Source organism: Neolewinella maritima (assembly GCF_923081025.1).
In the GTDB taxonomy this organism is placed as follows: Bacteria; Bacteroidota; Bacteroidia; order Chitinophagales; family Saprospiraceae; genus Neolewinella; species Neolewinella maritima.
Genome location: NZ_CAKLPZ010000006.1, coordinates 1 through 57,346, shown reverse-complemented (window position 1 = coordinate 57,346; position 57,346 = coordinate 1). Strand labels below are relative to the sequence as shown.

The window sequence follows — 57,346 nt, the reverse complement described above, 5'->3', positions numbered from 1 at the left end:
TCCAGTGAAAGCACCGCCACAAACCCATGATCCATTAGGATTCTGCCGGGCTCCAGTGAAAGCACCACCACAAACCCATGATCCATTAGGATTCTGCCGGGCTCCAGTGAAAGCACCACCACAAACCCATGATCCATTGGGATTCTGCCGGGCTCCAGTGAAAGCACCACCACAAACCCATGATCCATTGGGATTCTGCCGGGCTCCAGTGAAAGCACCACCACAAACCCATGATCCGTCAGGATTTTGCCGAGCGCCGGTAAATCCACTGTAAGAAACTACTATTGACATTGGTCGAATATTTAATTATTAGGAATTACTGTAGGTGAGATTCGTACAGCTGCAAGAGCTTAGAGCTCTACCTCTTTAGTAGAAGGCGAAACTTGGAAAGGCGATGGAATCCTAGATTCCATCGCCTCTTCAAAGCCTCAAAAATGATTACGCAAACTCTTCTCGTACTACTTGTGCAGTTGCACCGTCTCGTTTAACGGCAGCAATGCCAGTCTCGCGAGCTTGAACAGTAGAGTAAGTTTCACTAGTGCCAATCACTTCATTGTTAGCGGCAACAAGGTTAAACCAGTAGTTGCCGTAGCCAGAACCGTACTTACGGTAGTAACTATCGAATGGGGAGTGCCGCCGGACGGAATCAATACCGTTATCACGACTAGCTTTGGTAGTGTAGCCCTCGCTACGTAAGATAGGTTCACCGTTGCCACGGGAGTGGAGGGTGAAGTAGTGTTGGGAATCGGTACCCTTGAAGGCACGGTAGTAAGCTGCTCGCATGATTTCATGTTTTTAGAGCGTGAAAGAAGCGAGGCAAGACCTGACTAACCTTCATCCGTGCTTGACACGTTACGCGAAAATGCGTACCTTGTCGGGTGCAAACCAGCACAGGAGGTGAGGGCTCGTCAGAGTCTTTGCCTCTTTGTCGTTTGTAAGGTACGGTACTTTTCTGAATATGAGCGAAAGATTAGAGAATAATCTCTTTTTTTTCTTGTTTTTTTCTCATGGCGCAGCTATCTTAGCAGGGAATTTATGTTTGCGGTGAGTCTTTTTGGGCAAATCCGATCCGCTTGATAAAGTAAGTAATATCAAGCATTAGCTACTGTGTCACGACTATACAACTATTGAAAGATGTCTTTACCCGCCCGCCTAAAGTCGGCGCGGGTCCTACGTGGTCTCTCGCTCAAAGAGATGGCTGCACGGACCGGCGACGATATAAGCCTTCCCACTCTCAGTCGCTACGAACGTGGAGAGGTAGACCCTGATGCTAAAAAGCTTCGTCAGATTGCTCGTGCACTCGATTTGAGTTATGAGTACTTCCTGCGTGAACCTAAAGAGATCGGAGAGGTCGCCTACCGAAAAAAGAAGTCGCTGAGCGCGAAGCTCAGCGATCAGATCAAAGAGCAGACCCGCGACTTTCTTGAGCGGTTTACTCAATTGGAACACGTGATGAATGTCTCCTCCGAACCGTTCCCGCGTTATGAACCGAAGATTAATTCACTGGAGGACGTCGCTTCAGCCGCCACTTGGCTACGTGACAAATGGAAGGTGGGTCTGAGCCCTATTCATAGTATAGTAGATGAACTTGAAGCAGAGCATATCAAAGTACTGGCGTTGAAAAGCCACAAATCTTTCGACGGACTAAGCTCACTACCCAACGGCCCCGAAGATTTCATTGTGTTCAACCAGAACCTTCCAATTGATCGACAGCGTTTTACCTTGCTACACGAGCTCGGACATCATCTACTGATCAACGTTTCAGACAAGTTAGATCATGAAAAAGTGGTTAACCGATTTGCTGGAGAGTTTGCGATTCCTGGTGAGGTCATGCGAGAAAGGGTAGGACAGAAGCGAAAGCATATTCACCCAGTAGAGCTATTGGAGCTTAAGGGTGAGTTCGGCCTATCAGTAGCTGCGCTACTATACCGGGCGAAGGACCTACATATATTGACCGATCATGGGTTTAAAAATGCCATGATTAGTATCAGTCAACTGGGTTGGAGAAAAGATGAGCCTGCCGCTTTCCAGGGTAGAGAAAATCCCTCTAGAATGCTGGAACTACTTGGACGTGGAATTGCCGAAGATATTATTTCGCAAAGTAAAGCTGCCGAGCTCTACGGTATGAAGCTGGGTGATTTCCGCGAGGTTTTGTTTAAAGGGTCATAGATTTGCCAGTATTTAGTAGTTTTGACGTCATGTCAAGATTACTAGTTACTGATGCAAACATTCTAATTGATCTGGCTCTGTCCAACAGTTGCGACTTACTAATTCTTATCGATCATCAAGTAGTTGTTTCAATTGATGTATTCTATGAGCTTAATGATGGCCAAATGGCTATTTGGCAACCTTTTGTGAAGGATGGCCGACTGCAATTGGAAGAAGCTGACGAGGGCCTTATTTCAGACCTGCGAGACCAACTTTCTGCTAGTCTGTCTGATCCTGATCTAACCTTCTTTGCGTTGCTTCAAGAGGAAGGTTGTTTAGCACTTAGTGGGGATCGAAAACTCATAAAAGCTTGTCGTGAAGCTGGTCATCGAGCACATGGTTTACTTTGGTTGCTCGATCAACACGCGGAAGATGTAACTAATCATGGCATGTTGCACTCAGTTCTTTCCATAATTATGCAGCACAACTCAAGATTACCGACCAAAGAATGTGGTGAGAGACTGACGTGCTGGAAACAGTAGGTAGATGTTGTTATAGGCTTTTGTAGTTGAGTAATTTTTTCCCTTTCCCTTGCGCTTTTGACTTTTGTATACCTTGCCGATATGACTGATGTATCTCACTTTGTACAAAAGTGGTCCACCTCGGGGGCCGCTGAATCCAGCAACGCTCAAAGTTTTACCAACGACCTCTGTGAGTTGATCGGCGTACCGAAACCGGACCCGAGCCTGCCGGATGAGAGTGAAAACACCTACGTCTTCGAAAAGCGGGTGACCGGTCGGAACGGCAACACCAAGTTTATCGACTGCTACCGGCGCGGCCACTTTATCCTAGAAAACAAGCAGGGAGCTACCCTGGAAAGCGCCGCCGCACTCAGCGCCGAGAAAACCCAGCACCTGCGTTCCCGCAAAACCGGCCACGGGAAACGCGGTACCCGGGGCTGGGACGTGGCCATGGAGAAGGCCCGCAAACAGGCAGAGAATTATGCCCGCTTACTCGACGGACCGGAGATCAGAGGTGGTCGTCCCCCCTTCATTATGGTGGCCGATGTGGGGCACAGCATCGCGCTCTACGCCGACTGGAGCCGCGCTGGCGGGCACTACCAACCCTTCCCGGACCCCAACAATTACCGCATTCCCATTCCGGAACTCCACCGCGAGGAACTCCGCGAGCGCTTGCGCCTCGTCTGGACTGATCCCCTTGTGCTAGACCCCGCCCGCCGCAGTGCGAAGGTGACCAAGAAGATCGCCGATCGACTGGCCCGGTTAGCTAAAAGCCTGGAGCAGGCCCCTACCCTCTCCCTGCAGGAAGATAGCCAGGCGGCCATCGCCAAATTTCTGATGCGCTGCCTCTTCACCATGTTTGCCGAAGATGCCGGCCTGCTGCCCGATGAGGCCTTCACCAAACTGCTGCGCCTGACCAAGCGTCAGCCTGCCGGTTTCGTACCCCAGCTGGAAGCCCTATGGGGTGCCATGGACACCGGGGGATTCAGCATTGCTCTGAACGCGCCGGTTAAACGCTTTAACGGGGGGCTCTTCGCCAACTCGACCGCGATTGCCCTCGACAAAGACCAGATTCAGCTGCTCATTGAAGCCGCCGAAGCCGACTGGCGGGAGGTTGAACCCGCCATCTTCGGTACCCTGCTGGAGCGAGCCCTTGATCCCCGGGAACGACACAGTCTCGGCGCCCACTATACCCCCCGCGCCTATGTCGAGCGCCTCGTGCAACCCACCATTCTGGAACCCCTACGTCACGAGTGGGAAAGCGTGCAGACCGCAGCCCTCGCTCTGGCAGATGAGGACAAGACCGACCGCGCGATCGCCAAGGTCGAAGGGTTTCTGCAACGACTCGCTGACCTGCGTGTGCTCGATCCCGCCTGCGGCTCGGGCAACTTCCTTTACGTCACCCTCGAACTGCTCAAACGCCTGGAGGGGGAAGTAAGGAATACCCTGCGTGATCTCGGCCAGGGACAGATAAGCATCGGCCTCACCGGAGCCACCATTACCCCGGAGAATATGCTGGGCATCGAGCTTAATCCCCGCGCGGCTGCGATCGCCGAGCTTGTCCTCTGGATCGGCTACCTGCAGTGGCACTTGCGCAGCACCGGCGGTGTGAGTGACTTGGGCGAGCCAATCATCCGCGACTACCATAATATCGAAAATCGCGATGCGATCCTGGCATGGGATAGCATCGAGCCCCAACTTGACGATAACGGTATACCTGTCACCCGCTGGGACGGTATCACTTTCAAGGTTCACCCCGCTACCGGTCAGGACGTACCGGATGATACGGCGCGAACGCAGGTACATCATTACTTAGGAGCTCGGAAGGCGGAGTGGCCACAGGCTGATTTCATTGTGGGTAACCCGCCGTTTTTGGGTAAGGGAGAGAAGATGCGCCAGGCTCTTGGCGACGGTTATGTCAAGGACCTACGAACCGTGTACAAGAAAGTACCGGGTTCGGCTGATTTTGTCATGTATTGGTGGTACAAGGCAGCCTTGACTTTGCAAACAGGAAGGTTGGAACAATTCGGATTCATCACCACCAATAGCATCTGGCAAACCTTTAACCGGCGAGTTATGGCCGACTTTTTGGAAGCTAAGAAACCGGTTTCTATCACTTACGCTGTACCTGATCACCCTTGGGTGGACGCATCAGACGGAGCTGCGGTGAGGATTGCTATGACGGTAGCCAGAAACGGCTCCGAGTTGGGGACGCTATTGACTACGGAGGGGGTTGAAAGCGAGCGGGAAAACGGTCAAATTGAGGTAGGCCTCAAAGGTAAACAAGGAAAGATTCTCCAGGATCTGACCATTGGCGCAAACGTTGCTGGAGCCGTAGAACTGAAGTACAGCAAAGACACGCACTCCTTTGGAATGATGATAAGGGGTAGTGGATTCATTCTTTCAGATGAAGACGCTACGCAATTACTAAACGATTCATCGGCAAGCTATGCGGATGTCGTGAAGCCTTACCGAAACGGCAAGGATATTACCCAGAACTCTCGAAATAGCTATATAATCGACTTGTATGGGTTTGAACCTCACGAGGTTCAAGATCGCTATCCCAGAGTCTACCAGCATGTGGTCGATCACGTGAAGCCGGAGCGGGATGCTAGTCGAGACAAGGGTTTCAGAGAAAAGTGGTGGTTGTTTGGACGAACCAGACCTATGCTGCGTAGTGCTCTCAGGGGTCTATCCCAGTGTATTGTGACACCTGAAACAGCAAAACATCGATTTTTCGTTTTCCAGAATGTTGGGATTATACCTGACCACAAACTTATAGCCATTGCTTCATCAGACACCTTCGTCCTCGGGGTATTATCAAGTAATATTCATGTAACCTGGTCGGATGCCGCAGGTGGACGTCTAGGTATAGGAAATGACTCTGTTTATAATAAGACGAAGTGTTTAAACACCTTTCCATTTCCTGACCCTACTGAAGCTCAGAAGGAAACAATCCGTCATTTGGCCGAGCGCCTTGACAGTCACCGTAAACGCCAGCAAGTTCAGCATATGAAGCTGACCATTACCGGCATGTATAACGTGCTTGAAAAACTACGTAGTGAGAAGCCCCTTGATGAGAAGGATCGCAAAATTTACGAGCAGGGATTAGTGGGCATCCTCCGGCAACTCCACGATGATCTCGATAAGGCGGTGGCTGAAGCCTACGGATGGAATAGCTCCCTTCCCTCCGGTGAAATCTTGCAACGACTGGTTGAGCTAAATGCCGAACGCGCCGCCGAGGAGGCGCGCGGACTGGTGCGCTGGCTCCGCCCGGAATATCAGGCTCCAGAGGAGCAAGGGGTACAGTCCACCTTGGTACTGGAGGAAGACAATGTTGCGGTTGTCGTAGTAGCGGAGAAGCGCAAATGGCCAAAAGACCTCACCGAACAGGTTACCTCCTTGCGCGACCTCCTGCGAGAAACGGGAGAGACACCCCTACCGGTCACGGCTATCGCTACCGCCTATCAGCCAAAACTGAGTGCGAAAAGGCAGGCGGAGGCTGCGAACCTATTGGAGATGATGGCCAGCCTGGGGCAGGCTGAGCTGACCGATGGGGGTTGGCGGGGGTAGTGAGTCTGCTCTACCTTACCGACCTATAAAGAAAGGTAGGCGCTAGAAATCGTCTCCTGGGTCAACCCAATGTACCGCCGCGTGACGCCGATATCCCGGTGCCCGAAGATGTGGGACAGCAGGATCAACGCGTGCTCACTCTGGCCGTTATTCTCGTAGATGCGCCGGCCAAATGTCTTGCGCAGGGTGTGGGAACTGGCGTTCTGCGAATCAATTCCGTAGGTCGCGAAGGCGTTCCGGATTCGCTTGTTGGCGGCCGTGACCGAGATCGACTTCTCCCGGTTGCCATCACTCCGCTGGTGGACGAAGACCAAACCAGGATAATCGGCGGAGATCTTCAACTGCCCCCCTACCCTTCTGGCAAGCTTCAGGAAGTTGCCGTGGACGTCGACCATTCTTTCTTTCCCGGTCTTGCCCTCCTTGACGACGAACTGATCCGACTGGATCTGGTCCCACCGTAGCTGGAGGATGTCCCCGATTCGGAGGCCGAAGTAAATGCCGGCACCAATCAGGAGGGCGGTGTTGTAGCGGCGGTCGGCCATCAGGCCCTTTATGAGGGTGTTGGCATGCGTCCACCGAAGGGGGGCGGTGGCGCTCTTGCGTCGTGGTTTTGCCATGTACTTAAGGTACGGACGGGAGGTTACAAAAACCACCGTTCACGCAGGAAAACGAAACCTAGAAATGAAAAAGCCAGAGCCGAATTCGCATAACTAGCTGACTACCAGTAAATTATCTCTTTTTTCTAGGTTACACTTATACACCAAACAGAACCTATGCGGGATGCATCGGATAATGAGGTGCAGAGTTACAAATGCAACTTCTACAGCGCTTCGAACCGGAAAAGGGACCCCCTCAGATCACAGACTGATGGAGTAATAACCCTTCTTCTGTAAGGTGAAGTTGTGCTGAATCCCGTTATCAACGGTCTCAATACCATCGGGTACCAAAGTGGGATCAACCCCGAACTTTTGCATGGAGAAACCACAGGCAACTAGGGTAACTCCTAGTTCGCGGGCCTGATCGATGTAGGGGTTCATCGTCGCTGCGTCCGTGATGTTGACGATATCCTGTCCACAAATGATGATCTGGAAATCGCCGAAGGATGCGCCGTCCTCCTCCCGAAAGTGCTTGGCCGTTAGTAGAATGGGTTTGAGCTGTGGTATCTTCTTGGTCAGTACAACGTACTTCTGCAGGGATTCTACACCCGCGATAATTGTAGTATCATTCGACTCCTGAGCATTGGCAGTACCGCCGATGGCGAGGATAAGAAAAAGTGTAAACAGGATGGTAGTTTTCATCGGATTAGGTTTGGAGATGGGAAATTATTGATAATAAAAAAGAGTAATCCGCCGCTGATGGCAACATTCTTAAACAGTGGCCCCAGGGTAGTTACCTGGCCTATCTGTACGGTGATGGTAATCGGAATGAGCACCGCAAGTAACACCAGCGCGGCGTAGCGCGAAAGAAAGCCGGAGAGTAGGCCTAAGCCTGCCACTAGCATGGTAACTCCTGATAGAATCACCAGCCACTCCGGCTCTCCAAAGTAGAGGGCGAAGTTTTTCAAACTGGCGTGGTGCATCCGGGCCACGGTTGCTTCGGTGTTCAAGAGATGGTTTCCGCCCGCAACCAAGAATATGCCACTGAGCATCACGCGCAGAAGAGTTACGGAAAGAGGGCTTACACTGACGGTGCGGCGCATAGGTACTGGGTTAGATTATCAGGAAGAGACAAGGTATTCTGGGGGGCATCCCATGTCTGTGATGTCTATCACACTCACAGTGCATTAACCTTCCGTTAACTATGTTCTACGTGAGCCTCACGAAAGCTGCTAGTCATGATGTCTTTAACCGTTAATCACACTGCGATGGGAATCGAGTCAGGTTGAATCCAGTAGTTGCCTGTCCCACAAAATCTTTTGGAAACGTCTCCATCCCCGGGAAGCCAAGCTCCAAGTCGGCCTGGTTGCGGGGTTGGTAATTAGTACCAAAAAGGTAGTCCCAGATCGCAAGCGTCAATCCAAAATTCACCCCGTGACGGGTTTCATCGGGCAGGTGGCGCGCGTGGTGCCAGAGATGCATCTCGGGGCTGTTAAATAGGTACGGCATTAAGGGTGCTAGCACGAGCCCTCCGGCAGCCACCCCTCCGGCAAGTCCGGCAAGTGCCGTGAAGTTGGTTGGGTCATCGATCAGGGAGATTTCAAAGCTCCCGCTCCCAATGGCCAAGCCAATTAGTCCACCTACGATGCCCCCGGTCAGCCAGTTTGGTAGTCGAAAATTGGCGTGGTTGTAGTGCCCCCAGGCGAGGCCGACGAGATGGATGACAAAGAAATCATAGAGTCCTATTCCAAGTAGTGCCAGGGGTATGTACTCGATGCTGCGGTACAGTACAATCTCCATCCAGTGGAAGCGCAGGTGAGCGGCAAAGCCCATTTCGCGTACGGAATGGTGGACCTGATGAAATTTCCATAGCGGCTCCAAGCGGTGCATCAGGCGGTGCACCCCCCACTGGATGAAGTCACGAACGAAAAACCCGAGAAGCAGGACTGTCCAAAGGGGCCAAGTGTAGATGGGGTTGAAAGCCTGCAAATCGAACCCGCCGAAGAACTCTTTCACCGTATCGTTAAGCAGAGTGACTACCACCGTAGAAGCAGCATTATAAGCGATCAGGTAGAACAGAAAAAAGTTGAAGAACATGTAGAAGACATCAAGGAAAAAATCCTTCCGGAATATCGACTGTCCACGACGCCATGGTATTAGAACCTCGAGCACGAAAAAGACAGTCGATACCGTGATCAGCAGATAGAAGTAGGAGGTCCACTGAGGGGAGGTAATATCCCGCCACAAATAGTCAGCATACCCATAGTAGCTACTGATGATCGCATCGACGTAACGGTCCATATCCCAAAGTTCCGGCGTGGATCATGGGAAGTTTGTGACCGACATCACACGAGCAAATCACTTTCTGCGGATTCTATTTGTGTAAGGCGTCTTTAACAACTGTACGCGATTACGACCCAACATGACTCCCCCTCGCTGCTCCAAAATCTTGAGCAGACGAGAGATAGCCTCCCGGCTGACGTGCAGTTCATCCGCTATTTCCTTATGGGTAGTCTGTATCGTAAGATCACTGCTCAACTCCGCACGTTTCTGTACGTAGCCGACTAGCCCTTCGTCAAGCTGGTTGAACGTAACCTGACCGATGGTGTGGATGAGCTCACGCAGGCGCTGATCGCAAGTCCGCATGACAAACTTTTTCCATCTCTTGTACAGAGGCATCCACTCCTCGAGTCTCTACTGTGGTAGTCCTAAAATAACGGTGGGCTCTTCCGCCACAGCACGAATCTCACTACGTTTATCGGCCATGCAACACGTAAAGGTCATCGCACAGCTGTCTCCACGGGTGAGGTAATACAAAAACAATTCCATGCCGTCATCTAAAGTTGGGGCTCGGTGAAGTCCGGGAAGTGTTGTTGAACTTCGGCATGTGTTAAGGTCTTGTTCAAAAGGTGTGATTATAGCCTTTGCAACGTTCGCCGTTTAGCCTCGGTTTTTATACAATTGATAAGCTTTAGCTTGTAGCAGCCCTTAAGGTTACCTTTTAGAGTAGCAAGTAACTATCCATTGATCAGTCGAAGTTTCAACCTTCTACTCACAAAGACGTTTTTCCGACGTGCGTTACTCTATGCTTCTCTTCGCGGTCTACCTCTTCGGTATGGCGCTCATCCCCTGCCAGGATGAGCAGCCCCTGGTCGCCTTCGACGCGCCTGCTGAACTGCACGAAGCAAACGCCGAACACGATCACAACGACGCCGGTCACCAGGATCACTGCACACCCTTCTGCGTATGCGCCTGTTGTAGCGCGGTAGCGGATACTCCCCCTACCCCGTTTGAAGTTCTCGAAGAACAGCAACCGCTGCCCCCCCGCGGCATTACCCAGCCCAGCTTCGTCCGGGACTGGAACCCCACCGCTTTAGGTGGCCCCAACGGGCAACCCCCCAGAGTCTAGTTAAACCACTTTACGGGAGTAGTCTCTCCCGTCAGCACCCCTCGGTTTAACGAACTCTCCCCTTCATGTTTGATAAAATTATCGCTTATTCCGTAAGGAATAAGCTAGTGGTCGGACTATTTGTCCTGGCCCTCATCCTCTGGGGTATCTTCTCCCTGCGTCAGATACCCATCGATGCCGTACCCGACATCACCAACAACCAGGTGCAGGTCATTACGACCTCCCCCACGCTCGCCACGCAGGAGATCGAGCAGTTCATCACCACGCCCATCGAGCTGGCCCTGCAAAATCTGCAGGACCTGGTGGAGATACGGTCCATTTCCCGTTTTGGCCTGTCCGTCGTCACGGTGGTTTTCGAAGAAAGCACCGACATCTACCTGGCCCGCCAGTTGGTCAGCGAGCACCTTAAGGAAGCGGTAGCCAATATCCCCGATGGCCTGGGCAGTCCGGAGATGTCGCCGATTTCCACCGGTCTGGGGGAGATCTACCAGTACGTCGTTCACCCCCTGCCCGGTTACGAAGATCAGTACTCGGCCACCGAACTGCGCAGCATCCAGGACTGGATCGTCAGCCGCCAACTCTCCGGCATCGAGGGGGTCGTGGAGGTCAACACCATGGGGGGCTTCCTGAAGCAGTACGAGGTGGCCGTCGATCCGGAGTTGCTGAAATCGGTTGGTATAAGCATCGGAGCGGTCCTCACCGCCCTGGAGAACAGCAACGAGAACACCGGCGGTGCCTACATCGAAAAGAACCCCCGGACCTACTACATCCGCACCAACGGCGTGGTCAATGAACTGGCCGACATCCGCAAGATCGTGGTCGACGTTCGCGCGGGTAGACCCATCCTTATCGAAGACGTCGCTACCGTTCAGTTCGGTAAGGCTCCCCGTTACGGGGCGCTGGTCTGGAACGGAAAGGAGGCCGTCGGCGGCCGGGTAATGATGCTCAAGGGGGCCAATTCGTCGGCCGTCACCGAGCGGGTCAAGGAGCGGGTCGAGCAGATTCAGCAGTCCCTGCCCGAGGGGGTAGTGATCGAGCCCTACCTGGTGCGCGACAAGCTCGTTTCCACGGCCATCGGTACCGTTGAGAAGAACCTGATCGAGGGTGGTCTGATCGTCGTCTTCGTACTCATCCTCCTGCTCGGCAACTGGCGGGCGGGCCTGATCGTCGCTTCGGTCATTCCCCTGGCGATGCTCTTTGCGATCTCGATGATGAACGTGCTGGGCATCAGCGCCAACCTAATGAGCCTGGGGGCGATCGACTTCGGCCTCATCGTAGACGGCGCGGTAATTATCGTAGAGGCGATCGTACACCGGCTTCAGGTAGGTTTCGCCGGCCGTAAACTCACGCAACTGGAGATGGACGCGGAAGTAGAAGGTGCCTCCATCAAGATCCGTAGCTCGGCGGCCTTTGGGGAGATCATTATCCTCATGGTTTACATTCCCATCCTGGCCCTGGTCGGCATCGAGGGCAAAATGTTCCGCCCCATGGCGCAGACCGTCATGCTGGCCATCGCTGGGGCGCTGATCCTCTCGCTCACCTACGTACCGGCTATGGCGGCCCTCGTACTGAACAAGCAGGTGAGCAACAAGCGGACGATCGCCGATCGGATCATCGCCTTCTTCCAGCGCGGATATACTCCCCTACTGCATGCCGCCCTGCGCTTCAAGACGCTGTTTGTACTGGCTACCGTGGCGCTATTCGCCATCAGTATCTGGGTATTCTCCCGGATGGGGGGCGAGTTCATTCCTACCCTCGACGAGGGCGACCTGGCCATGCAGCAGATCCTGCCGCCCGGCACGTCGCTCTCACAGAGTGTCGCACTCACCGAGCGGGTGCAGTTGACCCTACTGGAGGAGTTTCCCGAGATCAAGGAAGTTATCACCAACATCGGTGCCGCCGAGATACCCACCGACCCCATGCCGGTAGAGATCGGCGATTACACCATTGTTATGAAGCCCCGCGATGAATGGACCACCGCCCCCGACCGTCAGGGCATGTTCGCGGCCATCGCGGAGGTCATGGAAGACTACCCGGGTATCGGACTGGAGTTTTCCCAGCCGATCCAACTGCGCTTCAACGAACTGATCACGGGGGCCAAGGCCGACGTAGCCATCAAACTCTACGGACCGGACCTGGAAATCGCCTACCAAAAAGCCAAGGAAGCCGAGGCCATCATCCAAAATGTTCCCGGAGCGGGTACCGTAACGGTCGAGCAGGCCGTCGGAATGCCGCAGATCGTGGTCGACTTCGACTACCCTAAAATGGCCCAGTACGGACTACAGGTGCGCGACGTCAACCGGGTCGTCCGCGCGGCCTTCGCGGGGGCCTCGGCGGGCACCGTGTACGAAGGCGAGCGGCGCTTTGACCTCACCGTACGCCTGCAGGACGATGCACGGGCGGGCATCGACAACGTCGCCAACCTCTACATCCCGCTCGAGAACGGCTCCCAGGTTCCATTGCGTGAGGTAGCCCGCGTTCAACTGGTCGATGCACCCTTGCAGATCAGCCGCGAAAACACCAACCGCCGTATCGTGATCGGCGTCAACGTAGGTGATACGGACGTGGAAACGCTGGTCACCGATATACAGGAAAAAATCAGTCAGCAGTTGGATCTCCCCCCTGGCTACTACCTCACCTACGGCGGACAGTTCGAGAACCTACAGGCCGCCAGTGCGCGCCTGGCTATTGCCGTGCCCGTAGCCCTGGCCCTGATCTTCGTGCTACTGTTCTTTACCTTCGGCAGTTTTTCCCAGGCCGCGCTCATTTTCGTGGCCATTCCGCTGTCCGCCATCGGGGGTATTTGGGCTTTGGAGCTGCGGGGCATGCCCTTCAGTATCTCGGCGGGCATCGGCTTTATCGCGCTCTTTGGGGTGGCGGTGCTCAACGGTATCGTACTCATCGGCTACCTCAACGACCTGAAGAAGGAGGGGTGGGACGACGTTCGGGCGCGCATCATCGAGGGTACCCAGGTGCGCCTGCGGCCCGTCATCATGACCGCGTCGGTAGCCTCGCTCGGCTTCCTGCCGATGGCCATCTCTACCTCGGGCGGGGCGGAAGTGCAGCGGCCACTGGCTACCGTCGTCATCGGGGGGCTCATCACGGCTACCTTCCTTACCCTCGTTATCCTGCCCATTCTCTACAGCTGGCTGGAGGGGTGGAAACAAGGGAGGCTGGCCAAAAAAGCGGGTCTGGTAGTGCTCTTACCCCTGCTGCTACTGCCGAATTTGGCGCGGACGCAGGAGGTGCAAAGCCTATCCCTGGAACAGGCCATCGAGCAAGCCATCGCCGCTAACCCCGACGTGCGGGCCGCTAACCAGCTTATCCGGCAGAATCAAGCGTTACAGGGCCTGCCCTACACGCCCGGCGTCACCGACATCAGCTACAACGGTGACGGACTGTTTCGCGAAAACGGTCAGCGGGTCAACCAACTGTCGGTCGTGCAGCGCTTCGACAGTCCGGCGGCGGTGCGGGCGACTAATGCCGTGCAGGACGCGATCGTCGCCGGCAACCTGGTTAGTGGCCGGCTGACCGAAGCGGAACTGAAGTTGGAAGTACGGCGGGTATACTACGAGCTACAGCAACGCCAAGCCCTGCTAAAGCTTTACGAACGGCTGGTCGACATCTACGCCGAATACTACCGGATCGCCGAGGCACGCGTCCAGGCTGGGGAGGCCAACCGGCTGGAGGCGCTCAACCTCGGCTCCCGCCTGCGGGAACAGGAGCTCTTACTGGAACAAACGCAGCTTTTTACCCGGGCGTTACGCCAGCAACTCGGTGTCCTAATAGGAAGCGGAGTGCCAACGGACGTGAACGATACGCTGCGGCTGGCTACCGCTCCACTCCTACTAGACACCACCCAGGCCTCCCTTTCCGTGCAACTGGCCGACCGCAACATCGCCATTGCCCGCAGCGGTATTGGGCAGACGAGGGCGGAACTGCGACCGGGGTTCCGACTGGGTTACTCAGCCCAGCGGTACTTCGAGGGCGGCTACCTGAGCGGTATCGAGGCCGGGGTGACCGTACCACTCTTCAACCAGCCCGTCCGGCGGCGGATCGAATCCCAGCAACTGGGGGTAGCCGTGGCCGAAAGCCGGCTCGACGCCGAGCGGCTGCGCCTACGGCGCAGCCGACTGGAGCTTACTACCCGGGCGGCTAGCTACGCCGCCGCGGTAGATTACTACCGACGACAACTCAGTGAAGTCAACCCCGAGATCGTACGCCTGACCCGCCTGAATTACCGCGCCGGCGAGCTTTCCTACCTGGAGCTACTCAGTGCGCTGGACCTCCTCGGCCGCTCCGGCCTGGCCTACTACAAACAACTGCTCGCCCATAACCGGAGCGTCGCCGAGCTCCAGTTTCTTCTCAACCAATAACTCCCCCGAAATGAAACCAATAAAAGTATTTATGCCGGCGGTAGTTGCACTGCTCTTGCTGACTTTTTTCAGCACCTGCGGCCCCGCCCGGAATGAAGCGTCTGCCGTCGCGCCCGCAGGTGAAACTAGTCTTGACGACGCTTACGCGGAGGGGGAAGACGAACATGGCGAGGAAGAAAAAGGTGTGCACCTTACCACCGCCCAGATCAAAAATATGGATATCCGGCTCGGTGACTTAAGTGAGCGAAAGGTGAACGACTACCTCACCGCAACCGGTACCCTGGGCCTGCCCCCGAACGGCTACGCCGCGGTAAGCGCCCGGGCCAGTGGCTTTGTCCGCAACGTACGTGGGTACGTTGAGGGTGACTACGTCAGGAGGGGAGCCGTGCTGGGCTACCTGGAAAATCCGGAGTTCATCGATCACCAGCAGCGCTACCTGGAGCTCGCGGCCGAGCTGGTGTACTTACAGCAGGAGTTGGACCGCCAGGAAGCATTACTGGCCGCCGATGCCGGCATTCTCAAGGACGTACAGCGCCTACGTTCCGAGCTCGCTTCCAAAACCGCTACCCTATCCGGCGTAAAGCAGCGGCTGGAATACCTGGGCATCCGCACGGACCGGCTCACCCCGGAGACTATTCTCGAGCGCATCACGCTGTTTGCGCCCCGTAGCGGCTACATCACGACCATTTCGATGCACGACGGCATCTACGTCGAGCCCAGTACCGAACTGATGGAGTTGATCGACGAGGACCACCTGCACCTGGAACTGGACGTCTTCGAGCGCGACGTTGCGCGATTGGAAAAGGGGCAGCGGGTGAGCTACCGCATTCCCGCGCTCGGAACGACTTCCTACGAAGCGGAGATTCACGTGATCGGCAAGGAGTTCAACGAGGAGAACAAGACCGTGCGGGTGCACGCCCACCTGAAGGGCGACCAACCGCCCTTCGTGCAGGGGCGCTTCGCCGAGGCCCGCATCTGGCTCAACGACGAGACGGTACAGGTCCTGCCCGAGGAGGCGGTGCTGCGGGACGGGGAGTCTTCCTACGTGTTTATCGCCCCGGCGGAGCAAATCGGCGACGAGGTCAACTTCGAGCGGCTACCGGTTAACCCCGGCGTGACCGACAACGGCTACACCGCCGTGCGGCTGATCGATCCCCTACCGGCGGGTATGAAGATCGTGACCGAGGGAGCTTACTTCGTGTACGCCCAGAGTCAGTCGGGGGCACTAGAACACGGGCATTAATCTGCTATGCTATGAAGAGGAAATTAATAATTGACGATTTCTCCGAGCAACTCGACGATCTAAGCCCGGAGGTAAAGCAAAAGGCCGTTGAAATTGCTAGCGAGTTGCTAAACGAGGATGCATCCCTTAGTCCGTCACGGGCTATCCAAACGGCAATCCCCCGTGCCGAACAGTGGTACATCGACCGCGCGGGCTGATTAACTAATAACTAAGTATGAGCTATGAGTAAAGTAACACTAGACCTTCCCATTCTCCTTCCCGAAATTCCCGACGAGCGCGACCGCTGTGTCGACCGCCTGCTCACTGCGCTTCAGGTGGAGAGTGGTATCGATCAAGCGCACCTGAAGGAGGGTGCACCGCCGCAAGTCTGCATACACTACGATCGCGACCAAGTGGCCCTGGAGCGGGTAAAGGCGATCGCCCGCCGGGCCGGAGCCGAAATCACCGAACGCTACCGGCACGTGCTGCTCGACGTGACGGGTATCCGCCACCAACGACACGCGCGTCAGACCGGTGAACGCATCGCGAAAGCAGATGGAATTATGGAGGCGGTCGTGTCGGGGGCGGGCGTGGTGCGTATCGAGTACGATAGCGAAGTGATCGATGAGGATAGCGTCCGCGCCGCCGTCGAAGCTACCGACTTGACAATTAAGGACGTGGTCGATGAGCACGCCGGCCACGACCACCCACCGGGACAGCACGGAAGGGAGACACACGCGGCGGGCGACGGTCACAACCACGACCATGGCGGCGTCTTCGGGGAGAATACCGAACTCTATTTCGCCATCCTCAGCGGGGTGTTCTGGTTGGCCGGACTTCTGCTCAGTTTCCTAGGCGGCGTGGCGGAGATCGTGCCAACGGTACTTTACGTCATCGCTATTCTGCTCGGGGGCTACTTCATCCTCATCGAGGCGGTACAGACGATCCGGCAGGGTAAGTTTGAGATCGACTTTCTGATGTTGGTCGCCGCTGCGGGTGCCTGTGCCCTGGGAGCCTTTCAGGAGGCGGCCCTGCTGCTGTTTTTGTTCAGTATCGGTCATGCGCTGGAGAACTACGCGATGGGCAAGGCCCGTAAGTCGATTGCCGCCCTATCCGACCTGGCCCCACCGACCGCCCTGGTGAAGCGTGGCGGCGATACCGTCGAGGTAGGGGTGGGCGAATTGCAAGTCGGCGATACCATCGTCGTACGCCCCAACTCCAAGATTGCCGCCGACGGGGTGATCGTAAGCGGTACCTCCGCCGTAGACCAGGCCCCCATTACCGGGGAGAGCGTGCCGGTCGATAAGCGGCCCGTGGACGACATTGGTAAAGATTACGACCTAAATACCCTAGCCGCCGAGCACCGCGCCTTTGCCGGTACTATTAACGGCAGCTCGCCCCTGGAAATCCGCGTAATGAAGCTGGCGGGCGATAGTACGCTCTCCCGCCTGGTTACCCTGGTCAAGGAGGCCGAAACCCAGCAATCACCCACTCAGCAGTTGACCGATAAGTTCGAGCGCTACTTCGTACCGGCGGTGATCGGACTGGTGGTCCTGTTACTCTTCGCCTTCCTGGTGATCGACGAGCCGTTTTCGGCCAGCTTCTACCGGGCCATGGCCGTACTGGTCGCTGCCAGCCCCTGTGCCTTAGCGATCTCGACCCCTTCCGCCGTCCTGGCCGGCGTGGCCCGCGCGGCCCGACAGGGCGTGCTCATCAAGGGTGGCCGGCCGCTGGAGGATTTGGGCGGTATTACGGCGCTTGCCTTCGACAAGACCGGAACACTTACCGAAGGTAAGCCCCGGCTTACGCAGGTGATCCCCGCCACTGGCGTACGGGAAGAAGACTTACTTAGCACCGCCGTTGCCGTCGAGGAACTCAGCGATCACCCCCTGGCCGCCGCCATCGTAGAGGGGGGCAAGGAGAAGCTCCAAACGACCACGTTACCGAAGGCCGAAAACCTCGAAGCCCTCACCGCCCGCGGCATCAAAGCGACCGTGGAGGGGCAGCAAGTTCACATCGGTAACCGCCGCCTGTTCCGCGAATTGACGGGTGCCGAAGTACCGCAGAAGATTGACCGGCAGATGGCCGAACTCGAAACGAAGGGTAATACCGCCATGATCGTACACCGCGACGGGAAGTACCTCGGCGTGATCGCCGTCATGGACGTAGCCCGCCCCGAGGCGAAGGCTACCCTGGCCGCCCTGAAGGAGGTCGGGATCAAAAAAATGGTCATGCTCACCGGCGATCACCAGAAGGTGGCCGATGCCGTGGCCGCCGACATCGGTATCACCGATCCGCTGGGAAGCCTCCTGCCCGAGGACAAGGTCACCGCCATCGAGCGCCTGCGCGCCGAAGAGGGTATGGTGGCCATGATTGGCGATGGGGTGAACGATGCCCCCGCCATGGCCAAGTCCACGGTAGGTATTGCCATGGGTGCGGCGGGTTCCGACGTAGCCCTGGAGACGGCCGATATCGCCCTGATGGCCGACCGGCTGGATAACCTGCCCTTCGCCATCGGGCTAAGTCGCAAGGCGAAGTCCATCATCCGGCAGAACCTCGTCCTTAGCCTGGGGATGGTCGTCATTCTCATCCCCCTCACGCTACTGGGGATTGCCGATATCGGCCCAGCGGTTATTGCCCACGAAGGCTCCACGCTGGTGGTTGTGGGTAACGCACTCCGCTTACTGGCCTACGGAAACACTAAGAAATAGCTATAACAATTAAGTATGCCAGACAAGCAACGAACGCAGACCCTCCAAAAGGCGGAGCGACTACAGAAATACAACGCACTCTATGACGCAGTTGAGGTGGGGGTTTCCCTGACCGCCGGCTTCACTTCTGGCAGCGCGGCCCTGATCGGCTGGGGACTCGACAGCACCATCGAAGTGATTTCAGCCAGTACGCTCTGGTGGCGGCTGCACGGGGAGATTAAAGATATTCCCGATGAGAAGGTGCACCAGCGGGAGAAGATTACGTTGTACGTCATCGCCGCTTCCTTTCTAATCGTCAGTTGCTTTATCACCTACGATTCTGTAAACAAGCTCATCAACCAGGAAACGGCGAACTGGAGCACACTAGGTATCATTATCCTGTGCGTATCACTGGTGGTCAACCCCATCCTCATTCATTACAAGCGGAAGTACGGTAAGAAGCTGAATAGTGAAGAATTGATTGCCGACTCAAAAGATACTTTCATCTGTCTTTACCAGACGGTCGCCGTCCTGGGAGGTCTACTTGCGGTACGCTTTCTCGACCTGTGGTGGGCCGATCCCGTTGCGGCCCTGCTCATCGTCCCCTACGCCCTAAAGGAGTGTTACGAAGCATTCCGAAAAGCGAGAGTTAAGTAATGCAAGGCAAGTGTCACGAAGCCTATTGCTTTCAAACCTACTAGCGATGTCTACAATAATCGAAACCCTTCAGACGGCGGAAAGCTACTACGGCAAATTATCCTACGTCTACCATTTACTTGCCCCCAGGTGGCCTATTTCCCTAATACCTGACGCTAATAATAGACCGTATAACGACCTATCTTTTCCCGATGGGAGAATGACCGTAGCAGGTCAAGAGAAAGGGAGTCCGGCGATTGATAACCTACGACTAAGGAAGGTTTTGTAGACCAATAATTACGCAGTTTCTCGCGAGTGTCATATAATAATATATCCTGGTAATATTCCCGCCAGTTCCCGTCCCCCTGTCGAGTGGTATCACGGCCGGTTTCTCCGTAATACAAGTAGGTCACGGGCTGATGAAGGTTAAACGCAACACTTGGCAAGCGACGGTTGAGCAAATACACCGGCCGGCCGGCTAGTTTACCGGACTTGATGAAGTCGGTAACGGGTGCGGTACTGTTGACGAGCAGTTCGTTGTCGCGCAAGAACTCCGCAGAAACGGGAAGCATCGCTAAGTTAAATACGAGCACCGGCAGCAATACCCGGTACTCTACGGACAGCGCGGTTGCTCTATTGGACCAGAGTACCGACCCCACCATCACCGCGCAGGCAATTGCGCTCCATAGAAGGTGTACGGGTCCAACTGGCCCCATTGTGACAACAAGTAAGGGCAGCAGTAATGCGCCAAAGAAAATCGATAGTGTGAGCCCCAGTCGACGGCCGATACGCTCGGAAAGCCCCTCCAGAACCGGCACCGATAAGAGAGCCAAGCCTGAGTAAATAGGAAGCACATAAAGGATCAGCTTGGACTGGGCAAAGGAGTAAAACAGTAAGGGAGCTACTATCCAGACCGCCAAAAAGACGTGCCACCTCCACCACGGTAATTTTCTCACTCGCGCAATCAGTAACCAGAACCACGGCAGCGCGGTAGCCGATACTGTGAGTAAGTAGAAGCCCCACGGCTGCGCGCGTTGCCACTGATCGCTGGCATAGCGGTTAATGGTTTGCTCGACTAAGAAGTAGTGTAGGAAGTCCGGGTCTTCACGGATCAGTTCGATGTACCAACTCAGCCCCACCGCGGCAAATACCAGCGCGCCCAGGAAGTGACGCCCGATTAACTTTATCCAGCTCCGCGGTCGGAAAAGGAGATAGTAGGTGGGCAGCAGAACGGCCGGCAGGATCACTACCCCGGCTCCCTTCGTGAGGCAGGCCAGGCCCCAGGCAAAGTAAGCGGCGAGCGTCCAGACCAGGGAATTACCGCGCACTTCACCGCGCAGCCAGCACCAAACGCCTAATAGGAGGAATGTAGTCAGGTACAGATCGGTCGTCAGCGTACGCGAGGCGATCAGCAAGATCGGAAATGACAGGTAGGTCATGGTGGCCAGCCGCGCCCGTTGCCGATCATCAAAGATCAGCTGACCGATACCGTAGATGAGCGCAATCTGTAACAGCAAGGCGATCTGGAGAAAAAAACGCGCGGCGAAGGGGCTGGGGCCGAACAGCCAATACGCTCCAGCGGTGATGACGTAGGTGAGCGGCGGCTTGTGATAGTGCCGTAGTTCCATAAAACTGGGGTGGATCAAATCGCCCGAGCGGTACATCTCCCAGCTCATCTCGGCGTAGCGGGCCTCGCTCGTTTCCAGTACACCCCAGGAGCCGAGTCGGTAGAAAAGCAGGAGGGCAAAGAGGGCGACGACCGCGTAGAAAAAACGGCGTTCGGTAATAATGGACAAGTGGTATAATTCAGCGGTTCACGCCAAATGTCACCGATGACTTTAGAGACTTTTGGGAGAAAAACGGCACCCCCAACCTTTACAGCAGTGGGCGGGGCCGCTGGTGCAGACCAACGGGTGGAGCGGCAAACAGTAAATCCAAAAACCCTACAGTATTACTTCGCAATTTTGCCCCAAATCATTCACATGCGGTACTTACTGCTGTCCTTGCTGCTTGCCGTAACCGGGTATCTAACCGCCCAGATAACGATTGCCGGACAGGTACTCGATGGCGGGGATGAGCGCCCCGTACCCTACGCTACGGTTAGTTTGCTGGCTCCTGACAGCAGTCTGCTCACCGGGATGCTCACCGACGACGAGGGGCGGTTTAGTCTGAGCACCGCTCGGCGGGGCGCGGTGACCGTTACGGTTTCCTACCTCGGGTATCGATCCGTGAGTAAGGATCTCTTTATTGGAGAGAGAAATGATGTTTACGATAGTGGGAAATTGGTTTTGACCCCCGATGCGCAAACGCTGGAGTCGGTCACCGTCACCGGCGAGCGGACTACCCTGAGCGGTGCGCTCGACAAGAAGACCTTCGACCTCGGCGAGCGTCAGGCACAGGGCGGTGGCTCGGTGTTCGATGCCATGAAGGCCCTGCCCGGCGTCACCCTCACCCAGGACGGCAACGTGCAGCTGCGGGGTAGCGATCGGGTAGCCGTGCTGGTAGACGGCAAGCAGTCGGCCATGACCGGCTACGGCAACCAGCGGGGGCTGGGCAGCATCCCGGCGGCCAACATCGAGCGTATCGAGATCATCAACAACCCCTCGGCGAAGTACGACGCAGCGGGGATGGCCGGCATCATCAACATTATCTACAAGGAGGAAAAGACCACCGGCTTCAACGGGGAGGTCGGCCTAAGCTACGCCCTGGGCGAACTCACGACCCGGCGTGCCGACCTGCCCACCGAGCTGGGGCGCTACCGCCTCAACTCCCACCTGCAACCCAACCTGGCCCTCAACTATCGTAGCGGTAAGATCAGGTCGTGGGTGCAGGGCTCGGTACTGGCCCAGCGGAAGCTGCCCAATAACGAGTTCACGCTGCGTAATTACGACGACGGGCGGCGTACCATCAGTCAAGTGCCGGAGAACCGCCGACAGATTCACTACGTGGCCCGCGGTGGCGTGGATTACCTGATCGACGAGCAGAATACCCTGAGCTTGTCTGGCGTGTACGACTACGAGCACCACGTCGATACGGCCCAGATTCCCTACATCGACCTCGATACCGGCCGGCGCTACCGCTACTGGCACTGGAAGGAGGACGAGTCGACCAGCCTGATCAACGGGCGGGTGGATTTTCAGCACGCCTTCGACCAACCGGGGCACCGGCTGACTCTGGCCACCCAATTTAGCCGGGGGAAGGAAGACGAGCAGTACTTCCTGAACGACAGCAGCAGCATCCGGCGGGCCCGGGACACCAGTCACCTGATCGCCATCGAGAACATCACGGCAATCAACGCCGACTACGTGCGTCCCCTGGCCGCCGGACGGATCGAGGCGGGCGGCCAACTTCGTTTTCGCCGCCTGCCCGTCAGTTATACCATCGGTCAGGGCGAGCAGAGCATCATCTATCCCGGCCTGGGCGACGCCTCCCGCTGGACGGAGGACCTCTACGCCGGCTACCTCAACTACGTCTACGAAAGCGCCCGCTTCGAGGCCGAGGCTGGGCTGCGGGCCGAGCAGACGGCGGTGACCTACTCGCTCAGTCCCGAGAATATCTACTACGAGGACAATGACGCTTACGACTACTTCCGCGTCTACCCTAACGTACGGCTGACCTACAAGCTCGACGAGGCCAATAAGCTTTCCCTCTTCTTCAACCGCCGCGTCGACCGGCCCGGGGAGCAGGAACTGCGCGCCTTTGCCAAATACGACGACCCGGAGTTGCTCAAGGTCGGTAACCCTTACCTACGCCCGCAGTTTTCGCAGACCATTGAGCTGGCTTACCGCCGCCTGTGGGACCAGGGTTCGCTGTACGCCGCCGTCTACACCCGCCGCAGCGACGACGCCTTTCAGCGCATCTTTAGCATCGACAACAGCAACCCCGACTACGACATCATCAACCGTATTTACCAGAACACCGGGCGGGCCACCAACCGCGGGGTGGAATTGCTCTACAGCCAGGAGGTGAAGAACTGGTGGAAGTACAGCCTGGGGGCCAATTTCTACCGTATCGGTATTCAGGAATACACCGGCACCCTGCTCTTTCCGACCGCGCGTCCGTTCACCCTCGCGGCCAGCGACGATAATAGTTGGGATGTGAAGTTCAACAACCAGTTCACCTTCCCCAACGGCTGGAAGGGGCAGTTGACGGCGATCTACCTAGCGGCCCGCAACATCCCGCAGGGGCGGGAGCTGGCGCGCTCGTCGGTGGACTTCGCCGTGAGTCGCCCGGTGCTACTCGGTAAGGGGGAAGTCGTACTGGCGGCCACCGATATCTTCAACGGCTTCGGGCTGCGGCAGGAGATCGACGGGGAGGGCTTCACGGCCGAGTACCGCAACTACTACGAGAGTCAGGCGGTGCGGCTGGGGTTTACCTACAAGTGGTAGGTGTAGCTCCAAATTGTCTCCAATATCTATCGCTCCCTTTGTGGCAGCTTGCACCTGCGTCCCCGCCCAATCTGCCTACACTCGACATCATGTATGTACCAACTAATTGGATTGGAATAGCGGCAACCCTTGTAGCAATACACACGGGGAGGGTGAGTGCACAAGCCACCCTGACGGACTACCTCGACCAAGCCCGACTCAACAGCCCCCAACTGACCGACTACCGCAACCAGCAGCGCATCGCGGAGCTGGAAATCGAGCGGATCGGGGTCGACTACCGGAAGCCTAAAATTTCGCTCACCGGTGACGTGCTCTTTGCTCCTTACCTGTTTAATAATCGTAGGGTCTTCTCGGTCTCCAATGCCCCCACGGCCTCGGCCATCGGCTACGACGCGGGGGTCACCAACGGCGGGCTGTATGCCGCGCTGATCGGGGCGGATTACCGGCTATTTACCGAACGACTCAGCGCGCCGGAGATCGATCAGCAACTGCTCGCCAGAAGTATGGCCGATAACCAGGTCCGGCTGAGCGGCTTGGACCTGGAACGGCAGGTGACCGCCAACTACCTCAGTGCCCTGCTGGTGCAGGAACAGCTGCGCTACCAGCGCGAACTGTTGGACCGGCTCGCCGATCAGCGGGAGTTAGTCAGGAAACTGGCCGACCGCGGGGTGATGCGGGTTACGGACTTGGAGCTGCTCAACCTCGAAGTCGGCCGGCAGCGCTACCTCATCGCCGACTTGGAGCTTCAGTACCGGCAAGCCCTACAGACGCTGAACGCCACCGTAGGCAGCAGCGATACCGGAGCGGTCAGCCTGCTGCTCCCGCGCTTGGATACGGTGACGGTACCGAATAGCTCCGCCTTCACCGAAGCCTACCGGCTGGATAGCCTGCGGGCCGCCAACGACCAGGCGCTGTTCGCCACCCGCTACCTGCCGCAGGTATCGACCTTCGCGAACGGGGGGGTCAATGCCGTCTCGCTGAACAACATTCAGCGGAAGGTGGGCGTGAGTGCCGGCCTGCGCCTTTCGTGGCTGTTACTGGACGGGGGACAGCGGGGCATCAACCGCCAGGAAAACGAGATCCGGCGACAGACCGCCGCCCGCTACGCGGACTTCACGCAGCAGCAGCAGCTCAACTACCGCGATACCGGGGTACGCTTACTGGCGCGCTACGCCGACAACCTGGCCCTGCTCGATCGCCAACTCGACGACTACGAGCGCGTACTGGCGACTTACCGCAGGGAATTTGCCATGGGTCAGTTGGGAGTGATCGAATACCTCAACGTGATCCGCTCCTACGCCGATCTGCAGCAGCAGCGCAACCAGCTGACCGTACAGCGGCTACAGACCCTCAACGAGCTGAACTACTGGAACCACTAAGCCCGATTCATGACCAACCGACCGATTTTATGCCTGCTGCTTGCCGGCTGCTTGATCGCGGGCTGCAAAAAGAATGCCGCCCCGCCACCGGAGGCCACCCCCGCCGCGCGTATCGCCACCCAGGTGGTCGTCGGCCCGCCAGTGCGTAGTACGCTGCGCGATTCCACCCTAATGAACGCGGTGACGGTGTTCACGAACCGGGAAAGCATCCGGGCCACGGTAACGGGCTACGTGGAGCGGACCGAAGTGGAGGTAGGCACTACGGTACGTGCGGGGCAGGAGGTGTTCGTACTACAGACGCGGGAGGCGGCCGTGCTCGGCGAAGAAATCCTGAGCGATTCTTCCATCAATATTACGGGGATCGTACCGGTGACAAGCCGTAACAGCGGCATCGTCACCCAGTTGTTCTACCTGGACGGTGACTTCGTCGTGGAGGGGGACATCCTGGCGGAGTTGACCCGACCTAGCGCTCTGGCCCTTAAGCTCTACGTCCCCTTCGAGCGCGGCGATCTGGTGCGCCCGGGCAAGCGGGTGCAGGTGCGCCTGCCGGACGGGCGGTTACTCACCGGCACGGTCGGTCAACTACTGCCCTCGGAGGACGTCAGCTCCCAAACCACTCCCTACCTGGTCTCCCTCAACACCGCGACCTACCTGCCGGAAAACCTTAACCTGATGGTATCGGTGCCCGGCCGGGTGAGTGGCGACGCGCTAACCGTGCCGGTCGAAGCCGTGCAGACCAACGAGGTGCAGACCGAGTTCTGGGTGATGCAACTCGTCAACGATTCACTGGCGGTGCGTCGCGACGTACGACCGGGGATGCGGAGTGATTCCCTCATCGAACTGGTGGGCACCCTACTTACCATCGACGATCGGGTCGTACTAGAGGGCGCCTACGGCCTCGAAGATTCTTCCCTGGTCAGCGTAGTCGCTAAGCTGTAGCCATGATCGACTACGTCAAGTACCGCAACCCCATCACCGCCCTGCTGGCGATCGTGCTCCTGGCCGGCGTGTACAGCTACGGGAAGATGAAGTCTGACCTTTTCCCCGACGTCACCTTTCCCAAGGTCAAGATCATCGCCGAGAACGGGCAGCAGCCCGTCGACAAGATGATGCTCACGGTGACCCGCCCCCTGGAGGAAGCCGTAAAGCGGGCCCCGGGCATACAGGACGTGCGCAGCACCACCAGCCGCGGCAGCGCGGAGATATCCGCCTTCTTCGACTGGTCGACCGACATCGACCTGGGCCTGCAACGGGTGGAAAGCCTCATCAACCAGATCACCCTGGACCTGCCGCCGGGGGTGCGGCTGACCATCGAAAAGATGAACCCCTCCATTTTGCCCATTGCCGGCTACTCCCTGGAGGGGCCGCTGAGCCAGATCGAACTGAAGGACGTGGCGCTCTACACCGTCAAGCCCTTCCTGTCGCAGGTGCCGGGCGTATCGGAGGTGTCGGTTTCGGGGGGCAAGACCAAGGAGTACCACCTCATTCTGCGCCCGCAACGGATGAGCGAACTGGGCATCACCCCGCAGCTGGTCGATAGCGTGCTCAGGCAGGCCAATTTCGTCACTTCCAACGGTTACCTGCAGGACTACGACCGGCTGTACCTCACCCTTACCGATGCGGTGATCAACGACCTGTACGACCTTAAGCAGACCGTAATCTTCGCCTCCGCCATGCGCACGGTGTGGGTAGAGGACATCGCCGATGTAGTCATCACCTCCCAGAAGGAGTACGTCAAGATCAAGGCCAACGGGCTGGACGTGCCCCTGGTGGCGGTCACCAAGCAGGTCAACGCCAACCTGATCCAGGTAGCCGATTCCCTAGAAACTAAGGTAGCCGCGCTCAACGACCTACTGCCGCGGGGGGTGGTACTGCGGCCCTACTACCGGCAGGCGGATTTCGTGCGGGACTCGGTGCGGGGCATCGAGGACGTACTGTGGATCGGGCTGGGGCTGGCCATTCTGGTGGCGATTATCTTTTTGCGGTCGCTTCGCAGCAGCGCGGTGCTGCTCATCACCATACCCCTGACGCTGAGCCTGACCATCGCGGTGCTGTACTTGCTCGGCTACGACTTCAACATCATGACGCTGGGGGCCATTGCGGCGGCTATCGGGCTGGTCATCGACGATGCCATCATCATCGTGGAGCAACTGCACCGCTCCCATGAGGAAGAGCCGGACAAACCGGCCTCCGAACTGGTGAGTAAGACCATCGACTACCTGTTCCCGGCCATGGTGGGTTCGTCGCTGAGTACGATCGTGATCTTTATCCCCTTCGTACTCATGACGGGTATCGCGGGGGCGTACTTCCGTATCCTGACCGAGACGATGATCATTACGCTGGTCTGCTCTTTCACCATCACCTGGATCGGGCTACCGGTAGTTTACCTTCTGCTGAATGCCCGGCGTACCGGGAAAGCGGGTGCCCACGCCGAAACTGTCGCGGAAAAGCACTGGGTCAGGACCGTGATCGGCTACCCGGCCTTCAGCATCGTCGCCGTCGTTTCGTTGGGGGTGGTGATCTACCTGGTCGCTCCGCGCCTGCCCTCGGGCTTCCTCCCCGAGCTGGACGAGGGCTCAATCGTGCTCGACTACAACTCACCGCCGGGTACTTCACTGGAGGCGACCGACCTCATGCTGCGGCAGGTGGACCGGATACTGGACAGTATTCCGACCGTGGTGTCGTATTCGCGCCGCACGGGTACCCAGATGGGTTTCTTCATCACCGAACCGAACCGGGGAGATTACCTCATCCAGCTATCCAAAGATCGCAAGCTATCTACTGACGAGGTGAGTAACCAGATTCGGCAGCGGGTCGAGGCCATCCTGCCGGCGCTGACGGTGGACTTCGGGCAGGTGATCACCGATATGCTGGGCGACCTGATGACCAGCGTGCAGCCCATCGAGATCAAGATATTCGGTAGCGAGCAGCGGGTACTGGACGAGTTGTCGCGCCGGGTCGCCGGGGTGGTGGAGAGCGTGCGGGGCACGGCCGACGTATTTGACGGCATCCAGATCGCCGGTCCGTTGGTGACCGTCGACCCCGATATCGCGTTATTGGAGCAATACGGTCTGTCGGCGGCCGACTTCCAGTTTCAGCTACAGACGCAGCTAGAGGGCACCCTGGAGGGCGGCATTCCGGAACTGAACCAGATGACGCCCATCCGCATGATCTACCCCAATAGCAGCCGCACCACGGTAAGCGATCTGCGGGGGGCCACCCTCTTCACCCCCCGGGGCCGGCTACTGCCACTGGAACGCTTCGGTACGGTAACCGTGGAGGCCGGCACGGCCGAGATCAACCGGGAAAACCTGAAGAGTATGGGCGTGGTATCGGCACGGCTCACCGGGCGCGATCTGGGTAGTACGCTGGCGGACATCCGGGCGGGAATCGCCCGTGAGGTAGCGCTTCCCCCCGGCTACACCATCGAGTACGGAGGGGAATACGCCCAGCAAAAACAGGCCTTTAGTGAGCTGCTACAAATCCTGGTACTGGCCGCCTTACTGGTATTCACCGTGATTTTATTCCTTTTTAAACGCTTCGGCGTAGCCCTGCTCATCGTGCTCCTGGCCGTGCTGGGGGCGGCCGGTAGCCTGGCGGCGCTCTACCTGACCGGCACCTCCCTCAACGTCGGCAGTTACGTGGGCATCATCATGGTGATCGGCATCATCGGGGAAAATTCCATTTTCACCTACTTCCAGTACGCCGAAAACCGCCTGACGGAGGGCCGCGACGAAGCGATCGCGTACGCCATCTCCACCCGCATGCGCCCCAAGTTGATGACGGCCATCGGAGCGATAATGGCCCTGCTACCGCTGGCCCTGGCCCTCGGTACCGGTGCGCAGATGCACCAGCCGCTGGCCATCGCGGTCATCGGGGGGTTGGTGGTGGCGCTGCCCCTGTTGCTGTTGGTGTTGCCGTCGCTTTTACGGTTGATTGAAAAATAATCATTCATAACCTCGCTACGCCCCCACATCTCCAGCCTTTCTCCAGAGTGTGGCCGCAGCTTTACAGCATGCAGTACGACAACTGGAAACACGAGCGGCCCCGTTTTCTGACCCGCGAACAGTGGCAACAACTGGATGACGAACTCCGCTTCATCGAGCAACGCTACAACCAGCCCTCCCGCTGGGGCCGTTGCCATAATTTTCTGCTGTACGTCCTCCACCGGATCGGCTGGCCGCTGGTCGTGCTACTTACCCTGCCCGGACCCCGCATCGGTGCCCAGACCCTACCCGCTACCGACGATCAAGCTTGGGAGCAGGTGAGAAGCGAGGACGGGATCACCGTGTTTCGCCGCTCCGTACCCGACCGGTCGATCGACGAGGTACGCGTACTGGCTACCTTCCCCGTACCGCGTGCCCGGGTCGTGACGATGCTGAGTCAGGTAGACCGCTACCCGGCATGGGTATACAAGTGCAGCGAGGCTACGCTGGTAAAACGGCTCGGCCAGAACGAAATCCTGTACCACACCTCCATCGACCTGCCCTGGCCGGTGGTGGATCGCGACGTGGTGATCCATTCGAGGAACTGGACGGAAGCGGGTACGGGCGATATTCTCTCCGAGTCCGAGGCGGTTAAGAAGACGTACCCCCGAGTGGCCGACCACGTACGGATGACGGACTTTCACTCGAGCTGGCGCATCTCGGCCACCGGGGAAAACGAGACGACCATTGACTACCGCGTCTCTTCGGACGTCGGCGGCAACCTGCCCAACTGGCTCATCAATCTCGGCATCACGACCGGGCCGTGGAACTCGATACGGCAATTAAAGGCCCTGCTTCTTGCGGACTCCTAATTCTCTCCAATAAGCCGTCCGATCTTGATTACCTAACTATAAACTGCCATTCCCGTCCATACATGATTGACTGCTACGATTAGTACCCTTTAAAAGCACGAAATCATGCATACCCCCAAGCATACTTCACCGGACGCCCACTCCCTTCCGCCGCAAGGCAAACAGGATCAGGACAGCCTGTCTCCGCTGGCCTGGAACGAGCTGGTCCGGGAGGTAGAAGTCATCGAGCGGCGGTTTACTTGCCCTACTCCTTCTTGCAGAGCCTGGGCGTCGGTAGTGCTGCGAATAGACCGACTCCTGCGCTACGCAAGCCGGGAAAACGACGAAAGGATCGCCCCACCGCCAGTACAGTAGCCATGCCCCCCTACCGCCCGACCAAAATAACCAAATGCGCCGGCCGCTACGTTGCCCGCCTGCTCATCACGGAACTGCCCGCCGACCGCCTCTACCATAACCTGCACCACACGATCGATGTCGTGCAGGGAGTGATCGCCATTGGTCAGGCCGAGGGCGTCAGTGGTGAGGAGGCCGAACTGCTCATCCTGGCTGCCTGGTTTCACGACCTCGGTCACCTGCGCACCTACTCCGGCCACGAAGCGGTCAGTGCGCAATTGGCCCGGGAATTTCTGCGCAGCGAGCAGTATCCCGAAGACAAGATCACCGTGGTCGCCGACTGCATTCTAGCCACTCAGGTACCCCAACGACCGCAAACCCGCTTGCAGGAAATCCTCTGCGATGCCGATCTGATCCATCTGTCGCACACCACCTACCCGCAGTCATGCGATCTGCTACGGGAGGAATGGAGGCGTGTCCTGGGTAGGACTTTTTCCAATACAGAATGGTTTGCGGAGAATGAGGATTTCCTACGTAACCATAACTATTTCACCTCCTTCGGTAAGACGACCTTACAGCAGCGGAAGGAGCGCTACTGTTTTTGAACCGATTAACTACCTTCCTATGTCACTGACACTTTGGACCCGCACGTCCGACTACCTTTACCGGGACGCCCGACTTGCCCTGCATACCGTGCTGGCCCTCTTGGCCGGCTACCTGCTACTGACCCTGTTCGTTTACCTGCTTCCGGCTTCCCTGGTGGATATCGAGTTTTCCGAAGAGGTGCAGGAACACCAATCCCCCCTACTCGATGCACTAATGAAGGGCATCAGCTGGTTTGGTAGTAACCTGGGGGCAATCATCAGCATCGTGGTAGCCACTCTGGGATTCTGGCTAGCGCGCCGCCGCCGCGAAGCCCTCTTCGTACTAGCCACCGTAGGTAGCCTACCCGTTATCGCCGGGACCAAGCTCATCATGAATCGTTCGCGTCCGACGGCGGACCTGGTGCGGGTGGTGTACGAGGCACAATTCCAGAGTTTCCCCAGCGGGCACGTCACCTTCTATACCGTCTTTTTCGGGTTTATCGCTTACCTGATGTACCGGATGCGGGGCTGGCCTACCCCGGTGCGGGTGGGTATCGGCTCGTTCAGTTTGCTGCTGGTCTTCACCGTTCCCTTCTCCCGGGTCTATCTGGGCGTTCACTGGGGTACGGACGTGCTGGCCGGCTTTTTCCTGGGGCTGAGTCTGCTGATCGGCCTGCTGACCTGGTACAATAAGTCAGGCGATATAAAAGATATTCCCGTTTAGCGCAGGCGCATGCTGTGTTTCCAGTATGTCTACAATTTGCCCCCCGACTTTTACTCCATAGCCCGGAAACGCCGTCATCGACGCGCCACCCGTGCCCTCCCCGCAAGCGGGGAGCATTTTTCATCATCAAATACCGTGTACCATGAATAAGCTATGGATTTTAGGCCTTTCCCTCTTTACCTTCCTGGCCTGCGCCCCCCGGCAGGCAATCGCGCAGGACGAGGTCCCCACAGGGGTGCAACAGCGCTTCGCTAGCCTCCACCCCGCCGCCAGGAAGGTCGAATGGGAAAGCGAAGACGACGGCTACGAAGCCGAGTACAAACTGGACGGCAGGGAATACAGCGACACCTACTCCACCGTTGGAGACCTCCTGGAAACCGAGGAAGAGCTGAAGAAGAAGGACCTGCCGGCCGCCATCCGCAGCACGCTCCAGCGTGACTTTGCCGACCACGAGGTCGAGGAAGTCGCCCGCATCACCTACCCCGACGGCCGTATCCTGTACGAAGTCGAACTCGAGGGCAAGGACGACGCGGCCTTCGACGCGCTCTTCCGGGAGGACGGCACCCTGGTCGAGCGTATTCCACTCGACGAGGAGGACGAGGACTGATCAATTGGGATTATTTTGGGGGCCGGTTCTGCAAAGAGCCGGCCCTTTTTAGTTTGTACCTGGCTACCCTTCTATGTCTACCTCAACACTGCTTATCGATTTGAAGATACTCCTGATAATGGGGGTGATCCTTCTTATCACTCTTGGAATTGCTACTGCGTACAACTACTTCACCCGTAAGTATATCGAACGGACCATCCGGTTACGCCACGTCGACCCGACCGGTTATGAATTTATCCGCCATATTGTATCGGCGATCATCTATATCGTCGGATTCGGTCTCGCGCTGGAGCAGATACCGGAGTTGCGCACGCTCGGTCACTCGTTACTGGCGGGAGCGGGGATCATCTCCGTGGTCGCGGGTTTAGCTTCCCAACAGGCTCTCAGTAATATCATGAGTGGCGTCCTGATCGTACTCTTCAAGCCCTTCAAAATTTCCGATAGAATTACGGTACAAGGCTCCTTTACCGGTATCGTAGAACATCTGAACCTTCGGCACGTCGTAATCCGTGACATCGAAAACAACCGCATCATTATTCCCAACTCCGTCATTAGCACCGAAATTATCACCAATGCTCAGTTGACCGACGAGCGAGTATGTAAAATGATCGATGTGGGCGTAGGCTATGCTTCCGACATCGACCGAGCGCTGGCCATACTTGGGGAGGTAGTGGCGGCCCATCCCCTCCAGCTCGACAACCGTAGCACCGCTGACATAAAGGCCGGTGCCCCCGAGGTGGTGGTAAAGGTGATCGGCCTGGGCACTTCATCGGTAAATCTCCGTGCCTATTCCTGGGCCAGTAACACGGCAAATGGCTTCACGATGTATTATGACGTGTTGGCTACACTGAAGAAGCGTTACGACGCCGAAGGCATCGAAATACCGTACGAATACCGGAATGTTATAATCTCTAATCCGCGGCAGGAAGGGATCGGGGCGGGACCGCAGGTGCAGTGATTCGGGTGGCACCTACCGGCGCAAGGTGCTGAAGTAGCCCACCACTCCCAGCGTCAGCACCGCCGTGCCACCGAATAGTATCCCCGGACCGTACACCAACCATACCAGTCCCGCCGCCGAGCTCGCCCCCAGTGCGGCCAGGCTCTCGAAGGCCCCGTAGGCCCCCGTGGCCGTACCCATCTCGGACTGCGGGCTGACGTGACTGATCCAGGCCTTGGCATTCCCCTCGGTAGCCGCGGCGTAGATGCCGTAAAGCGCAAACAAAACGGCAAACATCCAGGGTGCGGTGGCCAACGGCAGTAAACCGTAAACCACGGCAAAAATCAGCAGTCCCCCAATGAATACGCGTTTCGGCCCGAAACGATCCGCCAGGCTACCGAAGGGATACGCCGCCAGGGCGTACACCAGGTTATAAAAGATGTACCAACCGATGAGGGCCGTATCGCTCAACCCCAACTCTTTGAGCAACAGCAGTAGGAACAGGTCGGAACTGTTGATCAGGGCGAAGGCCGTCAGGCCGATCAGCAGTCGGCGGTAGTCTCGGTTACCCGTCCGGAAGTAGCGAACGAACTGTAGCAGCCCCGGCCGGGATGCAAGTTGAGAGGGCACTACGGCACGCTCCCTGAGCAATAGGGTAGCGGCCAGGGCCAGTATGCCCGGCACCCCGGCCAGGAGAAAAAGCAGCCGGTACTGTCCCGGGTAAGCCCACAGGAACAGCAGCGCGAGCACCGGACCGATGGCCGCCCCCGTCGTATCCATCGCCCGGTGAAAACCGAACACCCGCGCCCTGGTTTCCGGTCGCGCCTCGCCGGAGAGCAAGGCATCGCGGGCACCCGTACGGATACCCTTTCCCAGCCGCTCGGCGGTGCGGGCGAAGAGCACCCAAACCGGTACGGTGAATACCGCCATCAGGGGTTTGGCCACCGCGCTGATGCCGTAGCCCAACTGCACGAAGGGCACCCGCCGGCCCAGCCGGTCGGACCACTGCCCGAAGAACCCCTTACACAGCCCCGCCGTAGCCGTGGCAATGCCCTCCAGCAGGCCGATACCCGCTGCCGAGAACCCGATGCTCTCCAGGTACAGCGGCATGACGGGGTAGAGCATCTCGCTGGCCACGTCCGTAAACAAGCTAATCGCTCCGAGCAGGACCACGGTACGGCTGAGGATTTTGGGTGTTCGGTTCATAGCTCTATCACTGTATCTATCGCACCTGCGTCCCCACCCACATGTACTAAAAACGGTAAGACAGGTAAATTCCAGGGCCCGTAGGCGATAGGGTCAAGCGCTCGCGGGCGCGTGGCGAGCGGTGGAGTAAAGGCACTGAATACCCGATAGCCGCCCCCAGTAAATAGCCCGCCACCACGTCACTGAGGTAGTGCTGTCCGGCACGGATGCGAAAGTAACCGGTGAATGCCGGCAGGCCGGCTGCTAAAGTCCATACGTACGGTTTGAGCTTACTGTCGGGATAGTAATCGGCAAACACCCGCCCGAAAAAGAAGGCGGTAGCCGCCGAGCCGCTCGTGTGCCCGGAGAGGAAGGCTTCCCGATCGTAGCTTTCTACTACGGTAGCCGGGTCCAGGGTCGTATCGTACAGGTAGGGGCGGGGCCGTCGCACGCTGTACTTGACGATGTTGGTTAGCCCGCGCCGGAGGGCTACGGTTTGTCCGTACATCAGGGCCAGCTTCAGTACGTCGCGGCGGGGTCCTTTACCCAGCAGGAGGGCCAGGGGTAGGTAGGTCGATGCGTCGCGGGTGCGGTTGCTTGCCTTACGCGCACTTTCCGAGCTGTAGTCTACCGCGAACCGATCGAAGGCCGGTATGCGCCCGAGGGTAAGCTCCGAGAGGAAAATAGTTGGCACCCGCCGGCGCAGCTCGTCGCTCAGCAGGACTGTCCCCACTGCGGTACTACTGATCACTAGGTCCTTAGACCACTTTAGTCGGTAAGGGCCTGACGGCAGGTTATCCTGTGCCGTAAGGGTAAGGGCGGCCAGTACGAGCAGTAGTACCCCTTGTATTCGGGCTGGGCTACTCAAACCGGTAGCTGAGGTAGATGCCGGAACCGGCGGGGGCCAGGGTGATTTTCTGGTTTGCGATGGGCTTGCGGTGCAGGGCCGGCACCAGGTAGCCTACCACCGCTCCTAGGGCGTAACCCGCTACCACGTCGCTGGGGTAATGCTGCCCGGCACGAATCCGCAGGTAACCGGTCAGGGCGGGCAGGCCGGCCCCCAGCGCCCAGGCGTAGGGTTTGAGCTTGCTGTCTGGGTAGTAATCGGCAAAGGCCCGGGCGAAGAAGAAACCACCGGCGGCTGAGACGCTGGTGTGGCCGGAAAGGAAGGCGGCCCAGTCGTTGCTCCGGATCACGGTGGTGGGGGCCAGGTTTTCGTCGAAGACGTAGGGGCGTGGACGCAGGGCCACCGACTTGACGATATTTGTTAGCCCCTGGTTGAGCGCCATGGTCTCGGCGAAGAGGATGGCCAGTTTGCCGGCATCTCTCCGTGTTCTATCACCCGCTATTAGTAGTATCGGAAGGCCGGCGGATGCGTACAGGGCATAATCGCTCCCCTTCCTGGCCCTCTCCGAACTAAAGCGGGTGGCCGCCCGGTCAAAACCGGGAATCGTACCCAGCCTCAGGTCGGCAAGGACGATATCGGGAGTGCGGCTGCGCAGTACGTCACCCAGCACCACGCTGCCCGTGGCCACGCCGCCGTAGAGCAGGTCGCGCTTGAGCGAAAGGTAGTAGGGGCTACCCTGCTGGGCGGTGGCCGTAGCGGAAGTAAGTAGCAATACCAGCAGGGTAACAAGTGGGGCGCGACGAAGGGCGGTAGAAAGCATGAAGATCGGTGGGGTTTAGTAGGGCACAAAGCTGCCGGCCGATCTTGGAGAAAGCTTGGAGATTAGAAGGTGAGCGTCATCTTATGTAGTCGTCCATCGCGGTCGTAACGAATAGTGAAGCCGAAGCGGTCGCAAATTTCTCGTACCAGTGCCAGGCCTAATCCTAAAGAATCTGTGTCAGTACCTTCCTTGCGAAAGCGATCGAATACCTGTTCCCCCCGCAGATTGGAATCCGGTCCGGTATTCTCCACTACCAATTGGCGGTCACCTAACGTAACGGCCAGCTGTCCCCCCTTTAGGTTGTGGCGCACGGCGTTGCCGAGCAGGTTGTTCAGCAGTACATCGGCCAGGGCCGGGGGCAGGCGCACCGTGAGGGGGTGCAAGCCGGTGGTCAGCCGGATGCTTTTTTCCTCCAGTGCGGGAGCAAGTTGCTTCAGCTTTTCCGACACTAGGGAGTAGAGGTCTAATGGGGCGGCGTCGGGAAACTGATCGTGCTCAATCTTGGTAAGTAAGAGCAGGGTCTTGTTGAGCTTACTCAGACGGGATACGGCCTCACTGATGCGTTGCAAATTGCCGTAGTCCGCCTCCGGCCGGTCGGAGTCGCGCAGTAGCAGGTCCACATGGTTGCGAATGATGGCCAGGGGCGTCTGGATCTCGTGACTTGCGTTCTCGGTGAACTGACGCAGGCTATCGTATTCGCGTTGCATCTGACCGGTCATCCGTTGCAGTTCGCGGTTGAGGTCGGTGAACTCGTCCGTCTCCGAGGGCGGGAACGCAGGTGTAACGGATTGACGGGCGGAGAACGCCTTGATCTCGGCCACCGTACCGTAAAAGGGTTTCCACAGCCGGATGGATAGGTAGCGGTTGAGCAGGTTGATGGCCAACAGGAATAGGAGCAGGCCGGCCAGGACAACCCCCAACACGGTGCGGGTAATATCCTCATTCTCCACCGTGCTCAGACTGATCGAAATGCGGTAGGGGGTATCACCGATCGGGCTCTCATAGGTGTACTTGCGGTAGGGCTCTAACTCCAGCTCAGCTTCTTCGACGTCATACATTTCGATTATAGTGTCCCGGAAGGACTGCCGGTCGGTAACCCGGTCGATGGGCTGTAATTCGATGATCTCATCCATAATCTCCATCCGCGGGCGTAGCGGACGGCCAGCCAGTTCACGGGCGAGGGGCAAGCGGGTGTTCGCCAGTAGTTCGTCACTGGTATGGTTGAGACTATAGCGTAATCCCACGATCAGTGCCAGGGCAATCACGCCAAAGATGAGTAGCGAGAAGAGAAGGTAATAGCGGCTACTTCGTTGGAGTAATTTCATACGGACTCAGCGTGACCACTTATAGCCCACACCGTAGACGCTCTGAATGTAGTCTTCCGCCCCGGCTTCTACTAGCTTCTTCCGCAGGTTTTTGATGTGGCTGTAAATGAAGTCGATGCGGTCGAGGAGGTCGGCATCGTCACCGCTAAGGTGTTCGGCGACGCCTTCCTTGGTGATTACGCGGTGGGGATTGGCCAAGAAGTAAAGCAGCAGGTTGTATTCGGAGCGGGTGAGTTTGACATCCTCCCCGTTTACCGTGACCCGCTGCTCGGTGGGGTTGACCAGTACGTCTCCGTACTCGATCAGGCGTTCGCCACCGAAGGACTTCCGCCGCTGCAGGGCCCGGATGCGGGCGTTGAGCTCGGCCAGGTGAAAGGGTTTGGGCAGGTAGTCATCAGCCCCCAGGTCCAGTCCGGCAATCCGGTCGCCGATACTGTCCTTGGCCGAGATAATGATGATGCCGGCCCGCTGGTGCTCCTGTTTCAGCCGGGCAATCAGGTCGAGGCCGTTACCGTCCGGCAGCCCGATGTCGACCAGGATGCAATCGTACTCGTACACCCCCGACTTATCGTAGGCCTCCCCCAGGGTAGCGACCGATTCGACGAGGTAGCCATCACGCGCCAGGTAGCCCGAGATGGAGCCGGCCAGGTCGGGTTCGTCTTCGATGAGGAGGATTTTCATACGTACAAAAGTGTAGCGGTAATTTGGAGACACTTTAGAGGACGGGACTGAGAGCGTTTCCACTTTTGGCCCCGCCTGCATGATTGGCTCGTAAAGGGAGGCCATGCACCCGGCGTCCGCGCCCAATGATTGCGGACTTCGAGCACGGTGTTCCCTCGATGGAACATCCTTTTACTAAGTCTGATTATGGGGTAAGGTAAGCGGTCAAGCCGCTATCCCCGTTAAAAGCGCGATACCTCCAGAATAGAGATCTTCGTTTTCACAAACGCGGCCATTTACACTTCCATAACTTCAGCTCCGACGCAGGAAAAAGGGATAGACCTCTCCCCTAAACCCTCGTGACATGGAACACTATTAGGATAAGTGTTTCAAAATTTGTCCCTCCCCTACCCCACAACCCAGCGTTTACGTTTGCACCACCAGGAAACTTTCCCTATATTTGAAACACTATACACAGGAAGAGTTTCAACGTCATGGCCGCACCCGATTACGACCTCTTTGATGAACAAGGGAACCGTAAGTACCTAACTACCGAGGAACGTCGGCGGTACTTCTTTGCCATCGACCGAGCGCTGGTAAAATCGGACGATCGGGAAAAGCGCACCTTTGCCCTGTTGCTCTACTACACCGGCTGCCGGATCAGCGAAGGGTTGGCCGTCACCTACAACAATATCGACTTCGGAGCTGGCGGCGTCATCTTTCGTACCCTTAAACGCCGCAAAGCGGTCCACCGATTCGTCCCCCTCCCCCCTACCTATCTAGCTAAGCTGGACGATGTACACAAGGTGAAGGACTTTCAGGGAGGCCGCGATAAAACCAAAGCACGGGAGGAGATTTGGGATTTTGCGCGCACTACCGGCTGGCGAACCATCGGCGCGGTCATGGCCGCAGCAGGTATTGAGGGAGTACAGGCTACCCCAAAGGGACTGCGTCACAGCTTTGTGATTCAGCATCAGGAGTTGGGTACTCCGGAGCATATGATCCAACGTTGGGCTGGCTGGGCTTCCCGCGATATGATGGAAGTATATGGCCGGGCCGTCGGCCAGGAAGAAACCGCGATCGCCCAACGACTCTGGCAGCACTGATCTCCAATCAGCCGGCCCATCACTTATCTAAACTCACCAATCATAAAGCGTACTACCATGGCAGAAGAACACAGCGGACTAGCAATTTTTGAGGGCAAGGAGATTCGACGGGTCTGGGAGAAGGAAAGGTGGTGGTTTGCGGTCACTGACGTAATCGGAGTGCTGAGTCAAAGCACTAATACCCGTGACTACTGGTACCGGATGAAGAAGCGCGAGCTTGAAAGTACGGGAGTTGATCTGTCGACAGATTGTCGACACTTCAAAATGGTAGCATTAGACGGTAAGAACCGCGATACGGAATGTGCTGATTTTGAGCACATGCTACGCATCATCCAGTCGGTTCCCTCTCCACAGGCTGAACCGTTCAAACGGTGGCTGGCAAAAGTTGGCAAGCAGCGTATCGAAGAACTGGAAAATCCAGAATTGGCTCTAGACCGGATGAAGGAGGAATATAGAGCGATGGGATACCCCGATGACTGGATCATCAAGCGGCTGCAGTCCATCAATGTCCGTAAAACGTTGACCGATGAGTGGGATAATCGCGGCGTAGAGAAGGGGCTGGAATACAGTATCCTGACTGCGGAGATCGCGCAAAACACCTTTGGGATCAAGCCGGGAGACCATAAGGCGTTGAAGAAATTAAAGCGTGAAATTCTGCGCGATCACATGACCGATTTGGAGCTGATTTTTACGATGCTGGGTGAAGCTGGAACCACCAGCAAGGCGATTGAGAAAGATGCCTTTGGGTTCTATGAAAACAAGGAAGCGGCAATTGAAGGGGGGACCGCTGCCGGCAAGGCCCGGGAAGCGTTTGAATTAGAGTCTGGTCAGAAGGTGATTTCGACCGCAAACCGAAAGGATCAGATAAGGGTAGCTAAACAGCAGGCTCGGCTAGCCGCGAAGAAGAAAAACTAGACAAAAGCAAGCATTATCTCAATTATGAAGCAACCAGACGTGGCACCAACCAACACGAACGACCCCCGCAGACCCGGCTTTCGCGCGCGCTTCACCTGGGGAATCGATGGATCTATTCTGTGGTTGAAGGACGAAGGAACCGAGTGTCGGTCTTTGACCAACGACATAGAAAACTGTCTGGTGGAACTGTCGGGAGATTTGCCTGCACAAACACAGCTGACTCACTACCACATCATCTACCGTGATAGTGAAGGAACGTGGGACGCCATTGCCATCACGCAGCTGGGTGACGTAAGCTCCGAGCGGGAACGCCTTCAATCCTTCAATCAGCGCAACGTGGCCTACGGGGTGCAGCACCTAAAGTTCCGCTTCTTTCCGATCAGCCAGGAGAGCTACGACGAGGCGGTGACCAGCGTCGTGCGCAACCGCATGTACCGGCACTTCCATCTTCCCTTCCCCCAAAATCACAACCTGAATTAACACCTTCAATCCATAGCCATGAGTGATCAACTAGCATACCGCATAACCATAACCACAGACCAGGGCGAAGTGACCTGGGATTTCAAAGGGTTGCTAAAAGCCAGTTCGGTCTTCGCGCGCCTCAAGGAAGGCAAGGCAGCGCAGCCCTGTACGGTGCGTCTACTCAGTAATGAGGACAACCGCACGATCGACAACTTCGAGATTACAGCGCCCAAGCGACCAGTCAACTACCAGGAAACCCTCGAGCGGTTGAGTAGCCCCTTTCTGCTGGTGGACTGACCGAAAGAAATATCGACCAACGAAGAAGCCCCTACATCACTGATGTAGGGGCTTTCTAATTTCATTCACCACTAGCTTTCTCTTTTTCCGGCAGTTAGTTGGCGGGGACCATTTCGATCTTCAACCGGTAGTTCACGTCGTTGTAGATCTTATCAACCCGGAAGTTCAGGTACTGATCCTGCTTGTACTCGATGTTGTACCAAGTGTCATCGACGCCGCCGCGTCCGTCGAACGGGATCCCGTAGAAGAAAAGGGAAGCATCTTGATCAATCAGTACTGTAGCACTCTTGAAATCAGTATCCGACTCTATGGTGCTACCGCGTGAATCTAAGCAAGGTGATTTTGCATTGCCCAGTTCGTAGACGTTTAGGACTTCTCCGTCTTCACTGGTAGGCAGGAAGCCGTTGAGACCAAAGAAGCCATCCTCGTAGCAGTCAGGACGGAATGCGAGCCAGTCCGTAGTAGACTGGGTAGAGTCGGTCCGCGGCACGTCGGAGGTGACCGATTTGAGTTGCCAGTCGCTTACGCCGACTTTACAGTTCAGTTGATCCAGGGCATCACCGGCAGCACACAGGTTCTCTTCTTCCTCCTTAGAGTTGGAGGGGTCACAGGAGTAAGCCAACGGAAGCAGCAGGAGCAACAGGTAATTTAGGCGTTTCATTACTTGACTTGATTGATGGGTGAAGGCGATACTAAACGCGCGCCGACGATGTCCTTGTTCTTGATCTTAAGGGAATGGTGACGACCACCGTTTGCCTCAAAGACCTCGAGTACCAACCGCTTCTGATCGGGGATGGTGAACTTGTTTACGGCCACTACGAAAGTACGGAGTTGGTGGCTTCCAATGTGGGAAGGTTCCTGACCAGCGGTGTACACCTGCAGCAGATCTACGTCGCGTTCCTGAACAGCAGTACGCTTGGTCTGCTTGGCATCGATCACGTAGAACCGCCAGAAGTCAATATCGTAGCTGACGTTGGATGTGCAGGACAGGGTAAAGCGGTAGAACATGATATCGTCGATGATCCAGATATCATTCAGGGCGAGATCCGATCCGGATCCCTTGTCGGTCGCGACCGTGCCGTCCGTCCGGGTATCATGAATCCGGCTGCTGGCCGTCCACAGGGATTCGGTATTAATCACCGTGCGTCCGTAGTTCATGCTCATGGGGTTATCGGTACTGTCCGGCAGGGAGTGCATATGCAGGGGGGTAGGCGTACCCACTGCCTCCGGATCGGCACCTACCGCCGCAGGGTAGTAGATAGTCGGGGTCGCAACCAGGTCAAGCCCCGGAGCGGATTCCGCCTGGGCGGGTAGGTAGCTCATTGGTACGACCTTGGGCTGCACGGGCCGGTAGGCCGGGGCCAGTTGCTTACCCGGCGAACGGAGGGGAGCCAAGTGATAGGTCAGGGTTGAGGGGTTACGCGCGTAGGTCACGCGGAAGGTGTAGACCATGCCCCCGGAAGTGATTACCGTGAGGGAACTCGGCTCCATCGTTTCACTGGCCGACTTCACCTTGACGATGTTGGTCACCTCGTCCAGCGTCTGCGTAAGCACATCGGCAGTCCCCCGATCTACGCTTACTACATCGTGGGGGAAAATTAGGGTGGTGGTGTGTACGTCGCTAACGTCCAGGTGCCAGTCGTCACCGTGAGTCGAATCCGGTAACCGGAGGCCGTGTTGTGCGGCCAGGGGCCAGGTAAGAAAGCAGACGAGTAGTAGATAAAAGAACCGCCGAAGATCCATGATGGTATGATTTAGGAGTAGAGAAAGTGGGTTACTGATTGCGGAGGATTACCCGGTGACCAGCCTTCAGCTCGACCTTGATCACACTAATTTTTCGGGAGGTGATTTCTTTAATGGTTTGGGTGCCCTGGGCGGCCAACTGTTCGGTCAGGCTTCCCGCACCGATACTGGTGCCCCCCAACCTGCGAGCGCTGGCGGCAGCTTCCCGCTTGGCAATTTGCCGCTCTACCGAGCCGGGAACCGCAAGGCCTTCCTGACCGTCGAGGTCGTACACATTCAGGCCCACGTCGTAGACGTTGCTGCGGAAGTTGATGGTGCTGACCACCACGCTCAGCCGGTCACCCCGAAGGCCGCACTGACCGTAGACGAAGGTGTTGGCAGGGATGCGCTGACCGGCCACGTACACGTCCTCCAACAGGCGCATCTTAACCGTAGAGCCATCCATGACTATCGCCGAATTGTGCACCTGGGCGCGTACGGTGAGCTGGGTAAAATTGTCCGACTGATCGCCCGCATTGTCCGTGAAGAAGCCGACCTGCCGCTGGGCGACCGGGGGGGCTACCGTATCACGGCGGGGAGTGGCACCGAAGATCTCGATCTCGCCGGCAGCGGTGGGCGCATCGGCTACCGGATAAAGGTGCCTGGCGTTCTTCTCCGACCGTTTGCGGATCTCTTCCCGGGCGAGTTCCGGGTACTGCAACTGGTGAGCCCTTTCCATAATCCGGTCCAGGGCTTCAACCTGCTTGTAGGCCGCGCTATCCTGGGCCGTCATGGGTATGCCCCCGTCCGGAGCGTTACCGACAGCATCCATACCGGGCATTGCCCCGGAAGGGGCAAAGGCCGTGCCATAGGAAGCAGCGAAAGCATCCCCCCCGTTCAGCTTGGCGATCGCTTCTTCGATCTGACGGACCTGCTCGTCTTCCTCCTCCGCGGCCAGGTTGGTGGGTGCCGCGCTACGGCGGCGGCGGGAGGAAGAAGTAGCCGCTGGTTGGTTGCGGTTACTGGAACGCTGCCGGTCGGACGAAGCAACGGGCGGCGCGGGGGAAGTTGTCCCACCGGCCACCGCTTCATCAAAGGAATCCAGCTCCCGCTGCAGGTTGCCAGTACGGGCGTTGAAGCGTTGTTCCCAAGCGTCAATTCCGGAGGCGATGGCCCCCGGACTATCGGTTTCCTGCAGCTGGTCGGCGTACGGATCACGCGCCATATCGTAGCGGCGGCGCTCCCGTTCCTTGGCTTCCCGTTCGTAGACTCCCCGCTTACTTTCTTCGCGCTCGACGATTGCGCCCGGTAGGTCGGTTTTGACCTGGCTGACCGGGCCATTAGTAGCGCCGCCGCCGCCGTCGCCCAGTTCTGCCGCATTTCCCTTGCCGCCGTCCAAGGCCCAGAACAGCAGGATCAGGATGGGAAGAACGAACAGGGGAAGAAACGTAAAGAACTTCTTCTTGCGCTCAAACTCGGCGGGATCGGCGGTATCAATGGTGGTATCAATCATGATTAGTGGACGTAAGTTTTTCGAGATAGATTTCTTCCATGCGCTCGACCCCAAACAGTTCGACGCTATCCATAAAGGCTTGATTGCGGCGTAGGTCGTAGAGCGTTTCCAAGGGGTTTTTGTCCCCGAGTGACCGGGTGGTATGATCCAATAGCCTAGGGGAGCTGATCGCCCCTACCCCGTTCATCGAACCGCCGCTGAAGTATAGGATAAGACCAGCACCGCAGGCGGCACTGATTGAGAGCGAAACCAGGACCAGTGAAGCGGTCCGCAGGGAAGTCCGCACCAGACGGCCGTTGATCCACCCGTCCAGGTACCGGACGGGGTGATCAAACAGAGCGGATAGCTTTTCTTTTCCAGGTGAAATCATGGCAGTTCGCTTGGAGGTGGGGGTTAGTTGTAGCGCTTTTCGACGCGCAGGTCTTCGTTTGCTAGAACCCGGTAGCCCTCGATCAAGAAGCCGTGGGGATTGAGCTGGCTGCGCTGGACGTTGCGGAAATAGCCCTCCGAAATCAGTGACCGGGTGGCAATACTGGAAGGGCGGGTGATGGTCAACTCGCCGGTATAGCGGAAGTAGTATGGTTCGGTAGCCATATCCACGTAGATAGAATCCGCAGTGATCGACTGCGACATATTGCTGCTGATTAGTCCCCGGTAATAACCATCCTCATCGTAGGCATCCACCAGCGTTTGCACGCTGTTGTCGGCCATGCTCAGCGCGGCGTTCAGGTTACGGTCAATGACTTCCCGATCGGGATCCAACCCGAACAGGCGCCGGTGAAATAGCTCGACGTGGTTGTTGGCTTCGACGGGTCGATTTTCTAATACATTGATTGCGCTTAGGCTAACCGCATTTTCGCCAATGAGGGCATAGACGATCTGGGATTGTTGGCGCTGCGCACTGTACACGTAAGAAACGCTGGTTAGGGAGACAACCACCATTCCGATCACGCAGACGATCGTCAGGATGCGGGACTGACGAAAGACCTTATCCATATTATTGAGAGACTGCAACATGAGGCGATGATTTAGAGCTAGAGAAGTAGTTTGTGGTGAAGGGAAGGAAGGGAATGACGGGGTTACCGGGAGGGGCGGCCGGGACCCAGGCGAGGAACCTGGGAGGAACCCGCAGAGGCTTCACTAGATGCCACACTGGAAACTCCACTACCGGCAGCGGAGGCGACGCTACCGCCGCCACTGATCACAGAGCCGAGCACCGCACCACCTCCGGTCATAACTGCACCGCCGACTGCGCCAGCGGCCATTTTGCCGGCACCGGCAGCACCACTAAGCAGGGAGGAAGCGCCACTGGCGGTAATCACGTAGGCGGTGATGCTGGGGACCGCGATGTAACCCACAATGCCCGTTACGAGCATAATGGCATACATGATGTCCAGAGACGAAAGGCCCATGTCCGTACCGGTCGCCTGTACGGTTTCCAGGTGGACGAGATTGAACTCCGTCATCACCGTGGTGATCAGGAAGCCGAAGATGTTGGCGACCGGTAACCAGAGGTATACGCCGATGTAGCGACCAAGCCAAGTGGCAAAGGAGGACGAAAAAGGTTTCCAGAGCGAGAAGCCCAGGGCGAGGGGGCCAACCAGGGCGAGTACCGACAGGGTGAAGGTGCGAACTGCACTCAGGCAAAAGACAACCGCAGTGTAAAGGAAGGCCAGCAGCCAGAACAGTGCATTGCGAATTGCCCACCGGATTTTGTACATATGGCTCTCAATCCGCCAGCTCAAAAACTGGCCGATACGGTCAGTACCCATAAACCCCGCTTCATCTTCCAGACCGTAGGCTTCGATGTATTTATCAAAGGAGCCTTCCCCCAGGTCGCCCACGTAAGCATCGTACCGCCCGTTTTCCACGTCGTTATTTAGCATTTCCTCGAGCACGTTGTCCAGTACGTCGCGTTCGCCGTTGACCAGTGCCTTGGATGCGGTCAGCGTAGGACTCAGCACGAGATTGACCGTGTTAACCAGGGGAGTGTACAGGATGAGTGCAGCCATGATCACTAGGGGCCGCGTGATCTCACTGAGGTAGATGGATTTACGGTCCAGCATCCGACCATAGATATGGGTAGAGATCATTACGATAGCCCCCATTGCGCCAATCAGACAAGCAATGGATACGAAGATTCCCGCACGCTCAAAGATGCTGTCGTACACCCGCTCCAACATTGCGTCGGCACGGGTCAGGTCAACGTCCGCGTAGGTCTGGGCGCTGGCCGTGGCGGTGGTAAGGAAAACAAGAACGAGAATCCGGAGTAGGGATTTGGGCATGGCGGGGTTAGTTGAAGCTGAATAATTTGGTGGCACTGTTGTACTCATTCTGCTGGGCGTGACGGGAAAGCGTGGTCTGCTGGGCGCGGCGGTAAAGGTTGTCCAGGAGGGTACGCAGGGTGGTCAGTTCACTCTGCATCCGGTCCAGGTGCTGCAAGCGGTCGGCCGTGCTGGCCCAGTACTTCTCGCGGGTGGATTCCACCCCAGCATTCGCTACCCCATCCCAGGCGTCGATCTCAACGCCCGATACGAGGGTGACGTACTTAAGCGTAGCGATGGCCTGTTTCTCGATCTCCCGCCCGGTGTTGCAGATGAACTTTACTTCGTCGAGGTCCGTCCAGACCTGCCGGTCACTGGTCGCCTCGACCAGGGCGGGTACCATCGCGATAATCGCCTTGAACTCCTTGCGGATATCATCGACCTTGTAGTAGGAGGTGACCAGGGCATCGGCCTGGGACAGTCCATTGTAGTAGTCCGTATGGAGGCTGATTTCGGACTCCATCAGGCCGCTTACCTGCTGGAAGATCTCTTTCCAGTCCGCTCCCTGCTTGCGGGCGTAGTAAATCTGCCAGACCTGGACAATCAGCTCGAATTGATTGTAGCGGCTGCGCCACTTCCGGGTGTCCAACCGTTCCTGTACGCCCTGGCTGGACCGGCGAAGCACCGCGGGTTCAGCGGGGTTAAAGGGGGGTGTGGCGAGTTGGGCGGTGAGCGGTAGCGCAGCTACGGCCACAACCATCAGGGCCGACCACCAGCGGGGGAGCTTAAGGACGGACACGGAACAGGCTTTCGAGGTTGTTGACGTTGGTGTCGCTGCGCTGGGCGGCGAGGTTGAGCAGTAGCACCCGAAAGTCGCGGATGCTAGAAACGATTTCTAGACTTTCCGCATAGAGCCGGTCAACGAGTACAATGCGCTCACTGTCCATCATTTGCAGGTCTCCGTCTCCGCTGGTAGCAACCATAAATAAGTCTTCTGCACCACCAACGATGCGGTCCACCATGCCGTCAAATATGCGCTGCACCTGCTCCAATTCAGCAGGAGTGAAAGTGTCGGTGTTACGAATCAGACCGACTAGGCGTGGTGCGTCTCTTCTAAGGTTTACCAGTTCACGACCGTATATCTTGCTGGTCTCAACTACCTTGTAATAGTTCTTCACTACCGGATTGATGGAAGCCAATTCGACGAAGAATTCCTGGTGCAGCTGATGGTTATCGCTGACCAGTCCGCGCACGATCTCATAGCCGTCGCGCAGGACGACATAAGTCTTGCGGTACTCTTCCAACTGCTGGGCGGCAGCCTGACGTTGCATGGTGTTGAGGGCAAAATCTGCGGACCAGAAGGCCACATCGTCCCAGTTCTGCGCCATCCCCTTACTGGGTGATCCCAGTACCAAGAGACTAATTGTCGCTAAGAAGCCTACGCAGGATTTCCGTTTCAGGTACTGTATCATTTTCACGGTTGGTTTGAATATTAGAAAGGAGGCGAACCAGGCCCTGCAGGTCATGAATGATCAGCGCGATTTCCTGGTCAATCAGTGCGAGTTGGTCGGTGCGGTCAATGCTGCGCAGGGTGACCATGAAGTTGCCGTGCTCGGCACGCAGTTCGGCCAGTTCCTCCTGGGAGGTATTGGTACCCATCAGGGCAAACTTGGATGCCTTGACTACCTGCTCTGTGCGGTCGATCATCGCCGTAAGCGTCCGACCGATCAGGTCACGCTCCTGGTCGGTGAACTGGTTCATGCGGATGAATTGCATCCGTAGCTGGTCGATGATCTCGATGATCGACCGGACCCGTTTGCCGATCTCAAGGAAGCCCGCCACCGTCTGGGCGGCATTGCTCACCATCGTGAACTGCTCGTAGTATTTCTGAAAGAGTTCCTTGGTCCGGCGAAGCCCCTCGGACAGCTCCGCTAGTTGCTTCCGCTGCAGGTCGCGTTCGCGTCGCTTGGCCTCCGTCTGTTTCAGCGTCAGGTCGTACTTCATGGTCTTCTCCCCGAGGGTGAGCCACCGCACGTTCTTCCCCTGGGCGTCGCCGGCCTTGATCAGTGCCTGAATGGCCTGGGGGTCCAGATTGAGGGTTTCGGTGACGTACTGGTTGCCGCTGTTAGTAATCTGGGCAGCGGTTTCTTGCGACAGCAGCAGTAGGGCAGCGAACGAAAAGGAGCGGGGGGACCACATAGCTAGCGGGGTTGGGTGAACATCTCCAAACCGCCGTCGCGCTGGACGGCCCGGTTGGTGTTGAGGTAGGTGATGTAGCGGTTGAGCTGGCCGACGGCCTGGACGTTCTGCAGTAGCCGTTGCTCGACGGTTTTGAGTACCTCGAAGCGTTCCAGGTCGGTGAGCTGTGCGTCACTGCCACCCCGAAACAGGGCGACGATCAGCTGGAAATTCGCCTCGGTGTCCTCCATGATCTGGTCGAGGACGCCGGTGAAGTGGCGCAGCTCATCGGTCGTGAAGTACTCCGTTTTGGTCAGCAGCTGACCGGTATCGGCAAAGCGCAGCAGGAGAGTGCGTTGCAGGGTAAATACGTCCCTGACTCGCTTGCCGGTCGCCACGGCACCGTTGGCCGTTTTCAGCCCGGCGTAGATCGACGCAAACAGGTCGTGGTTCTTCTGGATGAACTCGATGATGCGCTGGAAGGCAGCGGTACGTAGTACGTCCTCGGCCTGTTGGGAAGCTACGCTAAGCCATTCCAGGCGGATCGTTTTACGCTGTTCGGCGTTGGTTTGTCCCTTGATGATGTGGGCGGTCACAATCGCGATGGGATCGGGGGAAGTGGTACTACCCGGATCCGCAGGAGGATCTTGCGCCAGTACCAGTCCACTGGAGCATAGCACCAGGCCTACGAGAATAGATTTGGCGGTACGTTTCATCAGGCACGCCATTTGTTAGCCAGGGCTACAATACCGGCCTCGTACGAACCCATGAACTGCGCCATGTCCTCGACGGCCTCCTTTTCCAGTTTCTCCGTGGTGTAGATCAGGTATTCTTCCAGCGGAACCTCTACCCCGTAGACGTTGGAGTACGCGCCCCCCAGGGCAATGAAGCACTCCTTGTACTTGCGGTGGGGGTCCAGGTTGTTGTTGACGCTCATGACCTGGGCCACGTCCTTTTCGTTCAGTCCTAGTAGTGTGGCGATCTCGTCGAAGCGACTGGCGAACTTGCGCTGGTCCATGAGAATCTTGCAGTCGCTGTTGGCGATGATGGACTCCTTGACCACCGGGGAGTTCAGGATGTCATCGACCTCCTGGGTAACCACCCAGGCTTCCCCGTAAAACTTACGGACGGTCTTGAAGAGGTACTTGATGAAGTCGGCCATGCCTTCCTTGGCGATGGCCTTCCACGCCTCTTCGATGCAGATGATTTTGCGCGTCCCCTTGAGCTTGCGCATCTTGGAGATGAACACGTCCATGATCACGATGGTGACCACGGGAAAAAGGATCGGGTGGTCCTTGATGTTGTCTAGCTCAAAGACGATGAAGGGTTCCTGCAGCAAATCGGCCTCACTGTCCGAGTTCAGCAGGTAGTCGAACTCCCCACCCCGGTAGAAGGGACGCAGGACGTAGAGGAAGTTGATCAGGTCGAATTCCTGTTCCCGTACCCTTTCCTGTTCCAGGTGACTACGGTATTCGCGGTCCATGAACTCGTAAAAGGTGTTGAAGCTGGGCTGAATGTCCGGCCGGGCTTCCAGGTGCTTGTAGTACAGGGTAATGGCCGTAGAGAGGGCCACGTACTCGGCCTGTTCGACCGACTTGTTCTGCGACTTCCAGACCGTGACCAGCAGCGTCTTTAGGCTTTCTTTTTTCTCGGTATCCAGAACGTCCAGCTCCCCGATCCGGAAGGGATTGAAGCTGATGGGGTCGTCCTCGGTGTACTCGAAGTACTTGCCACCAACGTACTGGCAGGTGCCGTAGTAGGAGCCGCCCACGTCGACCAGGACGACGTGACTCCCCTGTTTGTAGTAGTTGTGCAGCAGGTGGTTTACGATGAAGCTCTTACCCGAGCCGGAAGGACCGAGGATGAACTTGTTACGGTTGGTCGTCAGTCCGCGCTTGATCGGCTCGTCGCTGATGTCCACGGCGACCGGGTAGCCGGTCAGTCGATCCACCAGCCGAATACCGTAGGGGCTGGCGCTGGACCGGTAGTTCGTTTCTAGGTTGAATAGGCAACTCGCCTGACCCGCAAAGGTGGTAAAGTATTCCTCCCGCGGCAGGTCACCGGCGTTGCCGGGAATGCCCGCCCACCAGATCGTAGCCATCGAGAATTGTTCCTCCTTGGGAACGATGTTCACCTTAGAGAAGCAGGACTGCACCACGCCGCTGTATCGCTTGAGCTCTTCGTCGGTTTCTCCGAAGACCAGGAGGTTGGCGTGGGCCTGTACGATGTTGGCCTGGGAGGAAGTGGTCTCGTGCAGGAACTCGTTGATCTGGGCGGCGTAGACCGCATTGGGGCGAGCGTAGGGAGCCAGGGACTCCATGCGCCGCTGACGGCTCTCTAGTCCGGCAATAACCTCCTTGTCTTCCTCAATGAGGACGTACTGATTGTAGATGTGCGGACTGTTGCAGTACACGCCGAAGGCGTTGCCCATCGACATGTACAGTTTAGCCGCGCCGTGCGATACGTTGCTGACGACCACCCCCGGAGAAACCGTGCCGGGAAGGCAGTCGGCATTACTGATGGTAAAGAGCTTGCAACGGGTGTCGCCGATCTTAATGCCGGAGCGAAAGTCCACGTCCCGCAGGACCGGTTCGGCCTTCGGATTCAGGCTCAGGTACTTTTCAATCACCCCGGCCTGAGTGTGGGTACCCACGATCTCGTCGGAGGTCAGGCGGTGCAGGGTCAGCTTGCCACCGTCGGACAGGATGCGCTCCATCTGACCAACCACCGAAGCGAAATGCTCAATGGCTCCCGGATTGCTGATCCGCTTGGGTACAATCTTGAAACGGTTGAGGGTACTGGTTAGGCTGGTCGCCTTGCGCTTGGTGTTGGTCAGAAAGGTCACGTACAGGTAGCACTCGTGACGCAGGATAGGACGCTCGTTGAAGTGGCGTTCACTGGCCCGGTCACTCATGTCCATTTCAGCGGTCTCGTCGATATTCAGTTCGTAGGACGAATCATAGTACCAGTCCTGCTTATGCACGACGGTACCGGAGGGAAGGACGCACAGCGCCTTTACCCAGTCCACGTGTAGTTGCTCCAGCTGATCCGATGAGAGACTGTAAATCTCCGGGAGTTCCACCCGGAAACCTACGGTCACCTCCGCGTTCTTGCTGATGATCAGGTCGTCCTCCACCGCCATGATGGGCATGATGTCCTCTAGCTTGCGTGAGGGGATGCGGCCTGCAATGCCAGTAGCCATAACGTACTATTTTTTGAGGTTCAGAAAGGCGGAGCGGCTGCGGGTAACCAGGATGCGCGGACGCTTCTGGTAGGCACTCTGTTTCGCCATGCCATGCTCGCCGTGCTTGATCGACATATTCTGACAGTAGAAGAAAGCCCCCCCGATGATCACGAAGAAGACGATGATCCCGATCAGGTTAGAATCGATCAGCACCCGGCAGATGAAAAAGGCGATAAAGCCGAGGAGTAGGCCCAGGGCCAAGTAGCCTAGGAATTTCTCGGATAACCCAAAGATCTCCGGTGATTTGCCAACTCCCCGACTGACTCGGTAAATCCTCACTAGTTCATGGTTACTCCGAACAGCGACGTGATGATGGTGGGGATCAGGATCAGGAATACCGCGCCGCCAAACCAGGAAGCAGCGGTCTTACCGGCACCGGGATCGCCACTGGTCATCTTGGAGTACACCTGTACGCCGCCGACGATGGCGACCAGGGCAGCGATGATGTAGCAGATATTAGTGATGGGCTGGATATAGCCCGTCAAGCCGGTTTCTACGCCGGCGAGGGCGGCGCTACCGGACTGCAGAGTACGCTGTCCTACGAGGTCGGTTGCGGCGATGCAGAGTACGGCAAGGCAGGTGAAGAAGAGCCGCTGAAAGCGAGCGGAAGGGCGGGAGTTAGAAAAAGAAATCATACAGTGGGATTAGTGAAAGTGAACCCTCGCTCGAATACTTTCCCAGCGTGGGAAAGAACAAAAAGAGGGGTTTTTTGGAGGCTACCGGAGGAGTCAGAAACCTGCCAGTGCCCGAATAATCATGGGGAAAATGATGAAGGCCAGACAGCTACCAAACCAGTTGCGGACGCTGGAATAGAGGTCTTCCTCCCCGTCCAAAATCTCGATGTAGGTCCTGAGCGCACCGATGATCGCGCACATAGCACCCAGCACGTAGCAGATGTTTTGCACGCTGGTCAGGAGTTCAGAACCGCCCACGAAAATGGCTGCTTCGTTAGGTTCATTGAGCACTGGATACTGTGCCCACACCTGGACGGTACCCACCAAAATAAGGGTGACCAGAAAGGGATTTCTACGATTCATCATGCCGCGGTCTTTAAGTCTTCCAGAGAATCAGCAGCACAGTATCCGAAGGTCGGCGCAGCCTTATCCAGCTCCGAGGCCAGCAAGGAGGTGAATTCGCTGTTGATCAAATCCTCGTTGGCAAATAAGGATAGGGCTTCGGCCTTTTCGGAGATCACTTCGTTTGTCGGAGTGCCACTAGCCACTGTGGTCATACCCGACGACACCTTGGCGAGGTTGGTAAACATGCTGGCTAAGTCAACCGATCCGTCTACCAGGTCGAAGTCCTCCGTCAAAGGAGTAGCGGGAGCTATCGGCGGAGCAGCGTGATTGGTGATGGGAAGGCCGTAGCTGTTCAGGCGCGGAGCGGGTGCCGGGGTACCGTGTACGTGACCACAAGCCTTGCAAGTAAACGGGGAGGGAGCCGGTGAGGCCACCGAATTATTCTTGCCAGCCTTTTGCTCGAGGGTTTTTCCGACCACGCTTGCAAAGTCTTGGGACGGGTAGCCGTCCCGCGCTGGCTTACCCACCAGACCGGAGGAGGTAGCAGACCTGGAGACCCTATCGCGGTAGAATAGATATATCACCACGACACCATAGCCAACCAATAGGGGGACTGCGAAAGTTAGAAACTGACCCCAGCTAACGCCTGAAAACATTGACGTGGATTTTAAGAAGCATGGATTGAGGTGTAGAATTAGTAGTTAAAGCCATGTGTCCATGAAGCTAATTTAACTAATTCTCCGAGAACAAAGCGCGTAAGACTGCGGAAAGATACACTTTTGATGTTATCTAAGTCGTGAATATACGGAATAGATCATATTTGAGCTATAACTTAACCGTTTTCACGTTAGTTCTATAACTTTAACGGATGGCGAATTATACGTGCCGGGCACGAGGAGGTGGGGCCAACGTACCCGTGAGACAGGTAGGGCCGCCGCAGCTAAGGGTAGCTGACAGGGAAATCCAGGAAGGTGGAGGAACCGGGTATTTTGTTTTCCCGGTAGAAGAATGTGTTGTTAGGTGCTTGTTGACAATTTACTCGGGCAAGGTAATTGACTTCCTCCCGTTAGGCAAATAATGCACAAGCATATTTTGCTTCCCCTACGGGTCAGGCCATCCACTATTCGCTACTCGCTCAGCCCTCCGGGCCGCTGCGCTCCGTTCCTACCCTTAAGCCCTTCCTCACTTCCGATGCCAGAACTGTGGTCCCCTACCCTCGTCCGTGAAGGGGTACGTTAGGACAGTGGAGCTCACCAACTATTGCCGGGAAAAGAGAAGCAGGTAGTGGGAATTTGGATGTGAAAAAAAGATTCAAAGGGGAGAAAATAAGGGATCGAAATAATGTTAATTGATTGTATGTAATTGATTATTTACGTACCTTAGTAGGGCAATCAGTTGGTTGCCTACCGTGCCAGCGGTAGTTCATTTTCAATAGCGTAGCACCTTGAAAAAGCAGATTTTAGAAAAGCTAGAGGTCGGTAGCCTGAACGTAGCCGAGATCAAGCTGACGTACAGCACCGCGATCCCCCCCGGGGACCGCAGAGCAGTAGTAAGCCCCGATGATTTATACGATGTCCTGCGGGAGTGGTGGGATTGGGAGAGTGTCGAACTGTACGAAACCTTTTTCGTCCTTCTGATGGACCGGCAAAGCCGCATCATCGGTATCTACAAGCACACCAAGGGCGGTAGCAGCGCGGTCATGGTAGATACTAAGCTCATTATGGCTGCGGCCCTCAAGTGCAATGCAAGTTGCATCGTACTGGCGCACAACCACCCCAGCGGAAGCCTCAGAGCATCCGCCGCCGACATCACGGCGACCATGGCACTGGCCACCCTCGGTAGGCTCCAAAACATTCCCGTATTGGATCACATCATCCTTAGTCCGTTCGGAGGCTATTACAGCTTTGCCGAACATCTACCCGACGCCATCAAGGGATACCCCCTTGAGGACTTCTACTAATAGGCCCGTACCCCAGCCAGTCAGTCGCCACCCCACAGGGTGCTGACTGACTAAGGCCACCGCATCCCCGACCACCACCCCTGTCAACCCATCACCCATGCATCCTACCAACCAACCCCCCAAGCAGCAAGAGTCTTCCCCTAAGCAGAAAAAGGAAGTGAATTACCGAGAGCTACTGGACCGACTCATGAAGTCGATCCCCCTATTGATCGTCGATGAACCGCAGGGCTACCCCCTTACAGCGGTGGCGCGCGGCACGATCGTGCCATGAGCCACCACATCACTATACCGGCCGAGCAGCCGACCCCGCGGCACTACGAGATTACCATCGAGCAGTACTACACCCGTCGGCTGTAGCGTCGCTGGCGCGTCGCCGGCGCGACGCCAAGCGGATGCTGGCCCACGTCCCGTTGTTTGCCGCCGAGCTCATGCGGGCGGAGTTTCCGGAGGTGACTCCTGAGCAGGTCGTCACGGATGCTACCCGGCCAGCCAGGAAGCAGAAGTCACCACGGACGAAGAAGGACGGACTCAAACAGTATGGTCGCCACCCCAGGTGTAGTCAGGCGATGGAGCGGTACCGCGCTACCGGCGGCACGAACCCGCTGGCCGAAGCCCAGGTCGTCCGCAACTGCATCGCCAAGGACTTACCCTTCGACATGCGCTGTCGGGGAGAACAGTAGACCTACCGACCTCTGACAACGGCCTCCCTTTCGCTGGTCCGCGAAATTGCGGCCCCCGAATTTGAGTAGTGGAATGAGCTAGACCGACAGTGGAAGCCGGTGACCATGCTCCTGCAGTACTAGAGGTATAACATAAAAATGCCCCAACTTCTACCAGGAAGTTGGGGCTACTATTTGCTCCCGGGTGGAAGCCAATAGCATAGCAAGAGCAAAGATAGGGTAATCGGTTACCACCCCACCAGCGGCCATAGTACAGCAGACCGCAGTACTCCCCTACCCTACCGCCCGCACCTGCCAGCGTACCATCCCCGTAGCACTACCCCCGCAGCCGCCCGCATCCTCCGCAGCAGGGACGGACGCAACCCCGATTCCTAAAGCAAGTACAATCTGGCCGCAGTCAAATGGCAGGGGAAATTCCCCTTACGTGAAGCCACGAAACAACTGGCCTAGCGGAGACATCAAGGGTGCGCTCCGCCAGCGGGCTGATTTTATTTTCCAGGTCGCTCACACATCTTCAAAAATAATGATCCTGCTGCCCTTGTCTTAGCCCGCAGTTCGGCCAGTGGTCCGGTGGCAACAAAGGGGGATATCCCCCGCTAACCGACTACAACCAGCAAGCTATGAGCCGTCATTTAGCATACACCACTTGCCGCCAGTACGAAGAAAACGAGCTCTTCTGGCTCGAAGTAACTACCACCGAAATCTTCACCGAAGCCTACTGCTTCACTACTGCCGACGACCGTAGCCAGCAGACGCGCCAGTGCTGCATCAACCACGAAGCGGACATAGTACCTCCCAGTTGGGTTGCCGACTAATCAAGATCCCCATAGGGTCAAAATCGGCGGGTAATCGGGCGGGAGGCGGGCGACATTGTAGCGGCGGATTTAAGACCGGCCATAACAACTTACCGCTGCTATGGTCAGTGAGGTTTGCCGAGAAAGAAGAAAGGGACGGGCGGCAATGAGCGGGTGAAAGTGACCTCAGAAGGGATACATATGGATGATTAAAATAATGTTATTTGGTTGTTTGTTATTGATTTATAAGCTATCTTTATAGGGCAATCAATTGATCGCCTACCGTGCCAGCGGTAGTTCACTTTTCACAATAGCATAGCACATGGCTAATGTAAAGGGCCGCAAGGCCACTAAATCCGCTCCCGTAGACCGTTACCAGCAGATCACCGACCGGGTGATAGCAGCCCTCGAAAGTGGGCTAGTACCTTGGCAATCACCCGTAGGAAGCGCAAACCAAAAGTTTGCCTACAACTACGTCAGCGGCAACGAGTACCGGGGAATTAACTTCTTCCTGCTCAACTTCATGCGGTCACACGTTCAGGGCGCTTACTTGACCTTCAAACAGGCCAAAACCCTAGGGGGGAACATACGCAAGGGTGCGAAGTCCGAACGGGTTTACTTCTTCAAAATGTACTACCGGGATGAAGACGGTAATGGCCTGAGCGAGCGGAAGGCCCAGGAGATACACCAGCGGGGGGGCAAAGTCAAGGCTACACCTTTCTTGAAGTCCTTTCCCGTCTTCAACGTGGAGGATGTTGAGGGTATAGATTTTGACCTGCCACAGGTCGAAACCTTTGACCATACCCCCATCGAACAGGCGGAGAAATTCGTTTTCAGCATAACGGATGGTCCCACCCTGGCCACCGCAACCGGAAGCGCTAATTTTTACACTCCCGGCATGGATACCATCACCATGTTTCCCGGTAACCGCTACCGTACACCCGAAGACTACTATTCGACACTGTTCCACGAATTGACCCACGCCACGGGACACGCCAACCGCCTGAACCGCGAAGGCGTCACCGAAGCCATCAACCCCACAAGCGAACGGTACGCCCGCGAAGAACTCACTGCAGAAATGGGGGCCGCTTTTCTCTGCGCCCTCACCGGCATCGAGGGACAGGTTGACAATTCGGCGGCCTACATTGGTACCTGGTTGCAGCGGCTGAAAGACGATAAAACGCTGGTCTACAAGGCTGCAGCCCAGGCGCAGAAAGCCACCGACTGGCTAAAGGGAGTTCGGTAAGGAGTTTGGCAGGGGCGGGGGAGAATTGAAACCTCCCCCCCCCCCCCCCTTGGGCCCCCCCCCCCCCCCCCCCCCCCCCCCCTCCCCCCGGCACACCCTTCTCCGGGGGGCCCCCCAAGGGGGGCGGGAAAAAACCCCCCAGAAGGCCCCCCCCCCCCCCCCCAGAAGCGGCCCCCCCCGGGGGCCCC

The 57,346-nt window shown here is 57.1% G+C and carries 56 protein-coding genes (1 of these 56 cut by a window edge); 28 read left to right on the top strand and 28 right to left on the bottom strand.

Annotation, left to right across the window (positions count from 1 at the left end; translation table 11 throughout):
* Positions 1–269, bottom strand: the 5' portion of a protein-coding gene (locus tag MJQ68_RS17245; protein ID WP_238752411.1) for a hypothetical protein. Its footprint begins 391 nt before the window's first position; only the first 269 of its 660 coding nucleotides appear in the window; the start codon lies at positions 267–269; the stop codon falls past the left edge of the window.
* A gap of 169 nt (positions 270–438) precedes the next feature.
* Positions 439–783: a YegP family protein gene (locus MJQ68_RS18055; RefSeq protein ID WP_406613125.1), complete on the bottom strand. Its 345-nt coding sequence runs from the start codon at positions 781–783 to the stop codon at positions 439–441.
* Positions 784–1,134: 351 nt separating this feature from the next.
* Between MJQ68_RS18055 and MJQ68_RS17240 the strand changes: the two genes are divergently transcribed.
* From MJQ68_RS17240 to MJQ68_RS17230, 3 genes are all read left to right on the top strand, one after another.
* On the top strand, positions 1,135–2,169 hold the full coding sequence (locus MJQ68_RS17240; RefSeq protein ID WP_238752410.1) for a helix-turn-helix domain-containing protein: 1,035 nt from the start codon (positions 1,135–1,137) through the stop codon (positions 2,167–2,169).
* A gap of 29 nt (positions 2,170–2,198) precedes the next feature.
* On the top strand, positions 2,199–2,690 hold the full coding sequence (locus MJQ68_RS17235; protein WP_238752409.1) for a PIN domain-containing protein: 492 nt from the start codon (positions 2,199–2,201) through the stop codon (positions 2,688–2,690).
* A gap of 81 nt (positions 2,691–2,771) precedes the next feature.
* Positions 2,772–6,242, top strand: a complete 3,471-nt coding sequence (locus tag MJQ68_RS17230) for a class I SAM-dependent DNA methyltransferase (RefSeq protein ID WP_238752408.1) — start codon at positions 2,772–2,774, stop codon at positions 6,240–6,242.
* Positions 6,243–6,265: 23 nt separating this feature from the next.
* Here MJQ68_RS17230 and MJQ68_RS17225 read toward each other — a convergent pair whose 3' ends face one another.
* The 5 genes from MJQ68_RS17225 to MJQ68_RS17205 all read right to left on the bottom strand — a co-directional run bounded on the left by MJQ68_RS17225 (position 6,266) and on the right by MJQ68_RS17205 (position 9,484).
* Positions 6,266–6,859: a tyrosine-type recombinase/integrase gene (locus tag MJQ68_RS17225; protein ID WP_238752407.1), complete on the bottom strand. Its 594-nt coding sequence runs from the start codon at positions 6,857–6,859 to the stop codon at positions 6,266–6,268.
* 240 nt (positions 6,860–7,099) lie between these two features.
* Positions 7,100–7,540, bottom strand: coding sequence for a hypothetical protein (locus MJQ68_RS17220; protein ID WP_238752406.1), 441 nt, complete (start codon positions 7,538–7,540; stop codon positions 7,100–7,102).
* Positions 7,537–7,941: a DoxX family protein gene (locus tag MJQ68_RS17215; RefSeq protein ID WP_238752405.1), complete on the bottom strand. Its 405-nt coding sequence runs from the start codon at positions 7,939–7,941 to the stop codon at positions 7,537–7,539. The genes MJQ68_RS17220 and MJQ68_RS17215 overlap by 4 nt, the downstream gene beginning before the upstream one ends.
* Positions 7,942–8,092: 151 nt before the next feature.
* Positions 8,093–9,139: a sterol desaturase family protein gene (locus MJQ68_RS17210; protein WP_238752404.1), complete on the bottom strand. Its 1,047-nt coding sequence runs from the start codon at positions 9,137–9,139 to the stop codon at positions 8,093–8,095.
* A gap of 57 nt (positions 9,140–9,196) precedes the next feature.
* A complete protein-coding gene (locus MJQ68_RS17205) occupies positions 9,197–9,484 on the bottom strand; it encodes a helix-turn-helix domain-containing protein (protein ID WP_238752403.1) in 288 nt (95 codons plus the stop codon).
* A gap of 439 nt (positions 9,485–9,923) precedes the next feature.
* Between MJQ68_RS17205 and MJQ68_RS17200 the strand changes: the two genes are divergently transcribed.
* The 6 genes from MJQ68_RS17200 to MJQ68_RS17175 all read left to right on the top strand — a co-directional run bounded on the left by MJQ68_RS17200 (position 9,924) and on the right by MJQ68_RS17175 (position 19,192).
* On the top strand, positions 9,924–10,247 hold the full coding sequence (locus tag MJQ68_RS17200; protein WP_238752402.1) for a hypothetical protein: 324 nt from the start codon (positions 9,924–9,926) through the stop codon (positions 10,245–10,247).
* 65 nt (positions 10,248–10,312) lie between these two features.
* A complete protein-coding gene (locus MJQ68_RS17195; RefSeq protein ID WP_238752401.1) occupies positions 10,313–14,623 on the top strand; it encodes a CusA/CzcA family heavy metal efflux RND transporter in 4,311 nt (1,436 codons plus the stop codon).
* A gap of 10 nt (positions 14,624–14,633) precedes the next feature.
* Entirely contained in the window at positions 14,634–15,866 is a 1,233-nt protein-coding gene (locus MJQ68_RS17190) for an efflux RND transporter periplasmic adaptor subunit (protein WP_238752400.1), read from the top strand.
* Positions 15,867–15,877: 11 nt separating this feature from the next.
* Positions 15,878–16,063, top strand: a complete 186-nt coding sequence (locus MJQ68_RS17185) for a hypothetical protein (protein WP_238752399.1) — start codon at positions 15,878–15,880, stop codon at positions 16,061–16,063.
* Positions 16,064–16,087: 24 nt separating this feature from the next.
* Positions 16,088–18,556: a heavy metal translocating P-type ATPase gene (locus tag MJQ68_RS17180; RefSeq protein ID WP_238752398.1), complete on the top strand. Its 2,469-nt coding sequence runs from the start codon at positions 16,088–16,090 to the stop codon at positions 18,554–18,556.
* Positions 18,557–18,571: 15 nt separating this feature from the next.
* The gene (locus MJQ68_RS17175; RefSeq protein ID WP_238752397.1) at positions 18,572–19,192 is read left to right on the top strand and encodes a cation diffusion facilitator family transporter; all 621 of its coding nucleotides are present in this window, start codon (positions 18,572–18,574) and stop codon (positions 19,190–19,192) included.
* A gap of 155 nt (positions 19,193–19,347) precedes the next feature.
* Here MJQ68_RS17175 and MJQ68_RS17170 read toward each other — a convergent pair whose 3' ends face one another.
* A complete protein-coding gene (locus MJQ68_RS17170) occupies positions 19,348–20,967 on the bottom strand; it encodes a glycosyltransferase family 39 protein (RefSeq protein WP_238752396.1) in 1,620 nt (539 codons plus the stop codon).
* A gap of 186 nt (positions 20,968–21,153) precedes the next feature.
* Here MJQ68_RS17170 and MJQ68_RS17165 point away from each other — a divergent pair, with 186 nt between their 5' ends.
* The 10 genes from MJQ68_RS17165 to MJQ68_RS17120 all read left to right on the top strand — a co-directional run bounded on the left by MJQ68_RS17165 (position 21,154) and on the right by MJQ68_RS17120 (position 32,942).
* A complete protein-coding gene (locus MJQ68_RS17165; protein ID WP_238752395.1) occupies positions 21,154–23,559 on the top strand; it encodes an outer membrane beta-barrel family protein in 2,406 nt (801 codons plus the stop codon).
* A 152-nt stretch (positions 23,560–23,711) separates the two neighbouring features.
* A complete protein-coding gene (locus MJQ68_RS17160; RefSeq protein WP_238752394.1) occupies positions 23,712–24,938 on the top strand; it encodes a TolC family protein in 1,227 nt (408 codons plus the stop codon).
* A 9-nt stretch (positions 24,939–24,947) separates the two neighbouring features.
* On the top strand, positions 24,948–25,877 hold the full coding sequence (locus MJQ68_RS17155) for an efflux RND transporter periplasmic adaptor subunit (protein WP_238752393.1): 930 nt from the start codon (positions 24,948–24,950) through the stop codon (positions 25,875–25,877).
* Positions 25,878–25,879: 2 nt separating this feature from the next.
* Positions 25,880–28,885, top strand: coding sequence for an efflux RND transporter permease subunit (locus MJQ68_RS17150; RefSeq protein WP_238752392.1), 3,006 nt, complete (start codon positions 25,880–25,882; stop codon positions 28,883–28,885).
* Between the two features lie 68 nt (positions 28,886–28,953).
* Positions 28,954–29,736: an START domain-containing protein gene (locus MJQ68_RS17145; RefSeq protein WP_238752391.1), complete on the top strand. Its 783-nt coding sequence runs from the start codon at positions 28,954–28,956 to the stop codon at positions 29,734–29,736.
* A 105-nt stretch (positions 29,737–29,841) separates the two neighbouring features.
* Entirely contained in the window at positions 29,842–30,090 is a 249-nt protein-coding gene (locus MJQ68_RS17140; protein ID WP_238752390.1) for a hypothetical protein, read from the top strand.
* A gap of 2 nt (positions 30,091–30,092) precedes the next feature.
* On the top strand, positions 30,093–30,674 hold the full coding sequence (locus MJQ68_RS17135) for an HD domain-containing protein (RefSeq protein WP_238752389.1): 582 nt from the start codon (positions 30,093–30,095) through the stop codon (positions 30,672–30,674).
* A gap of 19 nt (positions 30,675–30,693) precedes the next feature.
* Positions 30,694–31,377 (top strand): phosphatase PAP2 family protein, encoded by a 684-nt coding sequence (locus MJQ68_RS17130; RefSeq protein WP_238752388.1) that lies wholly within the window; start codon positions 30,694–30,696, stop codon positions 31,375–31,377.
* 142 nt (positions 31,378–31,519) lie between these two features.
* Positions 31,520–31,984, top strand: coding sequence for a hypothetical protein (locus MJQ68_RS17125; RefSeq protein ID WP_238752387.1), 465 nt, complete (start codon positions 31,520–31,522; stop codon positions 31,982–31,984).
* Positions 31,985–32,084: 100 nt separating this feature from the next.
* Positions 32,085–32,942: a mechanosensitive ion channel family protein gene (locus MJQ68_RS17120; RefSeq protein ID WP_238752386.1), complete on the top strand. Its 858-nt coding sequence runs from the start codon at positions 32,085–32,087 to the stop codon at positions 32,940–32,942.
* 12 nt (positions 32,943–32,954) lie between these two features.
* On the opposite strand, the gene MJQ68_RS17115 is transcribed toward MJQ68_RS17120, so the two are convergent.
* The 5 genes from MJQ68_RS17115 to MJQ68_RS17095 form a co-directional block, all read right to left on the bottom strand.
* Positions 32,955–34,127 carry an MFS transporter gene (locus tag MJQ68_RS17115; RefSeq protein WP_238752385.1) on the bottom strand — a complete coding sequence of 391 codons (1,173 nt, stop codon included), beginning with the start codon at positions 34,125–34,127 and terminating at the stop codon, positions 32,955–32,957.
* A gap of 46 nt (positions 34,128–34,173) precedes the next feature.
* Positions 34,174–34,974, bottom strand: coding sequence for a phosphatase PAP2 family protein (locus MJQ68_RS17110; protein ID WP_238752384.1), 801 nt, complete (start codon positions 34,972–34,974; stop codon positions 34,174–34,176).
* Positions 34,967–35,773: a phosphatase PAP2 family protein gene (locus MJQ68_RS17105; protein ID WP_238752383.1), complete on the bottom strand. Its 807-nt coding sequence runs from the start codon at positions 35,771–35,773 to the stop codon at positions 34,967–34,969. The genes MJQ68_RS17110 and MJQ68_RS17105 overlap by 8 nt, the downstream gene beginning before the upstream one ends.
* 62 nt (positions 35,774–35,835) lie before the next feature.
* Positions 35,836–37,098 (bottom strand): sensor histidine kinase, encoded by a 1,263-nt coding sequence (locus MJQ68_RS17100; protein WP_238752382.1) that lies wholly within the window; start codon positions 37,096–37,098, stop codon positions 35,836–35,838.
* A 6-nt stretch (positions 37,099–37,104) separates the two neighbouring features.
* Positions 37,105–37,779: a response regulator transcription factor gene (locus MJQ68_RS17095; RefSeq protein WP_238752381.1), complete on the bottom strand. Its 675-nt coding sequence runs from the start codon at positions 37,777–37,779 to the stop codon at positions 37,105–37,107.
* Between the two features lie 473 nt (positions 37,780–38,252).
* Between MJQ68_RS17095 and MJQ68_RS17090 the strand changes: the two genes are divergently transcribed.
* From MJQ68_RS17090 to MJQ68_RS17075, 4 genes are read left to right on the top strand one after another with little or no spacing between them, the layout of a single operon-like run.
* Positions 38,253–38,864: a tyrosine-type recombinase/integrase gene (locus MJQ68_RS17090; RefSeq protein WP_238752380.1), complete on the top strand. Its 612-nt coding sequence runs from the start codon at positions 38,253–38,255 to the stop codon at positions 38,862–38,864.
* Between the two features lie 57 nt (positions 38,865–38,921).
* Positions 38,922–39,779: a BRO-N domain-containing protein gene (locus MJQ68_RS17085; protein ID WP_238752379.1), complete on the top strand. Its 858-nt coding sequence runs from the start codon at positions 38,922–38,924 to the stop codon at positions 39,777–39,779.
* A 24-nt stretch (positions 39,780–39,803) separates the two neighbouring features.
* Complete coding sequence (locus MJQ68_RS17080) at positions 39,804–40,259, top strand: hypothetical protein (protein WP_238752378.1); 456 nt, start codon at positions 39,804–39,806, stop codon at positions 40,257–40,259.
* 18 nt (positions 40,260–40,277) lie between these two features.
* Positions 40,278–40,538, top strand: coding sequence for a hypothetical protein (locus MJQ68_RS17075; protein WP_238752377.1), 261 nt, complete (start codon positions 40,278–40,280; stop codon positions 40,536–40,538).
* 94 nt (positions 40,539–40,632) lie between these two features.
* On the opposite strand, the gene MJQ68_RS17070 is transcribed toward MJQ68_RS17075, so the two are convergent.
* From MJQ68_RS17070 to MJQ68_RS17000, 15 genes are all read right to left on the bottom strand, one after another.
* Positions 40,633–41,199, bottom strand: a complete 567-nt coding sequence (locus MJQ68_RS17070; RefSeq protein WP_238752376.1) for a hypothetical protein — start codon at positions 41,197–41,199, stop codon at positions 40,633–40,635.
* Positions 41,199–42,281 carry a DUF4138 domain-containing protein gene (locus tag MJQ68_RS17065; protein ID WP_238752375.1) on the bottom strand — a complete coding sequence of 361 codons (1,083 nt, stop codon included), beginning with the start codon at positions 42,279–42,281 and terminating at the stop codon, positions 41,199–41,201. Before MJQ68_RS17065 ends, MJQ68_RS17070 begins: the two co-directional genes overlap by 1 nt.
* A gap of 31 nt (positions 42,282–42,312) precedes the next feature.
* A complete protein-coding gene (gene traM, locus MJQ68_RS17060) occupies positions 42,313–43,773 on the bottom strand; it encodes a conjugative transposon protein TraM (protein WP_238752374.1) in 1,461 nt (486 codons plus the stop codon).
* Positions 43,766–44,143, bottom strand: coding sequence for a hypothetical protein (locus tag MJQ68_RS17055; RefSeq protein ID WP_238752373.1), 378 nt, complete (start codon positions 44,141–44,143; stop codon positions 43,766–43,768). The genes traM and MJQ68_RS17055 overlap by 8 nt, the downstream gene beginning before the upstream one ends.
* A 23-nt stretch (positions 44,144–44,166) precedes the next feature.
* The gene (gene traK / locus MJQ68_RS17050) at positions 44,167–44,790 is read right to left on the bottom strand and encodes a conjugative transposon protein TraK (protein WP_238752372.1); all 624 of its coding nucleotides are present in this window, start codon (positions 44,788–44,790) and stop codon (positions 44,167–44,169) included.
* A 62-nt stretch (positions 44,791–44,852) separates the two neighbouring features.
* Positions 44,853–46,058, bottom strand: coding sequence for a hypothetical protein (locus MJQ68_RS17045; RefSeq protein ID WP_238752371.1), 1,206 nt, complete (start codon positions 46,056–46,058; stop codon positions 44,853–44,855).
* Positions 46,059–46,065: 7 nt separating this feature from the next.
* Complete coding sequence (locus MJQ68_RS17040) at positions 46,066–46,836, bottom strand: hypothetical protein (protein ID WP_238752370.1); 771 nt, start codon at positions 46,834–46,836, stop codon at positions 46,066–46,068.
* Positions 46,823–47,452 (bottom strand): hypothetical protein, encoded by a 630-nt coding sequence (locus tag MJQ68_RS17035; protein WP_238752369.1) that lies wholly within the window; start codon positions 47,450–47,452, stop codon positions 46,823–46,825. Before MJQ68_RS17035 ends, MJQ68_RS17040 begins: the two co-directional genes overlap by 14 nt.
* Before the next feature lie 4 nt (positions 47,453–47,456).
* Entirely contained in the window at positions 47,457–48,236 is a 780-nt protein-coding gene (locus tag MJQ68_RS17030) for a hypothetical protein (RefSeq protein ID WP_238752368.1), read from the bottom strand.
* Between the two features lie 2 nt (positions 48,237–48,238).
* Positions 48,239–48,931 carry a hypothetical protein gene (locus MJQ68_RS17025; protein WP_238752367.1) on the bottom strand — a complete coding sequence of 231 codons (693 nt, stop codon included), beginning with the start codon at positions 48,929–48,931 and terminating at the stop codon, positions 48,239–48,241.
* Positions 48,931–51,417 (bottom strand): TraG family conjugative transposon ATPase, encoded by a 2,487-nt coding sequence (locus MJQ68_RS17020; protein WP_238752366.1) that lies wholly within the window; start codon positions 51,415–51,417, stop codon positions 48,931–48,933. Before MJQ68_RS17020 ends, MJQ68_RS17025 begins: the two co-directional genes overlap by 1 nt.
* Before the next feature lie 6 nt (positions 51,418–51,423).
* Positions 51,424–51,738: a DUF4133 domain-containing protein gene (locus tag MJQ68_RS17015; protein ID WP_238752365.1), complete on the bottom strand. Its 315-nt coding sequence runs from the start codon at positions 51,736–51,738 to the stop codon at positions 51,424–51,426.
* Positions 51,738–52,094, bottom strand: a complete 357-nt coding sequence (locus MJQ68_RS17010) for a DUF4134 family protein (RefSeq protein ID WP_238752364.1) — start codon at positions 52,092–52,094, stop codon at positions 51,738–51,740. Before MJQ68_RS17010 ends, MJQ68_RS17015 begins: the two co-directional genes overlap by 1 nt.
* Before the next feature lie 93 nt (positions 52,095–52,187).
* Positions 52,188–52,499 (bottom strand): DUF4134 family protein, encoded by a 312-nt coding sequence (locus MJQ68_RS17005; RefSeq protein ID WP_238752363.1) that lies wholly within the window; start codon positions 52,497–52,499, stop codon positions 52,188–52,190.
* A complete protein-coding gene (locus tag MJQ68_RS17000; RefSeq protein WP_238752362.1) occupies positions 52,496–52,771 on the bottom strand; it encodes a hypothetical protein in 276 nt (91 codons plus the stop codon). The genes MJQ68_RS17005 and MJQ68_RS17000 overlap by 4 nt, the downstream gene beginning before the upstream one ends.
* Positions 52,772–53,922: 1,151 nt before the next feature.
* Between MJQ68_RS17000 and MJQ68_RS16995 the strand changes: the two genes are divergently transcribed.
* The 5 genes from MJQ68_RS16995 to MJQ68_RS16975 all read left to right on the top strand — a co-directional run bounded on the left by MJQ68_RS16995 (position 53,923) and on the right by MJQ68_RS16975 (position 57,158).
* Positions 53,923–54,438, top strand: coding sequence for a JAB domain-containing protein (locus tag MJQ68_RS16995; protein WP_238752361.1), 516 nt, complete (start codon positions 53,923–53,925; stop codon positions 54,436–54,438).
* Between the two features lie 97 nt (positions 54,439–54,535).
* Positions 54,536–54,709, top strand: a complete 174-nt coding sequence (locus MJQ68_RS16990; RefSeq protein ID WP_238752360.1) for a hypothetical protein — start codon at positions 54,536–54,538, stop codon at positions 54,707–54,709.
* A 121-nt stretch (positions 54,710–54,830) separates the two neighbouring features.
* Complete coding sequence (locus tag MJQ68_RS16985) at positions 54,831–55,118, top strand: hypothetical protein (RefSeq protein WP_238752359.1); 288 nt, start codon at positions 54,831–54,833, stop codon at positions 55,116–55,118.
* A 620-nt stretch (positions 55,119–55,738) separates the two neighbouring features.
* Positions 55,739–55,933: a hypothetical protein gene (locus MJQ68_RS16980; RefSeq protein ID WP_238752358.1), complete on the top strand. Its 195-nt coding sequence runs from the start codon at positions 55,739–55,741 to the stop codon at positions 55,931–55,933.
* Between the two features lie 301 nt (positions 55,934–56,234).
* Positions 56,235–57,158, top strand: coding sequence for an ArdC family protein (locus MJQ68_RS16975; protein WP_238752357.1), 924 nt, complete (start codon positions 56,235–56,237; stop codon positions 57,156–57,158).
* Positions 57,159–57,346 lie beyond the last annotated feature (188 nt).

Excerpts from the sequence above, each read along its gene's own strand:
- MJQ68_RS17180 (WP_238752398.1), top strand. The coding sequence starts at position 16,088 with ATGAGTAAAGTAACACTAGACCTTCCCATTCTCCTTCCCGAAATTCCC.
- MJQ68_RS17075 (WP_238752377.1), top strand. The coding sequence starts at position 40,278 with ATGAGTGATCAACTAGCATACCGCATAACCATAACCACAGACCAGGGC.
- MJQ68_RS17155 (WP_238752393.1), top strand. The coding sequence starts at position 24,948 with ATGACCAACCGACCGATTTTATGCCTGCTGCTTGCCGGCTGCTTGATC.
- MJQ68_RS17100 (WP_238752382.1), bottom strand. The coding sequence starts at position 37,098 with ATGAAATTACTCCAACGAAGTAGCCGCTATTACCTTCTCTTCTCGCTA.
- MJQ68_RS17225 (WP_238752407.1), bottom strand. The coding sequence starts at position 6,859 with ATGGCAAAACCACGACGCAAGAGCGCCACCGCCCCCCTTCGGTGGACG.
- MJQ68_RS17125 (WP_238752387.1), top strand. The coding sequence starts at position 31,520 with ATGAATAAGCTATGGATTTTAGGCCTTTCCCTCTTTACCTTCCTGGCC.
- MJQ68_RS17165 (WP_238752395.1), top strand. The coding sequence starts at position 21,154 with ATGCGGTACTTACTGCTGTCCTTGCTGCTTGCCGTAACCGGGTATCTA.
- MJQ68_RS17235 (WP_238752409.1), top strand. The coding sequence starts at position 2,199 with ATGTCAAGATTACTAGTTACTGATGCAAACATTCTAATTGATCTGGCT.
- MJQ68_RS17020 (WP_238752366.1), bottom strand. The coding sequence starts at position 51,417 with ATGGCTACTGGCATTGCAGGCCGCATCCCCTCACGCAAGCTAGAGGAC.
- MJQ68_RS17130 (WP_238752388.1), top strand. The coding sequence starts at position 30,694 with ATGTCACTGACACTTTGGACCCGCACGTCCGACTACCTTTACCGGGAC.
- MJQ68_RS17065 (WP_238752375.1), bottom strand. The coding sequence starts at position 42,281 with ATGGATCTTCGGCGGTTCTTTTATCTACTACTCGTCTGCTTTCTTACC.
- MJQ68_RS17090 (WP_238752380.1), top strand. The coding sequence starts at position 38,253 with ATGGCCGCACCCGATTACGACCTCTTTGATGAACAAGGGAACCGTAAG.
- MJQ68_RS17095 (WP_238752381.1), bottom strand. The coding sequence starts at position 37,779 with ATGAAAATCCTCCTCATCGAAGACGAACCCGACCTGGCCGGCTCCATC.
- MJQ68_RS17085 (WP_238752379.1), top strand. The coding sequence starts at position 38,922 with ATGGCAGAAGAACACAGCGGACTAGCAATTTTTGAGGGCAAGGAGATT.
- MJQ68_RS17140 (WP_238752390.1), top strand. The coding sequence starts at position 29,842 with ATGCATACCCCCAAGCATACTTCACCGGACGCCCACTCCCTTCCGCCG.
- MJQ68_RS17200 (WP_238752402.1), top strand. The coding sequence starts at position 9,924 with ATGCTTCTCTTCGCGGTCTACCTCTTCGGTATGGCGCTCATCCCCTGC.
- MJQ68_RS17215 (WP_238752405.1), bottom strand. The coding sequence starts at position 7,941 with ATGCGCCGCACCGTCAGTGTAAGCCCTCTTTCCGTAACTCTTCTGCGC.
- traK (WP_238752372.1), bottom strand. The coding sequence starts at position 44,790 with ATGTTGCAGTCTCTCAATAATATGGATAAGGTCTTTCGTCAGTCCCGC.
- MJQ68_RS17185 (WP_238752399.1), top strand. The coding sequence starts at position 15,878 with ATGAAGAGGAAATTAATAATTGACGATTTCTCCGAGCAACTCGACGAT.
- MJQ68_RS17210 (WP_238752404.1), bottom strand. The coding sequence starts at position 9,139 with ATGGACCGTTACGTCGATGCGATCATCAGTAGCTACTATGGGTATGCT.
- MJQ68_RS17205 (WP_238752403.1), bottom strand. The coding sequence starts at position 9,484 with ATGCGGACTTGCGATCAGCGCCTGCGTGAGCTCATCCACACCATCGGT.
- MJQ68_RS16980 (WP_238752358.1), top strand. The coding sequence starts at position 55,739 with ATGAGCCGTCATTTAGCATACACCACTTGCCGCCAGTACGAAGAAAAC.
- MJQ68_RS17025 (WP_238752367.1), bottom strand. The coding sequence starts at position 48,931 with ATGAAACGTACCGCCAAATCTATTCTCGTAGGCCTGGTGCTATGCTCC.
- MJQ68_RS17045 (WP_238752371.1), bottom strand. The coding sequence starts at position 46,058 with ATGCCCAAATCCCTACTCCGGATTCTCGTTCTTGTTTTCCTTACCACC.
- MJQ68_RS17190 (WP_238752400.1), top strand. The coding sequence starts at position 14,634 with ATGAAACCAATAAAAGTATTTATGCCGGCGGTAGTTGCACTGCTCTTG.
- MJQ68_RS17230 (WP_238752408.1), top strand. The coding sequence starts at position 2,772 with ATGACTGATGTATCTCACTTTGTACAAAAGTGGTCCACCTCGGGGGCC.
- MJQ68_RS16990 (WP_238752360.1), top strand. The coding sequence starts at position 54,536 with ATGCATCCTACCAACCAACCCCCCAAGCAGCAAGAGTCTTCCCCTAAG.
- MJQ68_RS16975 (WP_238752357.1), top strand. The coding sequence starts at position 56,235 with ATGGCTAATGTAAAGGGCCGCAAGGCCACTAAATCCGCTCCCGTAGAC.
- MJQ68_RS17055 (WP_238752373.1), bottom strand. The coding sequence starts at position 44,143 with ATGATTTCACCTGGAAAAGAAAAGCTATCCGCTCTGTTTGATCACCCC.
- MJQ68_RS17010 (WP_238752364.1), bottom strand. The coding sequence starts at position 52,094 with ATGATTTCTTTTTCTAACTCCCGCCCTTCCGCTCGCTTTCAGCGGCTC.
- MJQ68_RS17005 (WP_238752363.1), bottom strand. The coding sequence starts at position 52,499 with ATGATGAATCGTAGAAATCCCTTTCTGGTCACCCTTATTTTGGTGGGT.
- traM (WP_238752374.1), bottom strand. The coding sequence starts at position 43,773 with ATGATTGATACCACCATTGATACCGCCGATCCCGCCGAGTTTGAGCGC.
- MJQ68_RS17150 (WP_238752392.1), top strand. The coding sequence starts at position 25,880 with ATGATCGACTACGTCAAGTACCGCAACCCCATCACCGCCCTGCTGGCG.
- MJQ68_RS17175 (WP_238752397.1), top strand. The coding sequence starts at position 18,572 with ATGCCAGACAAGCAACGAACGCAGACCCTCCAAAAGGCGGAGCGACTA.
- MJQ68_RS17105 (WP_238752383.1), bottom strand. The coding sequence starts at position 35,773 with ATGCTTTCTACCGCCCTTCGTCGCGCCCCACTTGTTACCCTGCTGGTA.
- MJQ68_RS17220 (WP_238752406.1), bottom strand. The coding sequence starts at position 7,540 with ATGAAAACTACCATCCTGTTTACACTTTTTCTTATCCTCGCCATCGGC.
- MJQ68_RS17195 (WP_238752401.1), top strand. The coding sequence starts at position 10,313 with ATGTTTGATAAAATTATCGCTTATTCCGTAAGGAATAAGCTAGTGGTC.
- MJQ68_RS17030 (WP_238752368.1), bottom strand. The coding sequence starts at position 48,236 with ATGTGGTCCCCCCGCTCCTTTTCGTTCGCTGCCCTACTGCTGCTGTCG.
- MJQ68_RS17240 (WP_238752410.1), top strand. The coding sequence starts at position 1,135 with ATGTCTTTACCCGCCCGCCTAAAGTCGGCGCGGGTCCTACGTGGTCTC.
- MJQ68_RS17135 (WP_238752389.1), top strand. The coding sequence starts at position 30,093 with ATGCCCCCCTACCGCCCGACCAAAATAACCAAATGCGCCGGCCGCTAC.
- MJQ68_RS17070 (WP_238752376.1), bottom strand. The coding sequence starts at position 41,199 with ATGAAACGCCTAAATTACCTGTTGCTCCTGCTGCTTCCGTTGGCTTAC.
- MJQ68_RS18055 (WP_406613125.1), bottom strand. The coding sequence starts at position 783 with ATGCGAGCAGCTTACTACCGTGCCTTCAAGGGTACCGATTCCCAACAC.
- MJQ68_RS17115 (WP_238752385.1), bottom strand. The coding sequence starts at position 34,127 with ATGAACCGAACACCCAAAATCCTCAGCCGTACCGTGGTCCTGCTCGGA.
- MJQ68_RS17145 (WP_238752391.1), top strand. The coding sequence starts at position 28,954 with ATGCAGTACGACAACTGGAAACACGAGCGGCCCCGTTTTCTGACCCGC.
- MJQ68_RS17080 (WP_238752378.1), top strand. The coding sequence starts at position 39,804 with ATGAAGCAACCAGACGTGGCACCAACCAACACGAACGACCCCCGCAGA.
- MJQ68_RS16985 (WP_238752359.1), top strand. The coding sequence starts at position 54,831 with ATGCTGGCCCACGTCCCGTTGTTTGCCGCCGAGCTCATGCGGGCGGAG.